This is a genomic window from Paracoccus sp. PAR01 (genome assembly GCF_014851995.1).
Taxonomy (GTDB): Bacteria; Pseudomonadota; Alphaproteobacteria; order Rhodobacterales; family Rhodobacteraceae; genus Paracoccus; species Paracoccus litorisediminis.
Genome location: NZ_JACVAW010000016.1, coordinates 1 through 57,671 on the forward strand (window position 1 = coordinate 1; position 57,671 = coordinate 57,671).

49 protein-coding genes and 2 pseudogenes (1 of these 51 running past the window's edge) are annotated in these 57,671 nt (G+C 61.4%); 27 read left to right on the forward strand and 24 right to left on the reverse strand.

Annotated elements, in window-relative coordinates; all coding sequences use genetic code 11:
- Nucleotides 1-984 precede the first annotated feature (984 nt).
- Both IB235_RS18710 and IB235_RS25900 read left to right on the forward strand, forming a co-directional pair.
- A complete protein-coding gene (locus IB235_RS18710; RefSeq protein WP_192337993.1) occupies nt 985-1,257 on the forward strand; it encodes a hypothetical protein in 273 nt (90 codons plus the stop codon).
- Nucleotides 1,258-1,468: 211 nt separating this feature from the next.
- Nucleotides 1,469-1,534: pseudogene (locus IB235_RS25900) on the forward strand (DUF6680 family protein); the annotation flags it as partial.
- 963 nt (nt 1,535-2,497) lie between these two features.
- Here the strand turns inward: IB235_RS25900 and IB235_RS18715 are convergent.
- The 5 genes from IB235_RS18715 to IB235_RS18735 are packed head-to-tail and all read right to left on the reverse strand — an operon-like array spanning nt 2,498 to nt 7,142.
- Nucleotides 2,498-3,196 (reverse strand): hypothetical protein, encoded by a 699-nt coding sequence (locus tag IB235_RS18715; RefSeq protein ID WP_192337994.1) that lies wholly within the window; start codon nt 3,194-3,196, stop codon nt 2,498-2,500.
- Between the two features lie 4 nt (nt 3,197-3,200).
- The gene (locus IB235_RS18720; RefSeq protein WP_192337995.1) at nt 3,201-4,298 is read right to left on the reverse strand and encodes an ABC transporter ATP-binding protein; all 1,098 of its coding nucleotides are present in this window, start codon (nt 4,296-4,298) and stop codon (nt 3,201-3,203) included.
- A 7-nt stretch (nt 4,299-4,305) separates the two neighbouring features.
- A complete protein-coding gene (locus tag IB235_RS18725) occupies nt 4,306-5,370 on the reverse strand; it encodes an extracellular solute-binding protein (RefSeq protein ID WP_192337996.1) in 1,065 nt (354 codons plus the stop codon).
- A gap of 30 nt (nt 5,371-5,400) precedes the next feature.
- Nucleotides 5,401-6,195: an ABC transporter permease gene (locus tag IB235_RS18730; protein ID WP_192337997.1), complete on the reverse strand. Its 795-nt coding sequence runs from the start codon at nt 6,193-6,195 to the stop codon at nt 5,401-5,403.
- Complete coding sequence (locus tag IB235_RS18735; RefSeq protein ID WP_192337998.1) at nt 6,192-7,142, reverse strand: ABC transporter permease; 951 nt, start codon at nt 7,140-7,142, stop codon at nt 6,192-6,194. Before IB235_RS18735 ends, IB235_RS18730 begins: the two co-directional genes overlap by 4 nt.
- 140 nt (nt 7,143-7,282) lie before the next feature.
- On the opposite strand from IB235_RS18735, the gene IB235_RS18740 reads away from it, so the two are divergent.
- Nucleotides 7,283-8,218 (forward strand): LysR family transcriptional regulator, encoded by a 936-nt coding sequence (locus tag IB235_RS18740; RefSeq protein WP_192337999.1) that lies wholly within the window; start codon nt 7,283-7,285, stop codon nt 8,216-8,218.
- Nucleotides 8,219-8,524: 306 nt separating this feature from the next.
- Here the strand turns inward: IB235_RS18740 and IB235_RS18745 are convergent, their stop codons facing one another.
- The 6 genes from IB235_RS18745 to IB235_RS18770 form a co-directional block, all read right to left on the reverse strand.
- Nucleotides 8,525-10,474: a DUF3604 domain-containing protein gene (locus tag IB235_RS18745; RefSeq protein ID WP_192338000.1), complete on the reverse strand. Its 1,950-nt coding sequence runs from the start codon at nt 10,472-10,474 to the stop codon at nt 8,525-8,527.
- 33 nt (nt 10,475-10,507) lie between these two features.
- Nucleotides 10,508-11,494 (reverse strand): HupE/UreJ family protein, encoded by a 987-nt coding sequence (locus IB235_RS18750; RefSeq protein WP_192338001.1) that lies wholly within the window; start codon nt 11,492-11,494, stop codon nt 10,508-10,510.
- A complete protein-coding gene (locus IB235_RS18755; protein WP_192338002.1) occupies nt 11,494-12,381 on the reverse strand; it encodes a peptidyl-prolyl cis-trans isomerase in 888 nt (295 codons plus the stop codon). The genes IB235_RS18750 and IB235_RS18755 overlap by 1 nt, the downstream gene beginning before the upstream one ends.
- A 40-nt stretch (nt 12,382-12,421) precedes the next feature.
- Complete coding sequence (locus IB235_RS18760; protein WP_192338003.1) at nt 12,422-13,153, reverse strand: outer membrane beta-barrel protein; 732 nt, start codon at nt 13,151-13,153, stop codon at nt 12,422-12,424.
- An 84-nt stretch (nt 13,154-13,237) separates the two neighbouring features.
- The gene (locus IB235_RS18765; protein ID WP_192338004.1) at nt 13,238-13,597 is read right to left on the reverse strand and encodes a hypothetical protein; all 360 of its coding nucleotides are present in this window, start codon (nt 13,595-13,597) and stop codon (nt 13,238-13,240) included.
- Nucleotides 13,598-13,732: 135 nt separating this feature from the next.
- Nucleotides 13,733-14,242, reverse strand: a complete 510-nt coding sequence (locus tag IB235_RS18770) for a formate/nitrite transporter family protein (protein ID WP_192338005.1) — start codon at nt 14,240-14,242, stop codon at nt 13,733-13,735.
- Between the two features lie 591 nt (nt 14,243-14,833).
- Between IB235_RS18770 and IB235_RS18775 the strand changes: the two genes are divergently transcribed.
- Genes IB235_RS18775 through IB235_RS18810 form a run of 8 tightly spaced genes read left to right on the forward strand, consistent with a single transcriptional unit; the run spans nt 14,834 to nt 24,135 of the window.
- Nucleotides 14,834-16,231: a CapA family protein gene (locus IB235_RS18775; protein ID WP_155041493.1), complete on the forward strand. Its 1,398-nt coding sequence runs from the start codon at nt 14,834-14,836 to the stop codon at nt 16,229-16,231.
- A 60-nt stretch (nt 16,232-16,291) separates the two neighbouring features.
- On the forward strand, nt 16,292-17,338 hold the full coding sequence (locus tag IB235_RS18780; RefSeq protein ID WP_192338006.1) for an ABC transporter ATP-binding protein: 1,047 nt from the start codon (nt 16,292-16,294) through the stop codon (nt 17,336-17,338).
- Complete coding sequence (locus IB235_RS18785; RefSeq protein WP_192338007.1) at nt 17,335-18,285, forward strand: ABC transporter ATP-binding protein; 951 nt, start codon at nt 17,335-17,337, stop codon at nt 18,283-18,285. The genes IB235_RS18780 and IB235_RS18785 overlap by 4 nt, the downstream gene beginning before the upstream one ends.
- 4 nt (nt 18,286-18,289) lie before the next feature.
- A complete protein-coding gene (locus IB235_RS18790; protein ID WP_192338008.1) occupies nt 18,290-19,240 on the forward strand; it encodes an ABC transporter permease in 951 nt (316 codons plus the stop codon).
- Entirely contained in the window at nt 19,237-20,178 is a 942-nt protein-coding gene (locus IB235_RS18795) for an ABC transporter permease (RefSeq protein WP_192338009.1), read from the forward strand. Before IB235_RS18790 ends, IB235_RS18795 begins: the two co-directional genes overlap by 4 nt.
- A 36-nt stretch (nt 20,179-20,214) precedes the next feature.
- On the forward strand, nt 20,215-21,885 hold the full coding sequence (locus tag IB235_RS18800) for a peptide ABC transporter substrate-binding protein (protein ID WP_192338010.1): 1,671 nt from the start codon (nt 20,215-20,217) through the stop codon (nt 21,883-21,885).
- Nucleotides 21,886-21,938: 53 nt separating this feature from the next.
- Complete coding sequence (locus IB235_RS18805; RefSeq protein ID WP_192338011.1) at nt 21,939-22,904, forward strand: D-2-hydroxyacid dehydrogenase family protein; 966 nt, start codon at nt 21,939-21,941, stop codon at nt 22,902-22,904.
- A complete protein-coding gene (locus tag IB235_RS18810; protein ID WP_192338012.1) occupies nt 22,897-24,135 on the forward strand; it encodes an MFS transporter in 1,239 nt (412 codons plus the stop codon). Before IB235_RS18805 ends, IB235_RS18810 begins: the two co-directional genes overlap by 8 nt.
- Here IB235_RS18810 and IB235_RS18815 read toward each other — a convergent pair whose 3' ends face one another.
- Complete coding sequence (locus tag IB235_RS18815) at nt 24,136-25,038, reverse strand: LysR substrate-binding domain-containing protein (protein WP_192338013.1); 903 nt, start codon at nt 25,036-25,038, stop codon at nt 24,136-24,138. It abuts the gene before it with no gap.
- 119 nt (nt 25,039-25,157) lie between these two features.
- Here IB235_RS18815 and IB235_RS18820 point away from each other — a divergent pair, with 119 nt between their 5' ends.
- Genes IB235_RS18820 through IB235_RS18835 form a run of 4 tightly spaced genes read left to right on the forward strand, consistent with a single transcriptional unit; the run spans nt 25,158 to nt 28,023 of the window.
- Nucleotides 25,158-25,349, forward strand: coding sequence for a rubredoxin (locus tag IB235_RS18820; protein ID WP_192338014.1), 192 nt, complete (start codon nt 25,158-25,160; stop codon nt 25,347-25,349).
- The gene (locus tag IB235_RS18825) at nt 25,346-26,509 is read left to right on the forward strand and encodes an NAD(P)/FAD-dependent oxidoreductase (RefSeq protein ID WP_192338015.1); all 1,164 of its coding nucleotides are present in this window, start codon (nt 25,346-25,348) and stop codon (nt 26,507-26,509) included. The genes IB235_RS18820 and IB235_RS18825 overlap by 4 nt, the downstream gene beginning before the upstream one ends.
- A 27-nt stretch (nt 26,510-26,536) precedes the next feature.
- A complete protein-coding gene (locus IB235_RS18830; protein WP_192338016.1) occupies nt 26,537-27,295 on the forward strand; it encodes a hypothetical protein in 759 nt (252 codons plus the stop codon).
- The gene (locus IB235_RS18835) at nt 27,292-28,023 is read left to right on the forward strand and encodes a transporter substrate-binding domain-containing protein (RefSeq protein ID WP_192338017.1); all 732 of its coding nucleotides are present in this window, start codon (nt 27,292-27,294) and stop codon (nt 28,021-28,023) included. Before IB235_RS18830 ends, IB235_RS18835 begins: the two co-directional genes overlap by 4 nt.
- 834 nt (nt 28,024-28,857) lie before the next feature.
- Here the strand turns inward: IB235_RS18835 and IB235_RS18840 are convergent.
- The 9 genes and pseudogenes from IB235_RS18840 to IB235_RS18875 form a co-directional block, all read right to left on the reverse strand.
- A complete protein-coding gene (locus IB235_RS18840; RefSeq protein WP_192338018.1) occupies nt 28,858-29,268 on the reverse strand; it encodes a hypothetical protein in 411 nt (136 codons plus the stop codon).
- Between the two features lie 393 nt (nt 29,269-29,661).
- Nucleotides 29,662-30,345, reverse strand: a complete 684-nt coding sequence (locus tag IB235_RS18845) for an ABC transporter permease (RefSeq protein ID WP_192338019.1) — start codon at nt 30,343-30,345, stop codon at nt 29,662-29,664.
- A 1-nt stretch (nt 30,346) separates the two neighbouring features.
- Nucleotides 30,347-31,054 carry an ABC transporter permease gene (locus IB235_RS18850; protein ID WP_192338020.1) on the reverse strand — a complete coding sequence of 236 codons (708 nt, stop codon included), beginning with the start codon at nt 31,052-31,054 and terminating at the stop codon, nt 30,347-30,349.
- A gap of 64 nt (nt 31,055-31,118) precedes the next feature.
- Complete coding sequence (locus IB235_RS18855) at nt 31,119-31,919, reverse strand: transporter substrate-binding domain-containing protein (RefSeq protein ID WP_192338021.1); 801 nt, start codon at nt 31,917-31,919, stop codon at nt 31,119-31,121.
- A gap of 75 nt (nt 31,920-31,994) precedes the next feature.
- The gene (locus tag IB235_RS25255) at nt 31,995-32,795 is read right to left on the reverse strand and encodes an ABC transporter ATP-binding protein (RefSeq protein ID WP_370576946.1); all 801 of its coding nucleotides are present in this window, start codon (nt 32,793-32,795) and stop codon (nt 31,995-31,997) included.
- Between the two features lie 84 nt (nt 32,796-32,879).
- A pseudogene (locus IB235_RS25260) lies at nt 32,880-33,914 on the reverse strand (DUF2817 domain-containing protein); the annotation flags it as partial.
- Nucleotides 33,915-34,031: 117 nt separating this feature from the next.
- Nucleotides 34,032-35,186, reverse strand: coding sequence for a 2Fe-2S iron-sulfur cluster-binding protein (locus IB235_RS18865; protein WP_192338023.1), 1,155 nt, complete (start codon nt 35,184-35,186; stop codon nt 34,032-34,034).
- 2 nt (nt 35,187-35,188) lie between these two features.
- On the reverse strand, nt 35,189-36,229 hold the full coding sequence (locus tag IB235_RS18870; RefSeq protein ID WP_192338024.1) for an aromatic ring-hydroxylating dioxygenase subunit alpha: 1,041 nt from the start codon (nt 36,227-36,229) through the stop codon (nt 35,189-35,191).
- A gap of 87 nt (nt 36,230-36,316) precedes the next feature.
- On the reverse strand, nt 36,317-37,240 hold the full coding sequence (locus IB235_RS18875) for a LysR substrate-binding domain-containing protein (protein ID WP_192338025.1): 924 nt from the start codon (nt 37,238-37,240) through the stop codon (nt 36,317-36,319).
- A 156-nt stretch (nt 37,241-37,396) separates the two neighbouring features.
- On the opposite strand from IB235_RS18875, the gene IB235_RS18880 reads away from it, so the two are divergent.
- From IB235_RS18880 to IB235_RS25905, 3 genes are all read left to right on the forward strand, one after another.
- A complete protein-coding gene (locus IB235_RS18880; protein WP_192338026.1) occupies nt 37,397-38,692 on the forward strand; it encodes an FAD-binding oxidoreductase in 1,296 nt (431 codons plus the stop codon).
- 372 nt (nt 38,693-39,064) lie between these two features.
- Nucleotides 39,065-40,024: a transposase gene (locus tag IB235_RS18885; RefSeq protein WP_192338027.1), complete on the forward strand. Its 960-nt coding sequence runs from the start codon at nt 39,065-39,067 to the stop codon at nt 40,022-40,024.
- A gap of 288 nt (nt 40,025-40,312) precedes the next feature.
- Nucleotides 40,313-40,504, forward strand: coding sequence for a transposase (locus IB235_RS25905; protein ID WP_370576947.1), 192 nt, complete (start codon nt 40,313-40,315; stop codon nt 40,502-40,504).
- A gap of 420 nt (nt 40,505-40,924) precedes the next feature.
- Here the strand turns inward: IB235_RS25905 and IB235_RS18895 are convergent, their stop codons facing one another.
- From IB235_RS18895 to IB235_RS18905, 3 genes are all read right to left on the reverse strand, one after another.
- Nucleotides 40,925-42,661: a carboxylesterase/lipase family protein gene (locus tag IB235_RS18895; protein ID WP_192338028.1), complete on the reverse strand. Its 1,737-nt coding sequence runs from the start codon at nt 42,659-42,661 to the stop codon at nt 40,925-40,927.
- An 87-nt stretch (nt 42,662-42,748) separates the two neighbouring features.
- On the reverse strand, nt 42,749-44,281 hold the full coding sequence (locus IB235_RS18900; protein WP_192338029.1) for a carboxylesterase/lipase family protein: 1,533 nt from the start codon (nt 44,279-44,281) through the stop codon (nt 42,749-42,751).
- Between the two features lie 56 nt (nt 44,282-44,337).
- Nucleotides 44,338-45,879, reverse strand: a complete 1,542-nt coding sequence (locus tag IB235_RS18905) for a carboxylesterase/lipase family protein (protein WP_370576942.1) — start codon at nt 45,877-45,879, stop codon at nt 44,338-44,340.
- A 1,977-nt stretch (nt 45,880-47,856) separates the two neighbouring features.
- On the opposite strand from IB235_RS18905, the gene IB235_RS18910 reads away from it, so the two are divergent.
- From IB235_RS18910 to IB235_RS18950, 9 genes are all read left to right on the forward strand, one after another.
- A complete protein-coding gene (locus IB235_RS18910; protein WP_192338031.1) occupies nt 47,857-49,683 on the forward strand; it encodes an iron ABC transporter permease in 1,827 nt (608 codons plus the stop codon).
- Complete coding sequence (locus IB235_RS18915; protein WP_192338032.1) at nt 49,683-50,831, forward strand: ABC transporter ATP-binding protein; 1,149 nt, start codon at nt 49,683-49,685, stop codon at nt 50,829-50,831. Before IB235_RS18910 ends, IB235_RS18915 begins: the two co-directional genes overlap by 1 nt.
- A 20-nt stretch (nt 50,832-50,851) precedes the next feature.
- Complete coding sequence (locus tag IB235_RS18920; RefSeq protein ID WP_192338033.1) at nt 50,852-51,940, forward strand: ABC transporter substrate-binding protein; 1,089 nt, start codon at nt 50,852-50,854, stop codon at nt 51,938-51,940.
- Between the two features lie 58 nt (nt 51,941-51,998).
- Nucleotides 51,999-53,099, forward strand: a complete 1,101-nt coding sequence (locus IB235_RS18925) for an ABC transporter substrate-binding protein (protein ID WP_225612473.1) — start codon at nt 51,999-52,001, stop codon at nt 53,097-53,099.
- Between the two features lie 22 nt (nt 53,100-53,121).
- Complete coding sequence (locus tag IB235_RS18930) at nt 53,122-54,222, forward strand: ABC transporter substrate-binding protein (protein ID WP_225612474.1); 1,101 nt, start codon at nt 53,122-53,124, stop codon at nt 54,220-54,222.
- Nucleotides 54,223-54,282: 60 nt separating this feature from the next.
- Nucleotides 54,283-55,125, forward strand: coding sequence for an inositol monophosphatase family protein (locus IB235_RS18935; protein WP_225612475.1), 843 nt, complete (start codon nt 54,283-54,285; stop codon nt 55,123-55,125).
- Between the two features lie 72 nt (nt 55,126-55,197).
- Nucleotides 55,198-56,043 (forward strand): inositol monophosphatase family protein, encoded by an 846-nt coding sequence (locus IB235_RS18940; RefSeq protein ID WP_225612476.1) that lies wholly within the window; start codon nt 55,198-55,200, stop codon nt 56,041-56,043.
- Complete coding sequence (locus IB235_RS18945) at nt 56,040-56,669, forward strand: dual specificity protein phosphatase (RefSeq protein ID WP_192338038.1); 630 nt, start codon at nt 56,040-56,042, stop codon at nt 56,667-56,669. The genes IB235_RS18940 and IB235_RS18945 overlap by 4 nt, the downstream gene beginning before the upstream one ends.
- Nucleotides 56,666-57,671, forward strand: the 5' portion of a protein-coding gene (locus IB235_RS18950; protein ID WP_192338039.1) for a metallophosphoesterase family protein. The gene runs 575 nt beyond the window's last position; only the first 1,006 of its 1,581 coding nucleotides appear in the window; the start codon lies at nt 56,666-56,668; its stop codon lies off the right edge, out of view. The genes IB235_RS18945 and IB235_RS18950 overlap by 4 nt, the downstream gene beginning before the upstream one ends.

Below are 57,671 nucleotides of genomic sequence, written 5' to 3' on the forward strand. Positions count from 1 at the left end.
GGTCCAGATCCGGGTGGCGGTCCTCAACCGCTTCACGGCCCTCGGCATCCCGGTCACCGTGGCATTGGGATAAGTGTGTCCGGGGAAAGGGGAACTGCGGTCATCAACTGATTTGTACAACAGCGCCCTCCCGAGGAGATATATGTGTCGCTCTGGGGCCACCGCAAGCTGACAAAAACAGAGTAAACAGGAGCAGTACTGGCGTAAAAAAGTTACGATCTTTGGTGCTCTTGCACGATGGATGGCCAGACGAGATTTTTGCAATCACAGGCAAATCTAAGTCCCTCAAATGAAACGCGCAAAGGTGGGCATGAATTTTCCGATAGAGAATCTTTCATCTGCAGCACTCGAACCATAAATACCCGAGCGTCGTCACGCTAGGGTATTTTATAGCCTACCGACATCCTGGCCCAATGCATGATGAACATCATGTCTTGTTTATTTGGCAAGGGCTGCCGAATTATTGCACTGCTCGGTGCGGGAAGAAAGTTGTACCGCTTGAGTTTCCGTTTTGTCCGCAATGTCGACGCTTTGGTCGCCAGAATGGCAAGTCTTGATCGCTGAGGGATAAACTGAGGGAAAACGGGCGGGCAGTCTCAAAAATTCTAATGGTGTCAAGGGACGTTGCTCGGACGGGGAGTCCGCCTTTCCAGAGATCGCCGTATCATCTCCGCCACGCAATAATGCTTGCTCAGTTAACGAGCCGAGCGACATACAATCTTCGATCCAACTTTGAGCGAAGGTATTTCTATGATTGCGAGATACTTTCCTGCCGTTGTCCTAACCCTGACTGTGTTAAGTGCTCCAGCCATCGCTGGTTTCAAGACATGGACAGCAGAAGTTGAGGACGATCCGTTCAGTGGAAATAGCCAGGTCACTGTGGAGTATGCCATGTCAGTCCGTTCTGGTGTCCTCGTCATGTGTAGCGGGTTAAGTATGCATATCAAAGTGGTACCCGGGTACGAGTATACTGGAAAACAGCCCATGCAGGGCGAGTTCAAGATTGCCGTCGATGGGAGCGTTCTAGAATTTACCGATGATCCAGTTCTCTCGGTGGGTTCGGTGGACCAAAACCTCAATGCGATAGAGGCGGTATTCGACCTCGAAAATGCTCGCTTAGTTGCAAAAGCTTTTTCCGGTGCCAAGAAGCAGATCGCTATCAAGGATGCGATGTCAGATCAGCCGATTTTGCTGAAGGCCACAGGGAGCACCGTGGCATTCAATTCAATGCTCAGCAAGTGTTTGAAGGACGGTTGAACTCGGCCGTCATCAATCCTGTTTGAACATAGGCAGGGCTCGCCTAACTTGCTCTGAAGTCTGGGAAACGCCGTGAGGGACTACGCCGCTGGACTTTACGATCAAGGTCACAGACCTCGCCATAGTGTTTGTCACCCTCGTCGGCCCAGTGCTTGCGGTGCAGGCCCAAAAATGGCTTGAGGCTGGACGCGAGAAGTAAGAGCGTCGCCGTGCCATCTTTCGTACCTTGATGGCAACAAGAGCATCTTCGCTGTCTCCACAACACGTTGAAGCACTGAATGCGGTTCCGGCATTTATGTCGCGCCTTTCGCGTGGCACCGCGGCCCATCAGGTTGGACGTTGGTGGGGAGCTGATGCCCCCACCAAGTTTTCAGTTACTCGCGCTCCTTTGCCTTGCTATGAGTTCGACCGGCAAGTTCGATCACGTAGTGGACCAAAAACGCTTCAATCAATGACAGCGCATACTCGCTGTCGATCGGCAGCATGTCTACACTCAGATGGTGGTGATTGACGTACTATGCAGCGTCCCAAAGAGCCCGCGTCTCTTCGGGATTATCAGATTCCATACTGCGAATTACACTCTCAAAGGTAGAATTTGCTAAGGCGATAGCTTCCCTTCGATATGCCGCATCAAACGGAAGGGACTTGATGAGATAGCCGGACTTGATCCTCGCCGGGCGTTTGGGCTTCATAGTCTCGGATCAACAAGCCCCAACTTGCATATCCTTCCTGCTTGGCTATGAGAGCAAGCGCCTGATTCAATGGCATGCCTTCTTCTCGGCGCAGAAGTTTAGCTTTCCGCTTCAACTCATTGATGGGAGCAGATAGGTTCACTTGAGTTTCTCCTATTGCGAGCAGTATTTCACAATCCCTCCTTATGTGAGCGCTCGAACAGAAAAAGCTCTATGTCAGACCCTGCATGCTGAATACTTTCCCGTTGGAGGGGGAGGCTGGGGCGTCAGCTCGAAACAGATCGTAGCTTCGGGCAGTTCGGCCTTCGAGTAGTTTCGGTATGTAAGGCTATGCTTTTGCAACTGCGAACGCGGCTTTGTCCGCATTTCTACTGCGGCCGAGAGTCTCTCGCTGCGCGATGATTGTCCGGCCGCTTCGGTGAATGCTGCAGCACGGCATAGTGGCGAGCCGAAAGGCTGGAATGGGCTGGAGCCAGTCATCAAAAGCCGCAACCAGCGGTGCCTTGCCGGTGCTTTGGGCCGCCTGCCGACCCCAATCTCATAAGCAGCTAAGATTGAATGAATACAGATTTGTTCTCCAGAATATCAAACAGTGTTTGTATCCCGATTGAGGCAGAATCGAAGACGAGGGCCACGCTACCTGCCGTCGTGCTGAGGGAGTAGCCCTCAATATTGGTGCTCCAGATCAGTCGCGCCTGCACGTCAGCAGATCCATCCATCTGTCGCAAATCTAATAGCAGCCGGTCCGAGGACACGCGCGCCGCATCAAAGTTCTCGCGGATCGCGAGGGAATGCGAAACCGCGACTTCAATGCCTTCGCGGGCGAAGTTCGCTGCGATCCGGTTGGTTTCGGCGCAGTCGCCTTGCGCAAGCAATGCGATGCGTGTCACGCCGTGGCGCTTCAGCGTGTCGAGTGTCGCCAGCGCCGTCGTCGTCACCGGCACGCCGGTCAGGTCCTGCAATTCGGCACAAAGCCTGCGGTCGGGGTCAAAGCCCAGAAGCGCGCCGCGGGTGGCGTTCCAGCAGATCCCTTCGACCCGCGCTTCGGCCAGCATGCGCGCGGCAGCGCGGAAGACCGGCAGATCGTAGCCATCGGCGGGGTGACCGGCATAGGGCACGCGGGCGAAGCACAGATCGATATCGTCGCGCCCTGCGATCATGCGATGGGCGACGCGCTCGACCACGCGGTTGGAAGACGGCAGGATCAGGCCGATGGCTCGGCGGGGAGGGGCAAGGTCGGTCGTCATCGGCTCAGCCCTGCACCACCAGCGTGCGTGCAGCCGGCCAGCTCGCGGTCCACCGCGCGCCGATCTGGGGCATCTCGACCAGCTGGCCGGTCGGGATCGCCGCGACGATCTCGCCGCCCTGATGTTGCAGCCAGACCGACAGCGCCTGCCCGCGGAACGCGGTGCGCGCGACGGTCCCGGTGACGTGGTTCGGCTGGGGCATGCTCTCGCCCATCTGCATCGCGATGCTTTCGGGGCGGATGGCGATGGTCGCCTTGGTACCCTTCGGCAGATCGGGGGCGACCGTGCTGAGGCAGATCACTCCCGCCGCTTCCAGTGCCAGCCCCTCGGTGGAACTGCCCGTCACAGTGACCGGAAGAAGGTTGGTCACCCCCATGAAATCGGCCACGAACTGGGTGGCGGGGCGGTCATAGATGTCTTGTGCTGGGGCGACCTGCCGGAGGCGCCCGCCCTCCATCACCGCCACGCGATCGGCGAGGATCAGGGCTTCCTCCTGATCATGGGTGACGATGATCGTGGTCAGGCCCAGTTCGGCGCAGAGCGTACGCAGTTCGACCTGCATCTCTTCGCGCAGCTTGCGGTCGAGCGCGCCGAAGGGTTCGTCGAGCAGCAGCACGCGCGGCTGATAGACGATGGCGCGGGCCATCGCGACGCGCTGGCGCTGGCCGCCGGACAGTTGCGCCGGCATGCGGGCTTCAAAACCCGCCAGACGGACCTTGCGCAGGGCCTCGTCAGCACGGGCTGCGATTTCAGCCTTGGGCACACCGCGCATCTCCAGCCCGAAGGCCACGTTTTCGCGCACGGATAGATGCGGGAACAGCGCGTAGTCCTGGAACAGCATGCCGAGGTTGCGCTTATGGACCGGCAGATCAATCACCGACCGACCATCGATGATGACGTCGCCCTCGGTCGGTTCGATCAGGCCGGCGATCATCCGCAGGGTCGTGGTCTTGCCGCAGCCCGAGGGTCCGAGAAGGGCGAGGATCTCGCCCCCCTTGATCGTCAGATCGACGTTTTGGACGACGCGGTTGTCGCCGTAGCTGCGTCCCAGTCCGGTCAGGCGCACTTCCGCGCCGCGGGACTGATTGGTGATCGGTGCCATGCTGCTCTCAGACCGCGAAGATGCCGTTCATCCGCTCGGTCCAGGCCGAGCGGCGGGTGTTGATGAAATTCCAATCCGGGTTGAACAAACCGCGGCTGTCCATTTGGGTTTCCGGATAGGCGATGTATTTCAACGTCGCCTCCTCGAACGCGATCCCCGATACCGGCGGCGCAGTCAGCGCGAATTCCGAGAAGCTCTTTTGGACCTGCGCCTCAAGCATCCGGTTCATGAAGGCCACGGCAAGATCGCGGTTCGGGCCGCCTTTGACCAGCACCTGACAGTTGTTGCCGCCGAAGCTGCCCTCGGCTGGGAAGGCCATGGTGATCGGCGCACCCTTGGCGGCATAGGGATAGACGTATTTCGACAGCTCCATCAGACCGATGTCGGCCTGCCCCTGCGCGACCTCGTTCGCGGCCTGCGGACCATTGTCGAAGAGGTTCATGATATTGGGCTTCAGCGCCTCGACCTGATCGAAGCTGTCATCGATCAGGTATTGCGCTTCCGCGAAGGGCTTGCCCGATTTCACCGCAGCCGCGACAATCAGGAAGAAGACCGACGGCGTGTTTTTCGGGCTGACCAGCTTCAGCTTGCCGCGATAGGCGTCGCCCCAAAGCTCGGCATAGGTCTTCGGCGCTTCGATGCTGGTGTTGTGAAAGAGCCCCGCGACCGAGATCGCGACACCGGTGCCCCAGCCGTCATAGGCGAAACGCGGCATCAGATGCGCAGCAGCGGGCATGTCGGCCACCGGCAATTCCTCGATAAGTCCTTCGGCACGGCAGGTCGGGATCGCCACGTCGTCGATGAACATGACCGAGAATTTCGGGTTCGCCTTGGTGGCCTGCATCTTGCCGACATTGGCGAGGGTGAAGCCTTCCTCGGCGATGACGGTACAGCCGAAATCGGCCTCGAACTGCGGGATGATGTTCTTGCGCACGAACTCGCCCTGCGAGCCGCCCCAGATCCCGATCTGGATTTCCTTGCCCTGCGCCCAGGCGCCTTTGGACAGGATCATCGGGGCAGCAAGGGTGAAAAGCGAGAGGGCGGCGAAGCGGCGACGGGACAGAAGGGTCATGTCGGAACCTTTCGGATGACGGGTTGAGGATCAGGAAATCAGGCGGGCGAGGCTGATGCCGAAGGCCTTCTCGATCACCAGCACGAGGAGGAGGGCAAAGAAGATCATCAGCGCGGCCATGGCGGCGATGGAGGGATCGAAGGAACGTTCGATCATCGAATGCAGAAACAGCGGCACCGGGAAGTTGCGGCCATCGGCCAGCCACATCGAGATCGGGTAATCGTCGAACGAGACGATGAAAGCGAAAATGCCACCAGCGCAGATGCCGGGTCGCACCTGAGGCCAGACCACCCGGCGCGCCACGGTAAGGGGCGAGGCACCCATGACCGAGGCCGCATCTTCCAGCGAGCGGTTCACCAACACGAAGCTGCCCGAGACAGTGCGGATCACGTAAGGCAGGCAGACGACGGTGTGACCGATGACCAGTTGCGCGAAGGTGGCGCGAGAGCCAAGCAACGCGAAGGTCTGCAAGAGCGCAACCCCGATCACGATCAGCGGCACGATCAGCGGCGACAGGATCAGGCCGAGGATCAACCCTTGCCCCGGCAGGTCGTAACGCACCAGACCGGCGGCGCAGGGAACCCCGAGGATCAGCGAGATCAGGGTGACAACGCCGGCGAGCTTCAGCGAGAACAGGAAGGTTCCCTGCGCCTCGGCATCAGTCAGTACCTTGCCATACCACTCGGTCGTGAAGCCCTGCGGCGGAAAGGTGATGAACGGCGTGTCCGAGACCGACATCAGCACCGGCACCACCAGCGGGGCGACGACCAGCGCCAGCAAGACCCAGACGCAGATTTTCAGGGCGGGGCTGATATCGTCGTTCATTTCGACCCTCCGGTCCATTTGGCGAAGCGGCGGTTGACCAGCCGCAGGAAGACAATGTTCGACCCCAGCACCAGAACGATCAGCAGGGTCGAGATGGCGGCACCGAAAGGCCAGTCGTTCAGCGTAAGGATCTGCTGCTCGATCAGCGTGCCCAAAAGCGGCGAGAAGTTTCCGCCAAGGATCTGCGGGGTGACGTAGGCGGCGGCGGCCAGCGAGAAGACCAGCGAACTGCCGACTGCGAGGCCCGGAAGACTAAGCGGCAGGATGACCCGGACGAACACCCGGAACCGCGACGCCCCGGCGACGCGGGCGGCTTCTTCGACCGACCGCTCGATCCGCCTGATGGCCGATGCCAGCGGCATCACCATGAACGGCAGGTAGACATGGACACAGGCGATCAGCACCGCCCATTCGGTGTAAAGAAGCGAAGGTGTCCCGGTGATGCCAACCTGTTTCAAAGCCCAGGCCAAGGCCCCGCTCTTGTTCAGGATCGTTTGCCAGCCATAGGAGCGCACGACCACATTCACCAGCAGCGGCGCGAGGATGGTCAGCGTCACGATCCGCGCCAGACCGGGCTTGCCGCGGGCGATGGCGATGGCCAGCGGATAGGCGAGCACCGCAGCGACGAGGCAGGTCAGCGCCGCCACCCGCGCCGTGCGCGCGAGGATGCGCAGATAAAGGTCGGTCTGGAACAGCCGCAGGTAGTTGTCGGCAGTCAGCCCCGGCACCGTCACCCCCTCGACCACCTTGGCCGAGACGCTAAGCCAGACCATCGACAGGACCGGCCAGGCGAACCAGACCATAAGGAACAGGATCGTCGGCGCGACCATCAGCCAGCCGACATGCTGGCCGCTCTGGAACGGCGGGGCGGCGCTTTTCGCCGCAAGGGGCGCAAGGGTGCCCGGCGCTTCGGCGGTGGCCGAAGGCGTTGCGATCAGTCCGGTCATTGGGTGTGTCCGAGGTGATCCGCATCCGGCTTTGGCCCGTCGCGGCGTGGTTATCTGACCCGACATTCCCGCAAGAAACCGTTGCCGTCCATCTCAGTTTAAGCAAAGTTCCATTCTAGAAATTAGAACGGATTTTCCCGATGCGCGGATCGCTTCTGCCTGCCGCCTTGCGTTATGCCGATCAGGTCGCCCGCTCCGGTTCCGTCCAGCGCGCGTCGAAGGAGCTGAACGTCGCCGCCTCTGCCGTCATCCGCCAGATCGCGCTTCTGGAGGAAAACATCGGCACCGCGCTCTTCGAACGCGTCCCGCGCGGTATGCGCCTGACCCCCGCAGGCGATGCGCTGATCGCGCTTGTGCGGCGCTGGAAGGCCGATGAACGCCGGGTTGTCACGGAAATCCAGCAGTTGCAGGGCGTCAATCAGGGCCATGTGCGGCTGGCGGTGATGGACAGCCATGTGAACGGTTTCCTGCCCAGCTTCATCGCTGATCTGGCGGTCAGCCATCCGCGCATCTCGCTAGATGTCACCGTCGCGAGTCCCGACGACGTGATTCAGTCGCTTGCCGTCGGCCAGGCCGATCTGGCAGCCGTCTTCAACCTGCCCCCCCGCCGCGACCTGCATATCCTGTGGAGCGCCGAGCTGCCTTTCGGCTGCGTCGTCGCCCCCGGCCACGACCTTGCCCGCCGCGGCACCACCAGTCTGCAGGAAGCCGTCGCCTATCCGATCGTGCTGCAAAGCCGGGCACTGGTAATCCGCCGCTTCCTCGATGCGCATTACAACTGGGCGCTTGAGGGCAGCCGCAAGCTGATCGAGACCAACTCGCTGCAACTCGTCAAGCAGTTGGCCCGCAGCGGGCGGTATATCGCCTTTACCTCGGAGCTTGACGCGGCACCCGAACTGGAGGCGGGCGAATTGATTTTCCTGCCCGTCCGCGACAAGGCAGCAGAACCGCAAAGCGTCAGCGTGGCGATCAATGCCAGCGCGCCGTTCTCTCGCGTCACGCGCATCGTCGCGGACGGCTTGACCGCTCGCGTGCAGCGGGCTCTTGAGGATGCGCGCGCGGCTGGCACCCGCTGAGGACCCGAGCCCGGCCCACCGCACGGAGGTTTTGCACATCCTCTGCCCCGCTACCCTGCGCCGCAGCGACCTACCGCGATCAGAATACGGGCTGAGCCCTCATCGGCTGGCAGGTGAAAAGACATGCGGTCTTGCCGAGCACCTACAGGGTAAAGGGATGTAGCACGATATCGGGCAGCGCCGAACTGATGCTGGGCAGGGCCTCGGCCCGCCCCCTAAAGCCGGAACAGCAGTTGGAACGCCCGGCTCTGTGGGCAGCCCAGTTCGCCTCATTCCCTCCATAAGTGAAGGTTTCTTTCACAGGCCTCATCGGGACGGGATATACCAGATCGGCGAGGTGAATGCCCTTTCGGTGATGGTCATGCGCACGTCCTGACCGGGTGTCAGGCCGTAAAATTTCGCATCACGGGCTGTCCAGCGCGGCGTCGGGATTTCGATGACGCGGGCGTAGTAAAAGGCCTTCAGCGCCGGATCGAAATCGGGATCTGTCCAGACGGCGATCAACTCGGGATCTCCGATCGTATTGGTATAGCTGGCATCCGCGATATCGACGGTGGTGCCGACCGAGGGAAGCTTGCCCGCGGCATCGGGCTTGCGCGTTGTGGCGTCGCCCCAAGCCACGTCATGGACGCTTTCCTGTGTATTTCCCTCGGCATCGATCCAGCCCTTGATGATCTGGACCCGATCCAGATTGGCGCCGATCGGGTCCTTCAGCGCCGCGACAAGGAAGCTGGGGGACTTGCCAGCGGGTACGTTTACCAGATCGCCGCCCATCGGCACGCCCTTGCTGTAGCCTACCTGAGCCGGGCGGCGGGTTTCGGCATCCCCGGGACCAAAGTCCCAGCCGCCAAAGAACCGCACCGTGATCCGCGTGCCGGTGGTGGCATAGGTTTCCTTGCGCTCCATTGCGTCGAAGATGGAAGCGCGCGTGTTTTCGACCGCCCAGACCCCGGCCAATCCCGCCGCTCCTACCTCCCATTCACTGACCGTGCCGATGTCGGTCTTGACGAATGGTTTGGCAATGCGCTCGGGGCTTGGCTCCATCGAGACGGTCTTGCCAAAGAAATTATCCTCTTCGAAGGACGAGAACCCAAGGTGGCTGTCGGTCGATCCCACCAGACCGAACTTGTAGGGGTTGGTGCCGAACTGGGCCTCAAGCTTCATCCCATTCAGCAGTGCCGTGCGGGCGTATTCGTGCTGAAGCATCTCGGGCTTCTTGGCCACCGTCATGGTCAGGTTGCCCTTGTCCCAGATCTCGAAATCCGCGAACTCGTCGTTCGGCGACAGATTGGGGTGCGTCTCGCCCGTACCCTTGGTCTGGGTCACCTCATAGAGCTTCTCCCATCTGGCGCGCTCGGCGACATAATCGGCGTCGACGGGCTTTCCGAACTGCTCGATGGTGGGAAACATCAACCCGTTGGACAGGTTGCCGTTATGCGCGATCGCAAGGACATGCCCGCCGGTCTTCTGCTCATAGGCGCCCATCCATTTCCACAGGTCGACCGGGTCCTGACTGCCATGCGGCGGCAGCGTGACCATAGGGTCCATCTGCACCGCAAGATCGCCGCCATCGCGGTAAATCACGTTGCGATGCAGATTGTCGCCCGTGCCTACCTGTGAGGTCCATTCATAGGCGATCAGCGCGGTGAACTTGCCGGGATCGTTGGCTTCCTCGGCGGCGGCGATGATGTCCTTCCAGGTGTCCTGATACAGTTTCGTGCCGGGCTGCGACATGATTTCGATGGGAAAGCTGCCATTCGAGAATGCGGTGATGATCTGGATGGCCGCCTCGGCCCCCTTGCCGGACTGCATCAGATCATACCAGCCCTTTGCCTGCGCATTGGCTAGGATGTCGGGATTGCCTGCGGCGAACTCGTTGAAAAAGCCCATATTGTCGGAATGGTCGGTGACGGCGGTGAAATCCAGTGGCCGCGAGATGCGGACGGGCTGGCCGGTATTCGACACGATCTCCTGGCCCTTGGCGAAGCGATAGGCGTCACGGGGGCCAAGGCGTGCCCCGAATGTGCCTGCATCGAAGGAAAGGGTCGTATGCAGATGGGTTTCGCCAAAGAGCGGGCGGTCTGGAAAGTTGCGCCCGGCATTGGGGGAGTATGGCGGTGCCTTGTTCAGGGTGGTGAGCGCTGCCGGGTCATGGCCATGCGGATCGGCGATATCCTGCTGTGCCAAGGCAGGCGTCGCGGAAGGGCTGGCAGCGATCGCGGCAAGGACGATTGTCCTTAGTCTGTCCGGTTTCATCTTCGCCTCCTTGCATGGGATTGTCGGATGGGGTCAGGCTGTCATCAGTCGCTCCAAGGTCCAGAACGCGGCGACAGCGCCGATGGCATAGGCCGGAACCTGCCCGAGCCATTTCGGTGGCGCAGGAAATACGGACCGTCGCAGCAGCCAGAACAGCCCGAGGATCACCGCGACAAAGGCCAGTTGTCCCGCCTCGACGCCCAGATTGAAGGCCAGCAGTGCTGCTGGAACATCGCCTTGCGGCAGGCCGATCTCGCGCAGCGCACCGGCAAATCCCAGCCCGTGCAGCAGGCCAAAGACAAAGGCCACAATCCAAGGCGCGCGTGCGGTCGACCCCGGTCGCCCCTGCCGCATCAGCAGCAATTCGCGGGCGAGAAACACGATGCTCAGCGCAATCACCGCCTCGACCGGGACCTGCGAGACCCGCACAACGCCCAAGCTTGACAGGGCCAGCGTGATGCTATGGGCCAGCGTGAAGGCGGTGATCGTCTTGACCAGCTGCCAGTTCGCACCAACGATCAGGGTCAGGGCCAGCACGAACAGCAAGTGGTCGGTTCCCGACAGGATATGGTCAAAGCCCAGCACGGCATATTCCGCCCCCACCGACAGCGCGCTGCGTGGTCCCCTGACCATCATCACCGCCGAGGACGGGCGCAGCAGATCTGTCTGGGTGGTGCCATCGGCTAATTCTATACGGGCGATGACCTCGGCGCTGGTTTTGGGCAGGCGGGCGATCGCGATCTGTCGCCCGATCAGCCCGGACTTGCCGCAGTCCAAGAGCATCCGCTGGACCGAGGCACCGGGAACCTGATACTCGTGCTTGGTGGAGGCGCTGCAGCCCTCGGGCCAATCAATGGCAAAGCCGATCACATAGTCGCCGCGCATCGGACGCTTCCACAACACGTCATACTGTCCCGGACCGAATTCGCGAATATCCAGATAGGCCGGGCGGGATTCATGCGCCGCCAGCGGCTGGAGCAGGCCAAGCAGCACAAATATTGCGACAAGCAGCCAGCGCATCACGAGCCGCCCCCGCCTGCTTGAACGGGGGCAGGGGGCGGCAGCACCACCTCGTAACGGGCCAGCAGCTGGCGATAGACCGCCTCATTGGCCGCGCGGCGCTGGTCATAGCGCCAGTCTTCCTCGACGCGCTGTCTGACCTTCTCGAACGGCAGGACGGCGCGCGGAGCCTTGTCTGAAACCCAGACCAGATGCAGGCCGTATCCCGAAGCGATCGGACCGGCCCAGCGTCCGGGCGGGGTCTGCAACACGGACGCGGTGAAGTCCGGGCCGAACATGGCGGTGACCTCGGCATCGTCGATTCTGTCGAAACTGGTGGGCAGAGATGTGGCATCGCCAAGCGTATCGGCTGCTTGCGGCCCCGTTGCCCCTTGCAGCGCGGCAAGCGACTTGGCCGCCGCCATTTCCGCAGGCAGACCCGGTCGCTCAAGGTCGAAACGGATCTGGCTGAAGCTCAGCCGGGCCGGCTGGGTGTAGCGGTCGGTCCGCGCGTCGTAATAGGCGCGCAGCACCGCCTGATCCGGGTTCGCGTCATAGGCCAGATCCTGCGTCAGGAATTCGTATTTCTGGCGCAGATGGCGACGGATCACCACGTCGTCGCGGTCCAGCCCCAAAGCCAATGCCTCCTGATACAGCACCTGTTCCCTGACCGCCTCGCGGATCAGCCCGTCTAGTTCGGCGGCGGTCGGCGGGCGCTGCCATCGCTGCGCCCAGGCGGTCGCCATCCTTTCAACCTCGTTTCCGGTTATGACGATCCGATGATCCTCGGCGGCGGGTTTGGTCGTCTTCGCCTCGCTCAAAAACGCAAAGATCAACCCGCCAAGGATCGCGAAATGCAAAAGCGGCTCACGCAGGAGACGGGCGGGAAGCTTGGGTCGCTTGGCCATTTCATCCTCGCTGGAAGCGGCGTGGAGCGTCGGACTGCGGTCAGAAATTATAGGTCAGCGCCAGAACCGGGCCGCCCATCCCGATCGACATGTCGGGACCGTCGAGTTCCCTGCTGATTTCCATGTGCCGGTAGCCGAACTGGGTCGACCACTTCTCGTCAAAGGCATAGCCGACGCCAGCATAGATCTGCCATGTCTCGTCATCGCCACCCGAGCCGCCCCAATCGGCGAAACCGGACAGGAACCAGTTGTCGTTGATGGGCACGGACAGGCGCGCGGCGATCAGCGGATCGGTCCAGCTGCCATTGAAGCTTTGCGAGGCGGCGGGGCGGCGGCCCGGACTCAGCGCAACATCGACATCAACGTCGAAGTGGCGAAAGCCCGCGCCCAGATCAAGCAGCATCTGCGGATTTTCCACAACGCGGTAAAGTACATAGCCGCTGATCGCCGTCGTCTTTACGTCGACCGTGCCGTCACCGTAAAGCGCAAAGGGCGTGTCCTGCGACGATGACAGGTCGGAATAAAGAAGATCACCGATAAAAGCCCAGCGGCCGTACTGCGCCGAAAAGCTGCCCATGAACGCCATGTCCAGATCCGACAGGGCGTCACTGGAGCTTGAATCCGCCTCGACCGTTCCGAACCTTGTGTCCACCGAGGAGGACATGCCCGGAAACCAGCCATAGATCGTCGCCTTGTAGGTCCAGTCTGCGTCCTGCGCCGCAGCGCCATTCGCGCTGATCAGGCCAAGCAGCAGAATTGCAAATTTGGTCATCCTCATCCTCCATCGGCTACCCAGACGCTGGCCCATCTCAAGGTATTGGCATTGCGGGCGCACCAGCAGCCTGACTGATCGGGCCTATGTCCCTGCATCGGTCCGCCGCCTTTGTCTGAAATTTATCGCAAGCCCCGCGGTCAGGACAGCATGCAAGGCCACGGCGGGCCACAGCAGCGGACCTGTTGCCGTCTGCGTCGCCCCAAGCCACGCCAGATAGATCGTGATGAATGCGCCATAGACCAACATTCCAAGCAATGCCGGGCCGGGAAGACAGGCCAGGGCCAGCCCTATCAGCGCCATTCCCGTGATGCGGGCAAGGACCACGCCCGATCCGGTCACGTCGCTGCCGAGCAGATAGGCGCAGACGAGGCCGGGGATGAGCAGCAGCAACAAGCCGGTCATCGCTTCGCCGATGGCGGCAAGGGTCAGAACCCTGTCCATTGATCGGTCCTATGCTGCCAAGTCGCCATGCCATCACCAGATATTGGCGCGGGGGAACCGTAACTTGCTGGCAACCGACCCAGCCGGACGGCAAGACCGTCGGTGCCGTTCAGGTCGGCAGTTCTGTCAAAGCCATCATACAGCGCTTTGCCCTTGGCAAACAGTCTGGATCTGCGGTCTTACGGGCTTCTGACCGCGCTGCGGCGCATGACGGTTTTCGGCTGCTAGTTCGCCCACCGGGTCCGGGCCAATATCGGTCGTACGGGTAACCTTTCTCACACGAAGCTGCACCGTCCCGTTGCCGATCAGACCAAGCGCCGCCTCGTTCTCATCCGCTCGGACCTCAAGACGGCTGACCAGCGCAAAGATTGCGGTTCCGCCAACAATATTGCCCAAAGTCACCGGGATCAGGAATGTGAACAGCGCTTCGGGGGCGCGGGCCTCAGCCATGAACAACAGGTAAGCAACCTTGATGCTGCCGACGACGACATGCGGGAAGTCCCCGATCCCCCCGAGATAGGTCGCAAGGAAAACCAGCGAGAGCTTGGACGTTTCCAGTTCGTGGATCGTCCAGACCATGGTCGCGATCAGCCAGCCAGAGACGATGCCACCCGCTGCGAGCATTTGGATGGGCGTCTTTTCCATCAGATTCGTCAGTCTCGGGGGCTAAAGAGCAGCATCCAGACAAAGACCGCCGCCGCAATCGCGCCACCGATGATATTGCCGCCAGAACCGTAACCCATAGCCGCAGGAGGCGGGCAATATTGCCAATGCTCGGCTGGCGCAGCACCGGGAGGATCGGGGTTACGGTGTTTTCAGTAAAAGGCTGTTGGCCCGCCGTGATCGAGAAGATGAAGCCGAATGTGTAGCCCATGGCCTCGATCAGGAAGCCCAGCTCAATCTGGGCGGATTAGCCTGAAAAATGCCGCGCGCGACCAGCGACAGGCTCATGGCGATGCCCCGCAAGCGCCCTCACAATTGCGGAGCTGAGCTTACTTACAATCCGGTGATCTAAGTGAATTAGGGTGGCGGCTATCCACAAAGATATGCTGATTTGCGATATCTGAAAGATAGCCAGACAATCTAGTGATAGGCCGATCGACCCGGTAGCTTTCCTTATGAAGGCGGCTGAGGCGCCGCCAGACGGAGAGGTTCGACACGAAGTTCGAGACTGACCGATTGAGCCGGTCTTCGTGTGCGATCCGCATCGTATTCCGACAGAAGGGAATGAGAGGAATGACCAAGAAGGGTGAGTGGCGTGTCGCGCTGGCTGGGGAGTGCATGGTTTGTCGTCCCTTCGCCATGCATGACGAACCCGAGTTTACGGGCGTCTGGGAGTTGCTGCGGGATGCAGACGTAACCTACGGCCATCTGGAAATGAACTTCGCCGATTACGACGAATTGCAATGGCCCGCGCGAGGGCAGGGCATCGGCAGCTTCATGATGGCGGACCCGACGATTGCAAAGGATCTCAAGTGGGCGGGCTTCGACATCATGTCGACTGCGCATAACCACAGCTTTGACTTCGGGGCCGAAGGGCTGTTGGCGACGAAGCGGCATATGAAAGAGGCAGGGATCGTCACTGCCGGGACGGGCGCGGATCTCGAACTGGCTTCCGAGCCGGGCTATGTCGAGAAGAAGCGCGGTCGGGTCGCCCTTGTCTCGACCTCGTCGGGCAACCAGCACTTCATGTGGGCCGGGCTGGCCAAGGGGGCGCTGAAAGGCAGGCCGGGGGTGAACCCTCAGCGGCTTCAGGTCGAATTTCAGGTCGATCAACAGACCGCAGACAACCTCAAGGCCTTTGCCAGCTCGCTCAATATCACCCGCGCACCGAAGCATGGGCGCGAGGGCTCCTTCGGCTTCCTGATCCCGGGCGCGCAACAATGGGGCGATCCGGAATCCTTCTTCGTCGGAGAAAAAAACGAAATCATCTCCTCCTGCAACAAGCGTGATCTGGCGCGCAACCTGCGCTCGGTTGATGAGGCGAGGTCCATGGCTGATCTTGTCATCGTCGCCCATCACTTCAGCGTCGCAGATGGTCCGCGCCTTGACACACCACCGAGCTTTGTCAAGGAATTCGCCCGCGCCGTGATCGATGGTGGTGCCGATATCTATGTCGGTCATGGCTGGCACAAGACGATGGGCATCGAGATCTACAAGGGCAAACCCATCATCTATGGGATCGGCAATTTCTTCGCCCAGTCCGAGTTCATTCAGCGCGTACCCTATGACAGCTATGATGCCTGGGGCCATGATGTTGATCGGCTTCCGACGCTGACGCCGGCGGCACATCCCTTGCATCCCGGTCTGGACAGTCCGGTGCCGACATGGTGGGGCAGCTGCGTCATCAAGCTCGACATGAAGGACGGTGAGTTGCAGCGCATATATCTTCATCCGGTCGAGATGGGACGGGACTCGACGGCGGACGCACCGATCCGGCGGCAGACCGGCGAGGCTGATCATCCCTTTACAGAAGGGCGTCCGATGCTGGCCGAGGGCGATGATGCTGTTCGTATCCTTGAGCGGTTCAAGCGCCTGTCGGAACCCTTTGGTACACCGGTCGAGATCCGCGACGGTGTCGGGGTTATCGATCTCGTGCGCAAGGGCACCGGTAAGATAGAGCTCGTCGGCTAAGGCCTGCGTCGAAATGGCTGGGCTCCGGTGGAGGAACCGGGGCCAATGAGGGAGGAGGGAATGGGTTTGAACCTTTCCATCGATACCGCGGTCCCAGCATCGTCGGCTTTTGGGTCGGGTGGAGCTGCTAAGGTTCAGCGGCCCGGGAACCAAGCGCTGCTTGAAGTGCGCGAACTTACAGTGTCCTTCCCGGGAGAGGGAGGCAGCCGCAGCAACGTCGTCTCGGGGCTCAACTACCGGATTGAAGCTGGCGAAACCCTTGGCGTGGTCGGTGAAAGCGGCTGCGGCAAGACCATGACCTCACTGGCGTTGATGGGCCTTGTGCCGACCGCAGGAAACGTGAGTGGTCAGATCATGTTCGGCGGTCGCAATCTTGCAGATCAGAAAGATCGCGAATGGCGTCGCATGAGGGGTCGCGACGTGGCCATGATCTTTCAAGAGCCGATGACCGCAATGAACCCGGTGATGACTGTCGGCCGTCAGATCGCCGAGGTATTGATCCGCCATGAGGGTCTATCGCGTCGTGACGCGGCAGACCGGTCCGTAGGTCTGCTTGAAGCCGTCGGCATTCCGTCGGCCCGGCGTCGGGCAGACGACTATCCTCATCAGCTCTCGGGAGGCATGAGGCAAAGGGCGATGATCGCCATGGCGCTGGCCTGCAAACCGCGGCTGTTGGTGGCAGACGAACCGACGACAGCTCTGGATGTGACCATTCAGGCGCAAATCCTGGATCTGATCCTGGAGTTGCAGGAAGACACGGGCATGGCGGTTCAGTTCATCACGCACAACCTGGCGGTCGTGTCGGAGCTCGCGCACCATATTCTTGTCATGTATGCGGGGCGCGGCGTGGAATATGCGCCTGCCGAAAAGCTGTTCGAGCGCCCGCTGCACCCCTATACCCGCGGCCTGATCGCGACACTGCCTGACCCCGACCGCAAGGTCGCCAAGCTTCCTGTCATCCCGGGTGGACTCCGTTCGTCTCGGAGTCCGGGCTGTCCGTTTGCGGGCCGTTGTTCGCTTGCCTCGGATATCTGCCGAGCCGCTATTCCACCCATGATCGAGGTGGAGCCCGGCCATCATGTCGCTTGCCTGAAGGTATCCCAATGAGCAATCCGCTACTGGAAATCGACCGGCTATCGGTTCACATCCCGATGCGCGGCAAGGGGTTGCTGTCCTCCGGTATCAAGCTTCGTGCGGTCGATGAGGTCTCGTTGACCATGCAGCGCGGAGAAACGCTGGCCATTGTCGGGGAAAGCGGCAGCGGCAAGAGCACGCTGGGCTATGTCGTCGCCGGGTTGCGCCAGCAGACAGGTGGCAGCCTGAAGATCACGCCCTCGCGTCCTCACCAGAACGGGCGCAAGCCGGTGCAGATCATCTTTCAGGACCCGTTTTCAGCGCTCGATCCTCGCATGACCGTCGAGGACATCATCGGCGAACCACTCCGTCTTACGGGACAGGACCGGGGAACACGGCGCGGGCGTGTGCTTGAAGTGCTTGAGCAGGTTGGAATGCCGGCCGAAGCGGCGCAGCGCTATCCGCATCAATTCTCGGGCGGGCAGCGTCAGCGTCTTGCCATCGCACGCGCTCTGATCGGAGATCCGGAACTGATCGTGGCAGATGAGCCGCTTTCGGCGCTGGACGTCTCGATCCAGTCCAAGATCCTCAACTTGATGAGCGATATCAAGGAACGGCACGGGATCAGCTATTTCTTTATCAGCCACGACTTCGGCGTCGTGCGTCACCTCGCCGATCGTGTCGCGGTGCTTTATCTGGGGCGTCTGATGGAGCTTGCCCCGGCAGACGAGATTTTCGCCAATCCAGCACATCCCTACACGCGCGCCTTGATGGAGGCCGTTCCGCGCATCGGACGCGGGCGTCGCAAGCGGGGACAGGTGCTCAAGGGTGAGATCCCGACACCCCTGAATCCACCCTCGGGCTGCGTGTTCCACACCCGCTGTCCGCGCGCTACGGCGATTTGCTCGACCGAACGACCGCTGTTGCTGCCGCTGGTCAGCCGGCCCGCGCAACTCGCTGCCTGCCATCACAAGGAATGACCGGATGTTACGCTATACCTTGTCCCGCTTGTCGCAGGCCATCTTGGTGACCTTTGTGATGTCCTTTCTGCTGTTCATGCTGATCGGGCTGATGCCGGGCGATCCGCTTGAAAACATGCTTGAAGGCAACCCGTCGCTGACACCGGAACTGATGGCGCAGATGCGCGAACTTTACGGGTTGGATCAGTCGGTCTTTGCCCGCTACTGGAACTGGCTCATGGCCGCGCTGAGTGGCGACCTAGGTTACTCCAGCCTGTATTTCCGCCCGGTGACCGATGTCCTTGTCCCGGCAATGCTGCAGACCGTCAAACTGATGGGCCTGACGCTGCTGGTTTCGGTCCCGTTGGCGTTGCTGCTGGGATCGCTTGCTGCCCGCAAACCCAACGGGCTGATCGACTCGGTCGTGGGTGTGTTTTCCTTTGCCTCGATCTCGTTGCCGAACTTCTGGGTCTCGCTGCTGCTGATCATCCTTTTCTCGGTCAAGCTGGGATGGCTGCCGGCGTCGGGGACGCCGCTATCGGCCGCGCCGTCTGCCTTGGAACAAATGCGCCACATGGTGCTGCCGGTGGCAGTTCTTGCCATGTTTCATGTCGGACCGCTGGTGCGATATGTCCGGGCCTCGATGATCGAAACGCTTTCGGCGGATTTTGTCCGGACCGCCCGCGCCAAGGGGCTGGGCGAAGGCAGCGTGATGGTCCGCCACGCGCTTCGAAATGCGCTCATTCCGATGGTCACGGTGCTTGCACTCTCTTTCGGTTCGCTGTTCTCGGGTGCGCTCGTGGTCGAGACGATCTTTGGCATGCTCGGGATGGGAAAGATGATCTACGACGCCATCGGCAATATCGATTTCAACCTCGCCCTTGTCGGCTTGCTGCTTGCCACGATCGTGACGCTGCTGGCCAACCTGCTTGCCGACCTTGCATACGCCCTGCTTGACCCGAGGATCACGCTATGACCGATGTGACCGTCGCGGCTTTGCCCGCCCCCCGTTCAATCTGGTCGCTCCGCTTCGAGAAGTTCCGCGGCCATCGGCTGGCGATGTATTCGCTGGTTTTTCTGGCAGTGTTGACCGCGATCTGCCTGATGGCCTGGCCGCTGAGCCAGTATCTGGGGATCGATCCCAACAAGACCAACCTGCTTGCGCGGTTCAAGGCGCCTAACGCACAGCACTGGCTTGGCACCGACGATCTTGGCCGCGATGTGCTGATCCGCCTGATGTATGGGGGGCAGGTTTCAATTGCGGTCGGGCTGCTGGCCACCTTTTTGATGACTGTCCTTGGGGTCGCGGTCGGGGTGACCGCGGGTTTTCTGGGCGGACGCACCGATGCGGTTCTGATGCGGCTCACCGATTGCATGATCGCGCTGCCGCTGATCCCCCTGCTGATTGTCTTGGGAGCCGTCGATCTGACCAAACTGGGTCTCAGCGCCGCTTCCGCCGGTTCACCCCTGTTCATCTTCCTGCGCATCGTCATCATCATTGCACTGGTCGATTGGACGACCATGGCCCGAATTGCGCGGGCGGGGGCGATCCAGGTGCGCGATCGGGATTACGTCCGGGCCGCCACCGTGGCCGGGGCCAAGCGGCGATACAATGTTCTGGTGCATGTGCTGCCGAACATTTCGACCCCGCTGATTGTCGCGGCAACCCTGACGGTAGGGCGCGTGATCCTGCTTGAGTCGACGCTCAGTTTCCTTGGGTTCGGCATCGTCCCGCCGACTCCGACCTGGGGGAACATGCTGACCAATGCGCAGCAGCTGATCATCTCGGCACCGCATCTTGCAGTTTATCCGGGCCTGCTGATCTTCGCGACGGTCATGGCAGTGAATTTTGTCGGCGATGGCGTGCGCTATGCCTTTGATCCGCAGGCCGAAAACGAGGGCCGGTCGCACTGACCGGAGAATAATGACGCTCATGGGAGGAGAGAGCGAATGAAGATGAAAAAGGCCCTTGCCGGCGCCCTGCTGGCAGCGACCGTGCTTGCCTCGGGTGGCGTTCAGGCCCAGCCAGACAAGAGCACGCTTGTGGTTGGCCAACTGCAGTTCCTGACCAACTTCCACCCGCTGATTCAGGTCAACAATACCAAGCGGCTGGTGGTGAATTATGGCCTGCGGCCGATCACCGCCTATGATGAGAATGTGGTCAATCAATGCGTGCTTTGCGACCAGATCCCGTCGCTGCAAAACGGCCTGGCCGAAGTGGTGGACAATCCCGACGGCACGAAAGGCATGCGCGTCAGGTTCACCCTGAAACAGGGGCTGAGCTGGGGCGATGGCACACCGGTGACAACCAAGGATGTGGTATTCACCCACAAGATGGGTTCGGACGAGAAGATCGGCTTCTCGAACTACAATCCATGGAGCCGCGCCAGTTCGGTCGAGGTCGTCGATGACCGCACCTTCGTGCTGCTCCTGCCAGAGGTGGTTTCCAGCTTTGCGTCATGGGATCAGATTCTTCCTGCCCATCTGGAGGAACCGATCTATGCCGCCAATCCCGATGCTGAAAGCTACACCAAGCAATCGCTCTACAACACCAAGCCGACAACGCCCGGCCTGTGGAACGGCTCATTCATGCTTACCGATTACCAGATCGGAACGCGACTGATCTGGGAACCTAACCCGCATTGGCCGGGGGCAAAACCGGGCCTGAGCCGCGTGGTGCTCAGCTATCGCGACAACTCCTCTGCACTGATGCAGAATCTTTTGTCGGGTGAGATTGATGCGGTTCCGGTCAGCCCCGGCGGCATCAGCTTCAGCCAGATGTTGGATATCCAGGGGCAGAATCCGGACAAGTTTAGCTATCATATCGCGGACGGCACCAACCTCGAACGCATCGCGATGAATCTGGACAACCCGATCCTTTCGGACGTCAAGGTTCGTGAGGCGCTGCTGCTGTCCATCGACCGCAACGCCATCACCGAGGCCCTTTTCCAGGGCAAGCAGATGGTGGCAAATGGCCTACTTTCGAACACCAGCCCATACTACAACAACGGGATGGAGACCTATTCCTACGATCTGGAAAAGGCCAAGGCGCTGCTGTCCGAGGCGGGCTGGACGCCGGGTGCGGACGGCATCTGCGTCGATGCCAAGGGCGACCGGCTGAGGCTGGAGCTGGCGACCACAGCAGGCAATCAGACGCGCGAGCAGATCGCGCAGGTGATCCAGAGCCAGCTTTCGGAAGCCTGCGTCGAGATTTCCACGAAATTCGTGCCGCTACAGGAATACAATGGCGAACTCGCGCGCAAGCGCCAGTTCACTGGGCTGATCATGTCCTCGATCGATTTCTCGCCCTCGACCTCGCCGCGGATCGCGCTTGGGTCCAACCGGGTTCCGAATTCCGAGAACAAGTTCACGGGCAACAACTTCTCGGGCTATAAAAGCACGGCGATGGATGCCGCACTCGACAAGTTTGATACGGCACTGAGCGCGGATGAGACCAAGGCGGCGTGGACCGAGATCCAATCGACCTTCGCGCAAGATCTGCCGATGCTGCCCTTGTACTTCTATGCCAGGGCCTATGTCTCGGTACCGGATTTGACCGACTTCCGACAGTCGACCTATGACCCGCTGCAGAACTTTGCCGAGGAATGGCACCGCCATTGACGGTGTCCCGGCGGCGGTCCGCTTGGCCCGCCGCCCATCCGGAGAAAGCATCAATGAAAATTGCCGTACTGGACGATTACCTCGGCCTGTCGCAGCAGGTCGCGGATTGGCGGCCCTTGGCCAATCGCGCCGAAATCAGCGTGATCGACCGACCGCTGCCGACCGTTTCCGCAGCCGCGGAGGCGCTGGCAGAGTTCGATATCATCTGTACCCTGCGCGAGCGGACGCCATTTCCGGCGGAGTTGATCAGGGCACTGCCAAAGCTGCGTTATCTATGTGTAACCGGCAAGCGCTACGACACGGTCGATATTGCGGCAGCCGCCGAACAGCAGATTACAGTGTCAAACACCCCGGTGACGGGTGCCGGATCGGGCGCGGTGGTTGAGCTGACTTGGGGTCTGATCCTTGCGCTTGCCCGCAATATCGCGGTCGAGGATCGATTGATGCGAGAGGGTGGTTGGCAGCATTTTGCGGGCATGACATTGCGGGGCAAGACACTGGGTGTTCTTGGCCTTGGTGCATTGGGAAGCGGGGTGGCACGGATCGGTGCAGCCTTTGGTATGGAGACGATTGCCTGGAGTCCCAATCTGACATCTGATCGGGCCGTGGCGGCGGGTGTCGGACTGGTCAGCAAGACCGAATTGTTCGAAAAATCCGATGTTCTCAGCCTGCATCTGGCGCTGGCCCCATCGACCGCGGGAATTGTCGGGGCAGGGGATCTGGCGCTGATGAAGCCGTCCGCCTATCTGGTCAACACCGCGCGTGCAGTACTGCTGGATGAGGGTGCCTTGATCACCGCGCTGCGCGAGCGGCGGATCGCCGGGGCGGGACTTGATGTCTTTTCCATTGAGCCTCTGCCCGCGGATCATGAGATCCGGCAGCTTCCGAACGTCGTCCTGACCCCGCATCTGGGCTACTTCACCCACGAGATGCTGGCCAGCTATTATCGCGATGCGATCGAGAATATCGGTGCCTTCCTCGACGGGAGACCAATCCGAGTGGTGTCGGGGAATGCGTGACGGCAACCCGCCGGAACGCCGTGCTGCCACTGTCTTTCGGTTGCTGACCCAAGGCCAGTTCGCCCTGTTTTTCACCTTCAACGGGCTTTCGCTGATCGGCTCGTGGATGCAGCGGATTGCCAGCGCTTGGCTGATCTGGGAATGGACGGGGTCTGCCTTCTGGGTCGGCGTGCTGGCCGCTTGCGACCTGCTTCCAGTTGTCTTGACCGGGCCCTTTGCCGGCGTGGCTGCGGATCGATGGGATCGCCTGTGGCAGAACCGTATCGCGCAAATCGCATCAGCAATTCTTGCGCTGATCAATGCGGTCCTGCTGATGGCCGGTATGCTCGGTCTTTACGGGCTGCTCACTCTTATCGCGCTGCAAGGCACATTGATCGCAATGGTTCAGCCTGCGCGGCTTGCGATGGTGCCCCAACTTGTCGCGCGCGAAGACATGCCGACAGCCGTGGCACTTGCTTCGGTCAACGTGAACCTGGCCCGGCTGATCGGACCCGCAATCGCGGGTGCGATGATCCTTCGCTTTCCCATTGAATGGATATTCATCGCGAATTTTGTCGTCACGGCGTTGTTCGTCGTGGCGCTTGGACGAATACGTCTTGCGCCACGTGCGGAGTCCGCAGGGCAAGGTGGAATCTGGCAACAGATGGCAGAAGGGTTTTCCTATGTCGCGCGTATGCCGACTGTCCGGCTGATCATGCTGTTCATGCTGGTCGGTGGCATGATGGTGCGCGCCATTCAGGAACTGACGCCCGCGCTCGCGGCCCAGACTTTCGCCGTTTCGGCAACCGGACTTGCGGTTCTGTCGTCAGCAACGGCGGCAGGGGCGGTCATATCCGGTCTGACCATGGCGCGGACAGGGGCGAGGCGGCTATTTCTGGGCGTAATCGGGTTCTGGGCCGTCGGCGCAATATCGGCCTTGGTGCTTGCGTGGACGCATCATCCTCTGGTCGCAAGTGTGGCGGCGGCGGCTCTTGGATTTTCGGTGTCGCGCAGCCTGATCTCGACCCAGACATTCGTTCAGCTTGAAACCCCTGACGAATTGCGGGGGCGTGCGCTCAGCACACATGGCCTGATCGCCCGGGCAAGCCCTGCGCTTGGAGCGCTTATCATCGGCTATCTTGCCGATCGTCTTGGCCTGGCAATCGGCGTCGCTGCGGCGTCGATCACCATGCTGGCCTTTGCCGTGGTCCTCTTTCCTTATGCGAGGTCAGTGGCCGACCGGACCCTGTGATCACTTCAACAGCTTCAGGGAAAGGTCTTTCAGGATCCTGAAGGCGGCCTCATGCAGCCGGTTATTCAGTCGGCGGGACCGCTGCACAAGCTGCACCTTCAACGCAAGTTCCGGCTCGACGATGCGCCGTACGCGCAGGCTTCGGGCGGGCCCGATCATTCGACGCGAGCGCAGCGACGCAACGGTGACCCCGATCTGGTCATGGACCATGTCGAAGGTCGCGTCGAGCGAATCGAGTTCGCTGGCAACCTGCAGCTTGAAGCCGGAGCGGGCGAATTCGTTCTCGAGTATCTCGCGAATTCGGTTGGGGCGGCTCGTGATGATCAGGGGCATTTCCGCCAGATCGGAAAGGGTAATGGTCGGCCCATCAATCTCGGTTTCGCCTTTGGGCATCGGCTCGAAAAGGTGCAGCCGTTCCTCGACAAGGTCGGTAATTTCCAGCATCGGACTATTCGGGGCGTCGAACATCACGGCCATGTCCAGCCTCCCCGACAGGATCCATTCCTGCACCTGTGTCGAGCGACCGTTGAGGATATGAACCTTGGCATCGGGTAGCTCGGCGCGGAGGCGACGGATCAGGGCCGAGCTGATCGCATTCGACAACGAATTCGGCATCCCGATCGCCACCGAGCCCGTGCGACCCAGACGGGCGTTCTCCATATCCTCATGGGTGCGGTTGAACAGGTCGAGAATGGAATGCGCGTGTCCCAGAAGTCTTTCGCCCGCTTCCGTCGGCGTGACGCCGCGGCCGTTTCGGATCAGAAGCCGTTCCTTGAGTTCCGTCTCGAGGCTGGCGATCTGGCGGCTGAGCGCGGGCTGGGCAATATGCAGGTAGGCTGCGGCGCGGCTGAAGCTGCCAAGTTCCACGACCCGGACGAAATAGGACAGCTGCCGGATATCCATGTGTTCTTCCCATATTTCCATGCCGAAACAGTATAGCTGATAATCAGTTAGCACGAATAGTCATCGGTCGGTCAATATTTTAGGGTCAGTTGTGACGCGATTTGCTTTGGAGTGGGAAAATGACGGAACCGGTAGGAGGGCCTTGGCGCGTCTGGGAATGCATCCTTTGCGGCTGGATCTATGACGAGGCCGAGGGTGATCCGGATGGAGGCGTCGTACCCGGAACCCGCTGGGAGGATGTTCCGGCGGATTGGCTCTGTCCGGAATGCGGCGCGAAAAAGGCCGATTTCGACATGAGGCTTGTGGCATGAGTGCTGGGCTGATCATCGTCGGCGCATCCCATGCCGGGGTTGCTGTCGCGGCAGAGTTGAGGGCCGCTGGTTTTCAACCCGCAATCACCTTGGTTTCCGACGAGACCTCCGAGCCCTATCACCGCCCGCATCTCAGCAAGGAATGCCTCGCGACCGACGCGGAACCGGGCATGCTGAAACCGACGACCTTCTATGAGGAGAAGGGGATCGAGCGCCTCAATGCAAGGGTCGATGCGATTGATCCGGACGGGCGCAGGATCGTGACGAGCGACGGAAATTCATTCGGGTACGCAACCCTCATTCTTGCAACGGGTGCCAAGCCCAGAGGGCTGCCCGCTGGGCTTCCAGGTGCAGAACTGGCGCTGACATTGCGTGACCGGGCTGATCTGGGCGTATTGCGCGCGCGATTGGCGACGTCACGGCAACTTGCCATTATTGGCGGCGGCTTGATTGGACTGGAAATCGCGGCTGCCGCACGGTCCAAGGGGATGTCGGTTGACGTGGTTGAATGCGCAGATCGTCTCATGTCGCGCTGTATCTCGCCGGAACTGGCGAACCTTGTCAGAGAGCGCCACGTCGCTGCAGGCATCACCTTCCATATGTCCTGCAATGTCCAAGCCGTGACGCCGCAAGGCGTTGAATTGACCGACGGTGTTTTCATTCCTGCCGATCTGGTCATCGCATCGGTCGGCAGTCAGCCACGCACCGAACTGGCGGCCCGTGCCGGGCTGGCCTGTGACGATGGCATCCTTGTCGGCGTCGACGGATCCAGCTCGGTTACTGGGATATTTGCTTTGGGTGATTGTGCCCGTTGGCCCGATCCGGGACTGACGCGAGGAATAAGGCATGAGAGTATCGCTGCAACTCTTTGGCAAGCCAAGGCGGTTGCAGCGGCACTGACCGGTCGACCGCTGCCGGCATACGCGCCACTGCGTCTTTGGTCGCAACAGGGTGCTATGCGGATCCAGATGGCAGGCCCGATCGAAGCGGCAACCCATCGCCACATTGCTGCGGCTGAGGGCGGTCATATCCTTTATGGCTTCTCGACTGGTCGGCTGTCTTCGGTACAGGCGATGGACGCCCCGAGGGCCTTCAATACGGCAGTTGCCCGGATCGGAAGTTGCGAAGCCGATTTCCGGGCCGAAGCTGCCACATCCTGAACGAATTACGACTCCTGGGAGGATAACATGGTCGACACCGTTTCATATGCGATGAAGGAACCCGACCGCTTTAAGCGCGGCAATGGCTGGAAGGTCAATCTGTTCGGCAAGAACTCGGATGTGCCCAAGGCCGATCTGCAGGCCTTCCGGATCGATATGAATGCAGGACAGGTACTGGATTCGCATTTCCACATCGTTGACCAGTTCCAGATCTTCATTGCCGGCTCGGGTACGATCGGAAGGGACAGCACGGACATCGTGACCGCCCACTATGCCGATCACCACACAGGTTATGGCCCCCTGGTGGCGGGGCCGCAGGGCATGTCCTATCTGACGCTTCGGTCGAAAACGGATGCCGGACTCGTCAAATTGTCCACACCGAATGTGCGCGAACAGCTTAAGCCGACGAAGCGGCGGCATGGCGTGTCGAAACCCGTGACGCTCTCGATCCCCCCGGTGATGCAGCATCGCGCCGCCCCGGAAATCGAGACGGTGATGGAGGAGCGGCCAGACAGTGACGGCATGACCGTCAAGGTCTACCGGCTTGGTGCCTCGCAGGAAATCTCGGCGCCGGAGACGACTGGAACGGGCGGTTACTACATCATCGTCATGAACGGTGCGCTGATCCACGACGGTGAGACGCTCAAGCCTTGGTCGCTGCTTTTCGTACGTCATGACGAGCCCGCCCCGGTGCTGCGCGCCGATATCGAGGGTGCCGAGGTCATGGTGGCAGTGTTTCCGTTGCAGGATGATTGGATGCGTCAAGTCGGCGAGGAAGCGGCGTGATATATCCTGCGGCGACGCTGCAGGACTATGCCCCCGGTGGAAGGCTGCGCGTTGCGATCAATCATGGCAATGTCATTCTTGCGGGTCGTGACGCTGCGGGCGCACCGAAAGGGATCAGCGTCGATCTGGCCCGAGCGCTTGCCGCGGAACTGGGCTGTGAGGCTGAGTTCGTCGAGTTCGACCGGGCCGTAGATGTCTCGTCCCGCGCCGAGGCGGATGTCTGGGATCTGTGTTTCCTGGCGGTTGATCAGACCCGTGCGCAGGTCATTGGCTTTTCCCAACCCTATATCCGTATCGATGGCAATTATATTGTCGCCGAGGCTTCAGGCGCGACAACCCCGGAGGATGTCGTAGGTCTAGACTTGCGGATAGGGATCGTGGAGGGCAGCGCTTATGCGCTGCATCTTGCGCGCGTGCCCGGGGCTGCCCGTCTTGTGAGTTTTGCCAATATCGCCGAGGCAAGGGCGGCGCTCGCAGGCGGTAATATAGATGGCCTTGCCGGGATCAGGCAGGCCATGGAGGGGATTGCGGCCGCGCTTCCCGGAATGCATGTGGTTGAAAAACCCTTCATGGAGATCCGTCAAGCCATGGGTGTTCCGGCAGGGCGGGACCGTGCGCTTTCGCATTTGTCGGCGTTTCTCGCAGTGCGGGCGCGGGACGGAACCGTGGCGCGGATACTGGAGGCACATGGCGTCGATCGCGACTGTGCGGTCATGCCGGACATGTGAGCGTATCCAAAGGGCGGGTTCGCCCCGCCCTTTCCGGTTCAGTGGATGAGCGAGGCGCGTGCCGCCATTTGCGGTGCCGTGACCCGATCCGAAATCGGGTCGTCCCAGTTCTCGGGACCAGACCCGGCGGCAAACGCGTCGATGAAACCGGGAAGTTGCTCAAATCGTCCAGCCGCGCGGAGGGCAGTCCGAAACCCCGCACAATCGCCGCAAGGACTCGCGGATGGTCGGGAAGCAGTCCTGCGGGCGGCCGAAGATTTGCGTGGTGAAGAAACTGACATGGCCGGAAGTACATCAGCAGATGCCAGTCCTTCGGAATGGGGCCATCCAATGCGACAATGACAGTTCGCGGATCGTGAACTCAGTTTGCGCTCTCTGGCGTGTGGTCAAAGACGGGGCCGTGCAGTCGTTCGGCAAGCTCGTCCGAACGCCAATCGGCAAAATGAGTCGGAACCGCCTCTGCAAGCGCTGCAGGGTCAGCGCAGCCTCTGCACGGAGGGTCATCTCCGCTGTTACTCGTCCTTGGCTAGGCGTGGCGGGTGCATCGTCTATCCGGAGCGTCTTGGCATTGGAGCAAAGCTTACCGCCCATTGACGTATGATGGGCCATCAAGGCTCCGGCGGCGATCAACAGATCGGCCTCGCGTAGCGCCGCAGCCTGAGGCCGTCGCCGGCCCCCCGGCAATGCTGATCGAATACGGATCGTCGCGTGGGCAGCGTGGTTGCCAGCAAGCCATCGGTCTTTCCGGCCAGCATGCGTGCAGCCATAACCGCCGCAGCAGAGGTTGCACCCAAGCCGCCAAGGACCACGATCCGCCTTGCCGCAGAGATCCGTTCAAGCGCCATCGCAAGATCGCCGGGATGAGGGGCATGGTGCTGATGCGCGCCATGATCCGGGATGCCGGGACGGATAGGCACCAAACGCGGCGAAGGCCAAGCGTTCATCGTAGATTGCAACTTGCTCAGACAGCCTGTCCAAGAGGGTGCGGTTCTCTTTGTCCGCGGCGAGTGTAGTTTCGATCTGCGTTTCAAGCAAGGACAGCTTGGAACGCAAACGGGCTGCCTCTGCCTCGGCGGAAAGGATCGCTTCGAGCCGCATGCGGAACCCGGTGTTCTCGTCGGTCAAGCGCTTGATCTCGGCATCGAAGTTTGCAGGTTTTTTCGGGACACGCGGCAAAGGATGAAGAAAACCCGGCTCGTTAACGTCGTCGCGAGCATCATCCCGGCAACAGCGTTCATCGATCAATCGCTTCACAGTTTCCCCAGTCCAAGTGCCCCTGCGGATTGCGGCGGGACAAGAATTTTTGCGTTGGCAGATGGCTGAATTGAGCGGCGGGTTTGGGCCGTCCAAGTTGTAGGGCAAACGGGACCTGCTTGACATTACCGATCAGTCTAGCGCCTCCGCTCGGAATCCAGATGCATCATTCGGGAAAGTCAGAACTGCCGCCGGTATGCGGATGGTGGGAAGCTGGTCGGGATGCGTAAGTGGTGGCGCAATACATGCGTCGGGCCGAATTCGACGGCTATCGCAAACGGAAAATGCCGGCATGAGGTGATTAGCGAAACAGCGCCGGTCGAGTTAAATAATCGCCCTTTCCAAAAGCCATGAGACATCTGCACGCATTGATCGGGAATGACTTCACCTTCCCGGACTGGTCAGCCGGTTCTCTATCCGGCGGATGGCGAAGATCAGAGCGGCATTGATCAGCAGATAGAAGATACCGGCGATGGTAAAAACCTCGAAAATGGCATAGGTCTGGCTCATCAATCGCTTGGCGTAACCGGTGATTTCCAAAACCGTGATGGTCGAGGCGAGGCTGGTGCCCTTGATAACCAGTACCATCTCGTTGCCATAGGCGGGCAAGGCCTGCCGGATTGCCAGCGGAAATTCGATCCGGCGAAAGCGCAGGGCACGCGACATGCCCGCGGCCTTCGCCGCCTCGATCAGGCCGACCGGGACCGACATCAGGCCGCCGCGCAGGATCTCCGAGGTATAGGCGGCCGTGTTCAGCGCCAGCGCCATGATCGCGCAATGCATGCCGCCGCCGATCACCCACCACAGGATGGGATTGTCGCGGACGAAATCGAACTGCCCCAGGCCGTAATAAAACAGGAACAATTGCACCAGCAGCGGCGTGCCCCGGAATACGGCGCTGTAATATTCGGCAAAGCCCGACAGCAGGCGATTGCCGGAGATGCGCATGACCGCCAGTCCCAGCCCCAGACAAAAGCCAAGCGCCAGAGAGACCGAGGCTAGCGTCAGTGTCGTTCCGACCCCCTTGCCGATTGTGGTGACGGCGCGGTGAAGCAGATCCCAATCCATCTCAGGTCGTTCCCTTCAGAACCAAAGCGCGCTCGGCGCGCTTGAAACCGGATTGGCTGACAAAGGTGATGGCAAGATAGACCACTCCGGCGACAAGATAGAAGATGAAGGGATTGCGGGTCGAACCGGCACCGACAAAAGCGGTGCGCATCAGTTCCTGCAGACCGACGACCGAAATCAGCGCGGTGTCCTTCATCGTCGCCTGCCAGGCGTTGTTGACCCCTGGCGCAGCGATGCGCAGCATCTGCGGCAGGATAATGCGGCGAAATATTCGCGTCCGTGGCATGCCGAGCGCGCGGGCGGCCTCAATATGACCATTGGGGATCGCCGCAAGCGCACCGCGCACCACCTCGGTCGCATAGGATCCGGAGATCGCACCGATGGCAATGATGCCGATCAGGAACGGATAACCGGTTTCCGCCAGTCCGGCCCAGCCAAAGGCCGTGCCGATCCGGGCCACGAATTCGACCGACGAGAAGAACAGCAGATAGATGATCAGCAATTCGGGTACACCGCGCACGACCGTCGTATAGATGTCGACCAGCCAGTTCAGCGGCACCACCCGTGCCCATTTGATCAGGCCACAGGCGATCCCGATCGTCAGACCCAGCAGCATCGCGCCGATCCCGACCAGAATGGTGACCAAGGCACCGCGCAGGATCGCGCCGACCCAGCCACCTTCCCAGAGTTGCATTAGCCCGAAGTGCATTGATTCCGCCTGCCTGAATGGGTGGGGGCGGGAGGGCGGTTTTTGCCCTCCCGGTCGGAAAGGCTCACTTGCAGGTCTGCGAGATGTCCATCTTGAACCATTTCTCGGATGCGGCCTTCATGCTGCCATCCGCGCCCAGATCGCACAGCGCCTGGTTGATCCTCTCCTTCAGCTCGGCCTCATCCTTGCGGATGCCGATGCCAAGGCCGGTGCCAAGTGTCGCGTCCGAGCTGGAGTCGATCACGACATCGACCAGCTGGAAATCCGCGCCGTCGGGCTTGGCGAGAAAATCGTTCTGTGCCGTGACATCCGCGAACGAGGTGTCCAGCCGTCCGCTGGCCAGGTCGATCTGCATCTGGTCCAGCGTATCATAGGTCATCAGCTGAGCGTCCGGCAGGTTCTTTTCGACATAGGCGGCGTGGGTGGTCCCGGCCTGCACCCCGACGCGCATGCCGCCAAGATCCTTCTTCAGCGTGTCCAGATCCTTCGCCCCGGCAAGCTCGGAATCCTTCTTGGCGATGAAGTGGTTCGGGAATTCGCCATAGCTGCGCGAGAAGTCGATCTGCTTCTGGCGCTCATCGGTGATCGACATACCCGAGATGATGATGTCGAAGCGCTTGGCATTCAGCGCCGGGATCAGACCGTCAAAGGCCTGCACGACGAAGCGGCATTTCAGCTGCAGTTTCGCGCAGACCGCGTTGCCAACATCGGCGTCGAAGCCGGTGACGTTGCCATTGGCATCGGCCATCGAGAAGGGTGGATACGCGCCTTCGGTGCCGATGACCAACTCGCCTTCGGCGGCATGGGCGACCGGTCCCAGACCGCAGGCAAGAATGGCAGCAAAAGACAGCAATTTCAGTTTCATTTGTGGTTCCCTTGGTTGGATGACGTCACATTCTTTTCCGTGTGATCGTGCGGTTGCCGCGCAGGACGCGCCGGGCTAGTTGCATCTGGCGAGGAACTGGCTCAGTCGTTCGGAGCGGGGATTGGTGAAGATCTGGTCCGGGCTGCCCTCTTCCTCGACGCGGCCCTGATGCAGGAACTTGATGTGATGCGAGACCTCGCGCGCGAACTGCATCTCATGCGTGACGAGGATCATGGTGTTCCCTTCGTCGGCAAGCTGGCGGATGACGCGCAGGACTTCACCGACAAGCTCGGGGTCCAGCGCCGAGGTCGGTTCGTCCAGCAGGATGACCTTGGGTCGCATGGCCAGCGTCCGGGCGATGGCGGCGCGCTGCTGCTGGCCGCCGGACAGCTGGCCGGGGAACTGCGCATGCTTGTCGCCAAGGCCGACTTTCCTCAGCAACTCATGGGCGCGTTCGCTGGCCTCGGCCTTGCTTTCCTTCAGGACGTGGATCGGGGCTTCGATGATATTGTCCAGCACGGACAGATGCGGCCATAGGTTGAAGCTTTGGAAGACCATGCCGACGCGGGCGCGGATGCGTTCGACTTGCTTCTGATCGGCCGGGACCGCGCCGCCGCCCTTGCCGGGCTTCAGCCGGATTTCCTCGCCATCGATCAGGATGCGGCCGCTTTTGGGCTGCTCAAGCAGGTTGATGCAGCGCAGGAAAGTGGATTTGCCAGACCCTGACGAGCCGATCATCGACACGACCTCGCCCGGCTGCGCGATAAGGCCGACCCCCTTCAGCACCTCCAAGGTGCCATAGCTTTTGTGCAGGTCATGGACCTCGACGGCCGGACGGCCGGATTGCGGCGTGCTGGCCGCGGGCCTTGCCGCGATGGCACGTTTCGGCGTGCTGCCGCCCTTGGCCTCAAGATCGGCCAGCGCGCGGTCGAAATAGGACAGACTGACCGCCAGCACCTGTGTCTGCCATTCCGGGTCCGCAGGAATGAAGGCGTGGCGCAGCCGGTCCTTGATCTGCTGCCCCTGCACTGAGGCGACATCGCCGTGCAGATGCAACCAGTTGTCGGCGCGAACCGCGTCATTTACCTCTTCGCCGGGCAGGGTGCCGCATTCGATCACCAGCGGCAGGACGCGCGCCTGTGGCATCCCCTTGCGCACCGCGTCCGAGACATAGCCCGTCGCGGTCGCCGCGATGCCGGTATCGGTGGTCCTGCCCGCGCCGGTCATTACGGTGGAAATAGCGGGACCGAACAGCGCCTTGCCCCAGTCCAGCCCGGCATGGGCCTCGACCGCGACCGATAGCAGTGCCGGATAGCCATAGGGACCCGCGCCAGTATGCAGGTCGAAGACGACCACGTCATCGGCTCCAAGGGCGAAATCCGTCAGAATGCGGTTCAGCGTCAGGTTCGACCAGACAGAGCCTGTTCCCCCAAAGAACAGCCCGTCGGGATGGGTGTATTGGCCGGCCTCGATGGTCGATGCGAGCCCGGCATAGCCGCCCGCCTGCCGCAAGGCCTGCGAGTAGGCCTGATGCGCGCGGGCCCGGTCAGGGCCGTCCAGATCGGTGAAGGTCAGCGCCGGATACAGCGCGGGATAACCCGGATTTTCGGGCGCTGGCCGCGACCAGTCGATGAAGTTTCGGTTCAGGTCGACATTGTCCTCATTCACGCGACGCGACCATGCCGCGCCCCATGGGTTGATCAGGTGGATCATCAGGACCGCGACATTCTCGGGCAGGTGCCAGGGCGTGTGGCGACGCATCCATGCGACCTGCGCGGCCGAGCCATAGGCGCCCTCGACCCCATGCGTGCCGGAATTGACGACAAGCAGCTTCGTCGCGTTCCGGCTGCCGATCAGAGCCACATCGGTGGCAAGGGCTTCGCCATGCGGGCCGGGCAGGGGGTGGCGGTATTCGGTGATTTCCGCGCCCGCCGCTTTGGCGGCATCAAGGAACTCGGCGCGCATCGTCGCATAATCAAGCGGCATGAAGGCCATGGAGTGGCTCCTTCTTTGGCTGGGCGTCAGAATGGCCTTGCGACATTTCACCTGCTGTTTCGCAGGCTTTCAGGTCGGCGCGGCAATCAGAAAGAGGGTGCAAACGCGCCATCGGCCCTAAAGGTCCAGAACGACGCGTCCGGCGGGACGCGAACAGCAGATCAGCACCTGACCGGGCCGGGGCGGGTCCAGCGGGTCCGAAAAATAATCGACCGAACCTTCGTCTATCCTGCAACTGCAGGTGCTGCAGATCCCCTCGCGACAACTAAAGGCCGGAGCAAGCCCTGCGCCTTCGGCCAATTCAAGGATCGAGGTCGCGGCGTCGCTCCACGGAACCGTCACGCCGGATCGGGCGAATACCACTTCGCTTGCTCCGTCTGCGGGGGCCAAACCCTGCTGGGCCGGTCGTTCAGGCAGGGCACGGGCATCCGGGTCGGTGATGAAGTCCAGCTTCGACAGCGATTGCGGCGCGCGGGTGGGCATTCGGCGATCTGCCTGCACCAGTGGCGCGGGCGTGGCCGCAAGCGCCGCCAGCGATCCGCCCTTGCCGAAGAATTCATAGGCGATCCGCGCCGGCGCGATCCCCAACCCGGTCAGGACCCGCCAAATGGCAACCATGAAGGGCGTCGGCCCGCACAGATAGACCTCATAATCGTCGAGCGGCAAAGTCGATTGCAGCAGGGCGCGATCGATAATCCCCTCAGCATCGAAACGGGCCGCCGCGCGGTCCTGCTCGCTGGGCGCGCGATAGACGTTCAGTGCAGTGATAAGCCCGCCCGAGACGTCGGCAAGTGCCGCAACCTCGTCCCGCAGGGCCTGAACCTCGCCGTTTTCGACGGCATGGATGAACCAGACACGGCGCGAGGTCCGCGCAAGGGAATGCAGCATCGCCAGCAAGGGAGTCAGCCCGACACCGCCCGCCAGCAGCAGGACGGGGCGTTCGCTGGTCTCGTCCAGACAGAAGCTGCCGCGCGGGGCTGCGATCTCGATGACATCGCCTTCGGAAACCCGGTCATGCAGCCAGCCGGAACCCGCGCCCTGCGGCTCGCGCTTGACGCTGATCCGGTGATGATCCCGCCTCTCGGTCGGGCAGGACAGCGAATAGGTGCGCAGCACCGGGCCTTCGGCAAGGGGAATGCGCAGGGTCAGATATTGACCGGGGCGCATGTCCCAAAGCGGGCCGCCATCCGCAGGCGTCAGGTGAAACGAGGTGATGACGCTGCTTTCCGGCAATTTCCGGGCCACCCGGAACCGGCGAAATGCCCCGCCCATGGTCACGCCCGCATCTTTTCGTCGACCATGCGTTCCTCGGCGATCATTGCCTCGAGCTGGCGGCGGAAGCGCAGTTGGCCCGCATCAATGGATAGGTCGATATGGGGAGAGGTCTTGGTGGTCATGCCGACCTGCACCTCGTTCAGCACGGCGCGGTCCTCTTCGAAGGCATGGCGGACGTCCTCGGACATCATCCGCGACAGATCCTCGTCATCGGGGCGGATATTGCGCAGCTGGAACCAGTAATAGCGGGTCTCGGTTTCGGTCGTTGGCGTCATGAAGTTGTAGCTGTCCATGACGAAGGTCTTTTCATCCAGCGTCCCGTCCGGCCCGCCCGTACCCGCGGGGGTGAAGACAGCGCGGATCAGCGCGTGGCTGGGATAGCGCACCTCATAGTGCTGCAACCGGTCGCAGTTTCCATCGAACTCGACAATCTTCTTGTAGAAGGGCGCAGGTTCGACATCCATCATCCAGCGGTGGACAATGACGCCATTGTCGGTGCGCGTCACCTTCAGCGGCGCATCCTTGGTCGCGGCCTGCGCGAAGCTGCTTTCATGCACCCAGGCGACATGGGTCGGGTCCAGAAGATTGTCGCACATCAGCAGGTAGTTGCAATGCAGCTCCATCGCGGCGCCACGATTGATGCCCCAGTCCGGGCTGTCGAAATTCGGGATGTCGATGATGTCATCAGCATCGGCGATGGCCGCGTTGCCCATCCAGATCCAGACAAGGCCGTATTTCTCATGCACCGGATAGGGCCGCACCTTGGCCGCCGAGGGGATGCGCCCGCCACCCGGTGCCCAGACGCATTGACCGGCGCAATCGAATGTCAGGCCATGATAGCCGCATTCGACATTGTCGCCCTTGATCCGGCCCTTGGACAGCGGCAGCTTGCGATGAGGACAGGCATCTTCCAGCGCGATGACTTCGTTCTGGCTGTTGCGATAGACGCAGATCTTTTCACCCAGAACGACGATCTGTTGCAGGCTGTGGGTGACCTCGTGACTCCAGGCCGCAACGTACCAGGCGTTCTTCAGAAACATGGCTGCATCCTTCGTAGCTGTGTTCGGTGAAGCTTAGCGCCGCAGCCGCACAGGATAAGCGCAGAAGGAGTCGACAATCGTTTAGTTTTACTGTTGCGTCTGGTCCCGCAGCGGTTTGGTCACCTGCATCAACCAGTTCAGGAACTGGCGCGCGACGGGCTGATTCAGCGTCGTCTGGCCCCAGCAGACGAAATAGGGATCAGGCAGATAGAGCCGGTCGGGGGATAGCCGCACCAGTCGCCCGGCCATCAGATCATCCTTGGCGAAGGACCACTGCGCCAGCACCGCACCTTGTCCCGCGGTCGCCGCTTCCAGCCCCATCCCCGAGGCGGAATAGACCGCGACATGGCGCAGGGGCGGCGGATCGATCGCAAGCTGCGTCTTGAACCAGTCGCGCCAATGCGGCTCGGTCGTGTATTGGGCACCCCAGTCGATGCCGACCAACGGCAGTCGCGACAACCCTTCGGCAGTGCGGGCTTCGGGGTGGCGGGAGAGGAACTCTGGCGAGGCGGCGGGGAAGCAGTAATCGGTGAAAAGCACACGGGAATGCGTATAACGGCGTCCCACCTCGCCATAAGTCAGACGGAATGTGTGTTCCAGCATATGTGAATCGGGTTCGAGATCCTGCGCGATCAGCCGCAGCGTCGAATCCTGGGCCTCGGCCTGAAAGGCGGGCAACAATGGGTTCAGCCAGCGCTGGAGCAGAGTGGGCAGGCAGGATATGGTCAGTTCCTGTGCCAGACGTTGTTCGGCGATGTAGTCCTGCGCCAGCGCGAAGCGTCCAAATCCCTGCGAAATCAGTTCGTGATAGCCGCGCGCGGCAGGGGTCAGGGCGGCGCGACGGCCGTCCTTGACCAGCAGCACCATGTCCAGGTGCTCCTCAAGCAGGCGCAGTTGCTGGCTGACAGCGCCCGGTGTCACATTCAGTTCCTGCGCCGTCGCGGTGATCGTGCCGAGGCGTCCGAAGACCTCGAAGATCTGCATCGCGCGCAATGGGGGAAGCTGCGCCATGGGACCCCGCTTGCTGGTCATTAGTTTAGCTGGCCTGTCGCACCGGCAAGGCGAACTGATTTGCCCGCCCCGAAGGCCTGCCTATAGCATCGGCGAAGGCTTAGGCAACACGGCGCGACCAGTGGAGGGTCACGCTGTCACCAAGGGGGACGGGCAATGAAGCAGGTCGTCATCATCGGGGCAGGGATCATCGGCGGGGCGATCGCCTATGAAATGGCGAAGGCAGGTTGGGCGGTCACGGTTGTCGACAAGGCCCCCGAGGCTGGCTATGGCTCCACCTCGAGTTCCTCGGCCGTGATCCGCATCAACTATTCGGTCATGGAGACCTGCGCCATGGCCCTGGAGGGCTGGACCTATTGGCGCGACTGGGCCGACTATGTCGATCTACCCGACGAACGCCCGCTCGCGGTCTACAAAGAGACCGGATCGCTGGTGATCTATTCCGGCGAGGGCACCGCAATGACCAAGGTCACCGAGATCATGGACCGGATCGGCGGGGTCTATGATCGCGTCGCGCCCGAGGGCGTCCGCAACTATCTGCCCAAGGCCGACCTGCAATCATATGCTCCGGCCAAGCGCCTTGATCACCCCGACTTCGGGGAGCCGAACCCGGAACAGGTCGGCGGCGCGGTCTTCTTTCATCAGGCGGGCTATGTGAGCGATCCGAAACTGGCCGCACAGAATCTGCAATGGGCGGCCGAGCGCGAGGGCGCGGCGTTCCGCTTTCGCACCAAGGTGCAGGGGATCGAGACAGGGAACGGTCGCATTTCGGGCGTCCGGCTGGAGGACGGGACGGTGTTGCCCGCCGATGTCGTGGTCAATGCGGCTGGGCCATGGTCGGCAGGACTTAACCTTATGGCAGGTATCACCGGCGACATGACCATCCGCAACCGCCCGAACCGTCAGGAGGTCGCCTATATTCCCGGTCCCGCAAATATGGATTATCGCCACGACGGCATCATAATCGCTGATCTGGATGCCGAGTTCTACGCCCGCCCCGACCCGGTCGGCATCTGTGTCGGCTCGACCGATCCGGCCTGCGACGAACATGATTGGATCGAGGACCCGGACGCGCTGGACACCCGCTTCACCGACCAGTGGACGACCATCGTGATGCGTGGGGCGATGCGTTTGCCTGAGATGCGCATTCCCGGTCAGGCAAGCGGGCTGGTGGCGCTTTACGACACTTCGGACGACTGGCTTCCGATCTATGACAGGACCAGCCTGCCCGGCTTCTACGTCGCCTGCGGGACATCCGGGAACCAGTTCAAGATGGCACCCGTCGTGGGAAAATTGATGACTCATCTGATAACGGAATCCGAGGCGGGGCATGATCACGATGCCGAGCCTTTTAGTTTTCAGCTGGAGCGGACCGGCCGCGAGATCAACCTTGGCACCTATAGCCGAAAGCGCAAAATCAACGCCGAGTCGAGTTTCTCGGTCATGGGGTAGTGAGTATTGGAAGCGATCAAATCGGGGGAACTGCGGCACTCAATGGCGGAGCAGCGGGTCAGGCGATATAAGGCTGCGCGTACCCCGCCCATCGTGTCGATCTTGGGTTAATTTCCACCGAGACGTGATCCGGGTTTTCCACCGCGAGGCTCTGAACCACTTTTGCTGTTGTTGAGGGTAAGCTCTCTCCGTTTCATTGGGAGGGACGCGCCATGCCGGGGCGATTTCTACCTGCGAGTCTTGCACCAGAGTTAGTGCCCGAGTTGATGGTGTAATTTCCTCGGCTCTACCAGTGTGATCTGGGGTGGCCATCGCGGCGTAGGATCGAGGTGAAGCTTCAACGCTTCAACCACGGGCCATACGGAGCCCCCGATGACGAAGACCAGCATGGATCTGTCCGAGCTTCTGGCAAAGCACGATCAGGGAGAACTTCTACGCAGCATCGCCGAGGCGGTGTTGCAGTTGATCATGGAAGCCGATGTTGACGGCCTGCTTGGCGCCGGTCGGCACGAACGTAGCGGCGAGCGCACGACCCGTTTGGGGACGTTGAACTTGAAGGTGCCGAAGCTGCGGCAGGGCAGCTATTTCCCCGGTTTTCTTGAAGCCCGCAAAACCTCCGAGCCGGCGCTGGTGGCGGTGATCCAAGAGACCTGGCTCGGCGGAGTATCGACACGCCGCGTCGACGACCTCATCCAGGCCATGGGCCGGGAAATCATCGGCCTTGGCATAGGCCCTTCAGAGGCGGAAATCTTCTGGACTGTTTTCCTGCGTTCTTTGCGCAGCCGAGGTCTCGATGGCGCCAGGCTGGTCATCAGCGACGCCCATGCAGGCCTCAGGGCTGGCATTGCCCATGTGTTAGAAGCGACTTGGCAGCGTCGCAGGGTGCATTGGATGCGCAATGCCTTGACGCATGTCTCCAAGGGTCAGCATACGGTTGTGGCTGCGGTAATCCGCCAGGTTTGCGATCAGCCCGATCGCGTTCATGCCTCCGAGATCTGGGGCAAGGTCGCCAAACAGGTTCGTCCGCGCCGGCCCAAGCTCGCGGACCTGATGGACGAGAGCGAGGATGATATCTTGGCCTACATGACCTTCCCTCGACGGCACCGCACCCCAAATCCCATCGAGCGTCTGAACAAAGGGGTGAAACGACGCGCCGATGTGGTCGGGATCTTTCCGAACGAGGCTTCAATCCTGCACCTCATTGGAGCCGTGCTGTTCGAACAGAACGACGAATGGCAAACGGCCAGCCGCTACATTATGGTCGAGGCCTTCACGCAGATCGAAAAAGAGGAGATCGACCCCATCCTCAGCATCACCACGAAAGGCGCCTGATCATGACCTCCGGCCACCCCGAAATTTACACCGCCTTGACGGACGTGCCTTGCCCCAGAAGGTTTTGCAGTCGTTTTGGTGTAGAGCCAGGAGAGCACGGTCGAGATCTCTCTGCATTCACGGTGGGTTATTGGCTGCTGCCCCGATTGTGGCCAGCCAAGCCGCCGGGTTCAAAGCCGGTATTCTCGCCGCCCATCGGACTTGCCCCTACGAGGCGACGAGATAACGCGGCGGTTGATGGCAATGCCCGGCATCGGTGTGGTGACAGCCTAGATTTTCCAGCACACGATCGATGATCCGTCCCGCTTCCGAAGTGCGGCGACGGTGGGCGCATATTTGGGCCTGACACCGAAGCGAAATAAATCAGGTGAAAAGGACACCACTGGCCATGTTTTCCGACGGGTGACGTCCCTTTGTGCGCCTATCTCTTCGAGGCTGCCAGCGTGTTGCTGCATCGGACAAAAGGCTGGTGCGCGCTGAAGGCCTTGGGGACTTCGATTGGCCAAACGCAATGGCTAAGGTGCAGGTCGCGGTGGCGCGAAAGCTCGCTGTCATCTTGCACTGCATCTGGATCGACGGCACCTCATTCGAATGGGGCAAGGAATCCTGACCCTCAACGCGACTTCGAGATCGCTGGCCTGACGCCAGACCTGTGATGTTCCATCGGGACGGTGGTTGCGGTGACCTCGTTCAATCGGCTGCGGTCTGAAGAACCGTGCTGCGCATGTTGAGGCGTGCGGCCCGAACATCATCATGAGGCCATGACCTCGAATAGGACCATGACCCGGGTAAGGGCTGAAAACAGGATTGACTTGGACCCGCAACTAAAGGGTCGATTGACATGAGATATTTAATGGGATGCTCCAGTGAACTTCACGGGGATTGGATGCGACCAGACGATCAGTCGGCCAGAAGATCGCCCTCGGTCATGCCGATGCCGTCCAGAATGCGGGTTCGCATATAGCGGTCTCGGCTTGGGTATAGGGTTTCGGTGCGCATCTCTGCCTCACCATCATGTAGGCGAAGAAACTGTCCGCCGGCGCCGGGTGTGACCTGCCCCCAATGCGGCACGGTGTTTCCGTTCGGGTCGCCCGTCTTGATGAAATTGGCCAGATAGGTCACGGCCAATTCCTTCATCCGCAGGTCCGGGTCGGTCCAAGGACGCTGGTTGGCGTCATTCTGCCTGACAGAGCCATTGAAATACCAGTTATCGGCGCTGTGATAGGCCCGCCGAAACCCCTGATCCTTCCCGGGTGGCCAATGATCGAAATAGTACAGGTAGACATTGGCATCGGAATGCGCCTTGGCGTGTTCTGCCCCCAGTTTGACATACTGGAACATGTAGTCGTTGAGCATGCGCAACGAGAGGCGGTAAGCTTCGCGCGGATCATCCGTGGCATAGAGCGGGAACACAGCCTCATCGACATTGCCCGCCTGATGCGGGCGGACGGCAGCAAGCATGGCCTTGTGCTGGTTCTCGGTGCTGAGGTCCAGATCATTCGGGCGCAGTCCAGTATATTCGTCCGCCGTCTGTCCGATCATGATATCAAGCCCGTCGAAGTCTCCGGGTTGCAGCAAGTTCACGGAATCCTCGGTGAAGGTATAGCCATCGACCGTGTAGAATTGGTTCGTGGCTACAGCCCCGGCGAGAGCCGAGTAAAGCGATGCCTTGCCATCCTTCCAGGGTGCCAGCCAGGTCTCGGCCGGGATGGCGCGCAGATCCGTCAGGCTCATCTCTTTGTCGAAGGTCTTTGCAATGGCATCACGGTTCTGAGCGGATTTTTCTTCGTATGAGACGACCTTGCCTGGCAGAAAGCCCGTGAAGCTGGACTGGATGAAGGCCCGCTTGAACAATCCCTTTGCCAGCGGGCTGCGCAGCAGCGCAACGGTATTCTCTCCGCCGGCGGATTGTCCGCCGATGGTTACACTGGCGGGGTCACCGCCGAACTGCTCGATATTGCCGCGAATCCATTTCAGCGCATCGACAAGATCCAGAATGCCGAAATTGCCTTTCGGCCCGTCAGGGTTCTCGGCAGCCATGTCCGGCAGTGACAGCCACGCAGGCGCTCCGAGGCGGTATTGGACGGAAACCACGACCACGCCGCGCGCCGCAAGTTCGGCGGGGTAGAGGTCCTGCATTGCACTTGCCCCGACGCGGTTCGCACCGCCATGGATCAGCATATAGACCGGAAGCCTTTGCCCGGTGGTCTCGGCTGGGGTCCAGATCGAAAGGTTCAGTCCGTCATCGGTTGCCGGAGCCGCGCTGAATTCGTTCGGTTGGTCCTGCAGTATCTGGTCACCCCAGTGATCGGCGACCAAAACGTTTGGCCAGGGTGTTACAGGTGGGGCAGGCTTCCAGCGATTTTCTCCGCCGACATTGCCGGCATAGGGAATGCCGAGAAATTGGTTCACGCCAGGAATGTCGCTGCGAACACCTCTGACGGAGCCGCCAGTGACCTGCGCTTCGGCAATAGGCAGTGCCTGAGCAGTGGATGCTGCAAGGATGAATGCGGCAGAAAATACGCCACGACGAGGCCATGCGCCAAGCTGACCGAGCAAGCTTTTGGGGTTCAATTGGGGCTCCTTCGCTGGATGGGCGCTAAGTTTGGTCGATGCCTTGGAAAGGGCAGTTGCCATGAGAATATTGAATGTGAGGGTTTCAGTTATGCTGATTGGGTATGTGATTGCCTGCCGCTGAATTGCATGGGCGGCAGGCGTTTCGGCTTATTGGTAAAGCGCGCAGTTATGGGCCTGCGCATAGGCCGCATCGTCCTGAAGTTCAGTCTTTCCGCTTTCGAGGAAACGAATGCGTTGTGCCGAGCCTTCGGCATAGGCGGGCCAACCGGTCATCGGGGATCCGTCCCCCAATGCGGTCCAATAGCCGGTCATCACGTCGGCGGTCTTGCGTTGGTCGTCCGAGAGTTGGCCAGATATCAGCGTCTCCCAGACATAGGGCAGTTCCGCGCTATGGCCCGTGCCGATGGGGAAGGATTTCGGGATCGTCATATAGGGGCGGTCGGGGGCGGTCTCGTCGCCAAATTCATAGAGGTAGAGCGGCACATGACGGCCAAGGTCACCGATGAACGGAGCGATCGCACATGCACCGGAATCGGTGTCGATATCGGCCTTGGCCTTGCCCGGCGCGATATCCGCCGACGCCGAATACGCCGCCAGCAATTTGTCGGCGCGGTCCGGGTATTGTTTGCGGACATAGGATTCGTAACTGTCCCGCGAGATCGGCTGCAGCAGAAGGTCGTTGCCCTCATAGGTCGCCGCCGCTCGTTCGTTGCGTGTGTGACCAAAGATCACCGGCACCTTGTTGAACTGACCGGAAGCAATGGCCTCCTTGACCGGAACGGGCATTGCGCTGCCGCCCCAGGTCTGAGGCCAGCCGACGCCCGAGGTTTTCTGGGCAGCGATAATCTCGGCCGGCGTTGCTTCGCGAAGGCAGGCAAGGCGGTTTTCAGCCTTGTCGCAGCCAAGGGCCGCCACGAATTTCCCGCTATTGGCGATGGCCTCGTCCTTTGGCGTCATCGGACAGTCGCGTCCGCTTTGGACGATGGCCGCCGAGAAAAGTCCCGCCGCGGTTGGTGAGCCCAGAAGCCAGCAGACACCTCGGGCGCCTGCTGATTGCCCCGCGATGGTCACTCGTTTCGGATCGCCACCGAAGGCCGAGATGTTCTTTTGGACCCAGCGCAGGGCTTCGGCCCGGTCCAGATCGCCATAGTCCCCACTGCTTTTGCCGTCGCTGGATTCCGCCTCCAGTTCGGGCAGAGCAAGAAAGCCGAGAGCGCCCAACCGATAGTTCACGGTGACAACGACATGCCCGGAACGCGCCAATCCTTTGGGGTCCCAGTCCACCTTGGAGCCATTGACCGAACCGCCGCCGTGAAAGCCCACGATCACTGGCAGGTTTTTCGGGTCCGATTGTGGGGCATAGACGCTAAGGGAAAGGCAATCCTCGTTCCAGCTGGCCGGATATCCGGGGCGCCAGAAGACCGCCGCCTGAACGCATTCCGCGCCGGGATCACTGGCCTGAAAGGGGGTATTGAATGGTTTTCGCGCGACCGGAGGCGCCCACCGAAGATCGCCGACAGGAGCCTCGGCATAGGGAATGCCTTGAAACAGCGACAACCCGTCAACTTCTGTCCCGATGATCGAACCCGCCGGACTCTCGACCTCCGCAGCAAAAAGGGGCGTCGCGCAAACAAGCATGCAGAGGCCAGCTGCCTTGGGCAGGTATTTGAACTTATCCATGATTTCCCCTGAATGAGTCGGGCGAAGTGCAATGTCACTCCGCCCGGATGCCGGGATTAGCCGCCTGTCGAGGCGGTCAGGATTTCCAGCAGGCCTTTGTCATGCTGCAATCCGACCGTGCTGTAATTGTCGAACAGCATGGTCGCACCGTTTTCCGCAGTATAGGCAGGCCATTCAGGCAGACCGGCGTGGTTGGGATTGCCGGACCGCGCGAAGTTGATGAAGGCGCGCGACACGTCATAGGACATCGCTCGGGCATCCATGCCGCCGCCAAAGGCCTGCGGCACCAGATCGACCGTATACATGGCAAGCGGCACGTCGGCGACATGCCAAGTACCGGCGATCCCGTCGAGAACAGGTGAATCCCACGTGACAAGGTAATTGTAGACCGGGGCGCTGCCGCTTGCCGCTTTCACTTCCGCAGCCTTCAGCGAGGAGGCCCGCTGGGCCGGCGTGAAGAAGGCCAGCCGGGACAAGGGTTCCTTGGGATAGGCGCGCTTCCACGCCTCGGCAGCGGGTGAGGCCCTGTCGCCATAAAGCTCGGTCAGCTTGGCCATCGTCTTGTCGTCGGGCCACTTGGTCCAGTTATCCGCGAACAGACTGCTATTGTCGTTGCGGATGATCGTGCTGGATTCGTCCATGACATTGCCGACCATCAGCGGCTTGTCGGCTGCATATTTGGCCCAACCCTCGCTGACGGGATCGGCGGGCATGAAGCTGCCATCGACATTGGGGCGCCAGTTCACCCCCGTCGCCAACCCGGATTCGTTGATCTGTTTGATGGCAAGATTTCCCGCTGCAAGCAGATCCTCATAGGGGACTTCAGCGACTTTCGAGATCGTCTCGGGGGTAAGGCCCAGATTGACGATTGTCTTTTCACCGACAGCGCTGGCCACTTCGCGGGGAAGGGCGGCGATATTGCCCGCGCCGCTCATCACGATTGCCTTGTCGAACAGGTCCTTCGCATCCGGTGCGCCCATCAGGAAGCGCACCTTGCCGCCCCCTCCGGACTGACCCATGATCGTCACGTTATCGGGGTCGCCCCCGAAAGCCGAGATGTTGGACTGTACCCATTGCAGCGCCGCCACGATGTCCCGCATGCCGGTATTGGCCGAAGCGGCATAGCTGTCGCCAAAGGCCGAAAGGTCAAGCGCACCCAAGACATTCAGGCGATGGTTCAGAGTAACCACCACCATATCGCCAAGTCGCGCCATATTGGCACCCTCGTAGGATGCACCCTCGATCGAAGAGCCGTTGGTGAATCCGCCTCCATGAAGGAAGACGAGTACAGGACGCTTGGCATCGTCGTTGATGCCCGGACTCCAGACGTTCAGGAACTGGCATTTTTCGCTTTGCGGAAAGTAGCGATGCGGATTGAACTGCTCATCCGTCGCGACCTTATCCATTGCGGGGATCGGGCAGATTTCTCCATAATTCATCGCCAGACGCACGCCGTCCCAATTGTCTGGGGGTTGTGGCGCCATGAAGCGTTCGGCCTTGGCGTAAGGCACGCCACGGTAGGAATAGATCCCATTTTCGATGGCACCTTGAAGCTCACCTTGCGCGACCTTGACCACAGCCTGGCCTGCGGATGCCACGAAGCTGTCCTGTGCAAGAACAGGTTGGCCAGCAAGTACGGCCAATCCCAACGCTAAAGAAATTATGCCGGAATTCACTTTCATTCTCCTCCCGAGTTGAAAGTCAGATGAACGATAAAGGCTGCAAGGCGGGCTGATTGCGAACGAGCCGCCGAGTTAAGAATAATGGAGGTCGCTCTGGGTAAACCTTCATCCCAAGCCCAACGATGAGAGCGCCGTGCAAAAGAGTAACGCACTCGGAAGTCGTCACAGAATAGTCAGGTATTGAGTTTCAGTTATGCCAGATCGGCATGGAAAATCCGGAAACCCCGACTTGTGGCTCTGTCAATCGTGCGAACACGCCGATGCCGTCCTCGGTGGCGGTCACATCTTTTGGCGGGCTATCGCCGCAGCCGGTATCATACGGCGGGTACTATCGAATGCGTCCATGTGTAGGACCTTTTCTCGGGACGCTTCGCCCTTGGCCGGTACGAGACCCGCGGGTTGTGGTCAAACCATCAGCTCAAAGTTAAGGCTCACCATATAACATTTCATACAAACTTCAGCTTCTCACGTATTTCCGAGGTCACCGCATTGGTACCCTCAGGGTGCCGATAGCGGACCTCCTGGAAACTTCTGTCCTTCAAGATCATGGCCGCCAGCCCTCTGGGCTTGCTGGCGAGGATCCTCGCCAGTCAGGTGTTCTCGGTCGGCGGTCGGATCTTGGTCTCCGAGATCACGGCCATCGCGCCGACGATAAGCGGACGCCGGATGTCTCGCTGGCCTGACGCGCTCTTGCGGCTGAATCGCTACTTGCCGCCGCAGGAACGCCGCCGCGGAATGAGGCTCAGTCATGCCGAGAAGCCTCGTCCTCGGCGGATTTTTCCATAGGAAGAGCAACAATCGGCGGTGCCATCGAGGTGATGGGTCCAATGCACGGCATTATTTGCAAACGCCTAGAATAACTTCGAACCACGGCTGGCTGCTTCGATCCCCGCATCCAGTCGGGCAATCCGTCCGCTTCCATCTGATCCGGTTCCAAAACCGCGCGATCAAGTCCGCAGCTGAGGCGCTTCAGCTCCACGACGGTAACGTCAAAATTGCCAGCAGCCTTCGGACGCAGACTGCATTGCTCGCGATAGATCAGCTCATGATCCAGCTAGTTCCGTCAGGCAACGACCGACAGGTGATCCATCTGTCGCCGCCGCTGCGCCTCGAACTGCTGGCAACTTGATCAGGTTCGCGGCGATTGCTGCGACGCAGTCAGTTTGCTTTGGTATCGGTCGCATGCTCGAAGCCATTGGGTGGCGACTTGCGGCAACAGCATTCGCTGCGACGCGGACGAATTTCGGCGGCAGGTTCAGCTGCCCGTCCTTCCCATCCGCCACGGTGAACATGATGGCCGGGGGTAGTGCGGACAAAACCGCCGTTTGCCGCGCCGGTACGATGAGTCACCATTGATGGTCCACGGACATGTTACCTATGCGCGTTGCGCAGGCCAATTTGTGACAAACCCAAGCTATGCGCCGGAGCAGAAAATTGGCGGACCGCAACATCGTACGGGCGTCCAGAGGTCTGCACTTGTGTGCATGGATCTGCTACAATCAGCGCCTTGCCAGTAGATATTCGTCATCCGGAACTGGGTGGCCATGCGGTCGCGGCATCGCAAAAGATGGATTGCTTAGGTGCGGCCAGCTGGTTTTACGCCGGAAACTTACTTTCCCTAGCTCAGATCGACCAAGTCATCGCTACTCGCCACAGGGGCGAACGCAAATCGCCATCGCTGCGGGTACCTACCTCTCATTTATGCACACCTGTGCATTTTGTGTTGACAGCCTCCCTCTGTCAGGGAATCCTAAAGGCAGGGAGAGACGGTGGCGAGGGGGATCGCGACCGGCGGCGGACCCGCGAGGGACCGCAAAACATCTGGGAGGAGAGTGACCTTGCAAGCCATTGCAATTGGTGTCGCCTTGACACATGCGCTGCTGAGGTCCGGCTATGGCCTTGGCTGATCAGGACATAACCGGCCCCGTATCCGGGCGCGCCCGGTTGCGCTACAGGCTGCGGCTGATGCTGCGCGAGCCGACCACCCTGATCGGCATCCTGATGGCGGCGCTGTTTCTGTATCTGATCGTGGTGCCGATCCTGTCGATCCTGACGGATGCCGCCAGCGTCCAGTTCGGAGATGAGCGGCGGACCGGGGCCGGGTTGGGCAGCTTCACCCTTTACTATCTGCGCCGCGCCTTCACCTCGCCGGTGGCCTATGGTCTGTTCTGGCTGCCCTTGCTGAACACGCTGAAAGTCGGGTTCGGGGCCATTGCGATCTCGGTCGTGGTGGGGGGCATTCTGGCTTGGCTGATTGCGCGGACCGACATGTTCGGGCGGCGCTGGTTCGCCACCGCGCTGATCGTGCCCTATATGCTGCCGGCATGGACCTTTGCTCTGGCCTGGACCACGCTGTTCAAGAACCGCACCATCGGCGGGCAGCCCGGCTGGCTGGAGAGCATGGGTTTCTCGCCGCCCGATTGGCTGGCCTATGGGCAGTTTCCGATCACCATCATTCTGGCGCTGCATTACACCCCATTCGTGATCCTGCTGTTCGGCTCGGCGCTGCGGCGCTTTGACAGCCAGCTTGAGGATTCGGCCCGCATCCTTGGCGCCTCCAGCCGGACCGTAGCGTGGCAGGTGATCCTGCCGCTGATGCGCCCTGCCCTGATGTCGGCGGTGGTGCTGATCTTTGCAAAATGCCTAGGCGAGTTCGGCGTGCCCTATGTTCTGGGTCTGCCGGTGAAATTCGATGTGCTGGCGACCTCGCTTTACCGATCGATCGGGTCGCGGCAGACCGGCGTTGCCGGGGTGCTGGCCGGGGCCATCATGCTGATCGGCATGATCGCCATTCTGGTCGATGCCTATCTGGCACGCGAGGCCCGGCGCTTTGTCACTGTCGGATCAAAGGGGTCGATGAACCGTGCCTCACGGCTGAACCGCCTGCGCCTGCCCGCCACCGGCTTTGCCAGCACGATCTTTGTGATCAGCGTCTGCCTGCCGATCCTGACGCTGGCCCTGTCGACGGTGATGCGGCGGCCCGGCAGCTTTGCCCTGTCGAATTTCACGCTGGATTTCTGGATCGGGCAGGACCTGCCGACCGTCGCCATGCGCACCGGCATCCTGCTCAGCCCGGATCTGTGGCAGGCGGCGTGGAACACGATCTGGATCGTCGGCATCGCCTCGGTCTGTTCGGGGGTGCTGGGCATCCTGACCGGCTATGTCGTGGTGCGCACGTCTTCACGACCGCTGTCGGTCTTTATGCGACAAGTCACCTTCATGCCCTATCTGGTCCCAGGCATCGCCTTTGCCGCCGCCTATCTGTCGCTTTTCGCGGTGGCGCGGGGGCCGGTTCCGGCGCTTTACGGCACGACGATGATCCTGATCTTGGCTTTGATGGCCGATCAGATGCCCTATGCGTCGCGCGCCGGGATCTCGGCGATGATGCAGCTGGGCAAGGACCCCGAGGAAGCAGCCCAGGTCGTCGGCGCGGGATGGTTGCGCCGCATGACCTCGGTGGTGATCCCGATCCAGAAAGGGTCGCTGGTCACCGGGGTGCTGCTGCCCTTCATCTCGGGGATCAAGGGCCTGTCGCTTTTCGTCATCCTTGCGGTGCCAGCGACCGATGTGCTGACCACCTTCTCGCTGCGTCTGGTCGATTACAACTACACCCAAGCCGCGAATGCGGTGGTGCTGATCATTGCGGGCATTGCCTACGGCGGAACGCTGCTGGCGCAAAAGCTGACCCGCACCAATCTTGCTGAAGGACTTGGAAGCTGATGCCCGACATCATTCTCAGCAATGTGCAGAAATCCTATGGTGGCAGCGGACCCAACGCCGTCAGCGATCTGAACCTGCATATCGGCAATGGCGAATTCATGTGCCTGCTTGGCCCGTCCGGCTGCGGCAAGACGACGACCCTGCGCATGATCGCCGGGCTGGAAAACCTGACCGATGGCGAGATCCGCGTCGGCGATCAGGTGATCGACAGCCCCGCGAAGGGCAAGTTCGTCGGCCCGGAAAAGCGCGGCATGGGGCTGGTCTTTCAGTCCTATGCCCTGTGGCCGCATCTGACCATCGAGCGCAATATCGACTTCGGCCTGCGCCTGCGCAAACTTCCCAAGCCCGAACGCGAGGCACGGGTGGCCAAGGTCATGGCGGCGCTGGGGATCGAGAAATATCGCGGTCGCTATCCCAGCCAGCTGTCAGGCGGACAGCAGCAGCGGGTGGCGCTAGCCCGGATGCTGGCGGTCAATCCCGGCGTGCTGCTGCTGGACGAGCCGCTGTCAAACCTTGACGCCCGGCTGCGGCTGGAAATGCGGGCCGAGCTGAAACGCATCCATGCCGAGTTCCACACCACCATCATCTTCGTCACCCATGACCAATGGGAGGCGATGACGCTGGCCACCTCGATTGCGGTGATGAATGAGGGCAGCTTGCAGCAGATCGGCTCTCCGAATGACATCTACGAACGCCCGGCGAACCGTTTCGTCGCGGAATTCGTCGGCAGCCCGCCGATCAACGTCATCGAGATGGGCAAGGGTCACGCTTTGGACCGCGCCGCGCAGGATTGGCTGCGCCCGCGTCTGGGCGATGCGGCACGCGTCGGCTCGGTCGGGCTGCGGCCCGAGGCGCTGCAGCTGGCATCCACTGAGGCGGGCGTTCCGGCGGGCAGTTTCGCCCATCCTGCCACCGTGACCGGCATCCTGCCCACCGGCGGAAGCTGGATCATTGAGCTGAATGTCGAAGGGCGCGTGATCTTTCTGACCACGACCAGCTGTCCGACCCTGACCGGTGGCGAGGCGGTCTGGCTATATGCCCGACCGACCGCGATCCATGCCTTCGATGCCGGCGGTCAGCGCCTAGCGGGCGCGGATGAGGCCTTGGCCCGCGCCGAAGGCGGCGTCCAGATCGTCCGCAAGGCCTGACATCTTGAATGGAGAAGAAGATGAAATTTATCAGCGGGTTCGCCTTGGTTCTGGGCATGGCCTCGGCCGTTCAGGCCCAGGATCTTGATCTGGACGCCTTGATCGCTGCCGCCAAGGCCGAGCCGCCGACCACGGCCTATGCGGTGACCGGCAAGATCGTGGATACGGCGGCGGCGTTCAACGCGAAATACGGGCTGAACCTGACCGGCAAGAAGGTGAATGAGGCCGGGCAGGTTGATCTGCTGATCCGCGAAAATCAGGCGGGCAATGTGACGGGCTCGGTCTCGCTGGCCTCGGATGCGGCGGTGATCGTCACCGATCTGATCGCGAAGGGGGTGGTGGAAAGCTGGGTGCCTGCGGATATCGCGCCGCATCTTGCCCCCGACGCGCGTGATCCGCTGGTTGTGGTCAGCGATCCCCATGTCTGGGCCTATAATGCCGAACTGGGCGAGACCTGCCCGGTCACCAATATCTGGCAGCTGACCGAACCCGAATGGAACCGGCGCGTGGCGATGATGGACCCGCTGGAAAAGCCCGCTTATGCCGATTGGTTCAATCAGCTGGCCGAGCATCACGACGCGGAAATGGCGGCGGCCTATGCGGCGCATTTCGGCAAGCCGTTTGAGGGGGGCAGTGCCACCGAAGCTTGGGTCAAGGCCTTTGCCGCGAACGGCCCCTTGGTTGCCGACAGCTCGGGCGTGTCGGATGCGATCGGCGCGCCGGGGCAGGAAAAGCCGTTCTTCGGCATGCTGTCCACGGCCAAGTTCCGCGACAATCATGACAAGGGCTACAAGCTGGCGATTTGCGGGGGCATGCAGCCCTTTGCCGGCTGGCTGTATCCGGGCCTTGGGGTGATCGCCAAGGCGACGCCTGCACCGAATACCGCAAAGCTTTTCCTGCATTACCTGCTGACCGAAGAAGGCATCGCGTCGCAAAGCGTCGATGGCAAATTGCCCGCCGATCCCCGCATCGGCCTGCCCGCCGAGGAAGCCTCGGGCATAGCTGCCCATCTGCAGCAACTGATGGTCTGGAACACCGCGGCCTCGCCCTCGGATCTGGGGCGCAGGCAGGATTGGCAGGATCTGTGGATGACCGAATTGAAGCGCTGACACCAACGGACCCGTCGTCGAGGAGGGCGCGGATCCGTTCAAACGAGGGAGGGGAATGATGAAGACATACCTGATTTCGGCTCTGGCACTGACGATGGGGCTGGGCGCGGTACATGCCGAAGATTTCGATCTGAACGCGCTGATCGAGGCGGCGAAATCCGAACCGCCGCTGACGGTTTACGACTCGACCGGCAAGATCACCGACATGGCCGAGGGTTTCGCGGCCAAATACGGGTTGCAGGCGACGGGCACCAAGACCAAGGCCACCGCCCAGCTGGAGACCATCATCCGCGAGGTGCAGGCCGGCAATGTGCAGACCGATGTGTCCTTCATCTCGGATGTACCGGCGACCATCGGTCAGCTTTTGCCCGGCGGTTTCGCCGAAAGCTGGGTGCCGCCGGATCTGGCCAATGACATCGCCGCCGAGGCACGCGATCCGCTGCTGGTGGTGTCCAGCCCGAACGTCCTGACCTTCAACACCACGCTGTCAAAGACCTGCCCGATCACCAATATCTGGCAACTGACCGAGCCGGAATGGAAGGGCAAGGTCGCGATGCAGGACCCGCTGGGCAAGCCGTCTTATACCGACTGGTTCAACCAGATGCGCAGCCATGCCGACGAAAAAATCGCCGCCGCCTATGAAAAGCAATATGGCAAGCCGCTGGGCAAGGAATTCCCCAGCGCGACCGAAGCCTTCGTCGCCGCCTTGGCCAAGAACGGTCCGCTGCTGACCGATTCCGACAGCGCCGCCGCCGAGGCGGTGGCAGCACCGGGCCAGACCCAGCCCTTTGTCGGCCTGGTCTCGGCCGCGAAGTTCCGCGACAATGCCGGAGCTGGCTTCACGCTGGGCCTGTGCCATGGCGTCGATCCGATCATCGGCTTTTCGAATGCCACTGTCGCGGTGATCGTGAAAGGCACGGACAGCCCGAATGCCGCCAAGCTGTTCATCCATTACGCCATGACCGCCGAGGGGATCGCGCCGCAGGCCGAGGATGGCAAGGTCTCGTCGAACCGCACCGTCGGCCTGCCGCAGAACGAACCCTCGGGCATTGGCGCGCATATGGACGAAGTGCTGGCCTATATCCCGTCCTCGGGTTTGCAGGATTGGGACACCCGGCAGGATTGGCAGGATTTCTGGCGGCTGAACTATGTGCGCTGACCGATGCCTTGGGGACATGTTCATGAAAAAACTGCAGTTATCCGCCCTGTCGCTGCTTTTGGTCACCAGCCCCGCCTTGGCCGAGCCGTTCGACCTGAACGCCTTGATCACGGCGGCGAAGTCTGAGCCGCCGATCACCATCTATGACAGCACCGGCAAGATCGTCGACATGGCCGAAGCCTTCAGCGCGAAATACGGGTTGAAGGCGACCGGCCAGAAGGTCAGCGCCAACAGCCAGCTGGAAATGCTGATCCGAGAGGCGCAGGCCGGCAATATTCAGGGCGATGTGGCGCTGCTGACCGACACACCCGCCGCCATCGCCCAGCTTTTGCCGACCAATGTCCTGCACAGCTGGGTGCCCGCTGACCTGGAACCCGACATCCCGGAATCCTATCGCAGCCCGCTGGCGATTTCGACCAATGCCAATGTCTGGGCCTATAACACCGAAAAATACGACAAATGCCCGATCACCAATATCTGGCAGCTGACCGAGCCGGAATGGAAGGGCAAGGTCGTGCTGATCGATCCGCTGACCAAGGGCACCTATACCGACTGGTTCAACCAGATGGCGCTGCATGGCGAAGATGCGCTAAAGGCGGCCTATCAGGCGCAATATGGCAAGGCGCTGGTCAGCGACCAGCCCTCGGCGGCGGCAGCTTGGCTGGGGGCGATGGGGGCCAATGCGCCGCTGATGGCCGATGGCGACGACCGCGTTTCCGAGGCCGTCGGCGCCCCCGGCCAGCCCGAGCCGTTCATAGGCCTGCTGAGTTCGGCCAAGTTTCGCGACAATGCCGACAAGGGCTATCGGCTGGGGCTTTGCACCGGCATGAACCCGTGGGTCGGCTGGTCCTATAGCAAGCTGGGGCTGATCGCTTCGGGGACCGACAGTCCGAATGCGGCCAAGCTGTTCATCCATTACGTGCTGACCGAGGAAGGGATCATGCCGCAGATGATGGACGGCAAGATGCCGACCAGCGCCAAAATCGCCCTGCCGCAGGACGAGCCCTCGGGGCTGGCCCAGCATCTGGCCGATCTGTTCCCCTATGATGCCAAGACCGGGATGGAGGATTGGGACAGCCGGCAGGATTGGCAGGATTTCTGGCGCGTCCACCACACGCGTTAACCACAATTGACCGGCGGGCCGGGACGGTCCCGGCCCCCAGATCCAAACAATGGGCAGATGATGAACGACCATATCCTGCAGGCTGCCATCTCGGCCAGTCGCCTTGCGGCACCCGATCTGCTTGCGGCTTTCCGAGGCCGGATCGAAGTGGATTTCAAGGTGGACCGCCATGATCCGGTGACCATCCATGACCGCCGCGCCGAGGCGATGATCCGCGACAGCATTTTTCGCGCGGTCCCCGATTCCACCTTCATGGGCGAGGAAGGCGGCACCACCGGCGATGGTGAGGTGAAATGGTTCGTCGATCCGATCGACGGCACTTCGAATTTCGTCAGCGGCATTGCCTTCTGGTGCATCTCGGTCGGGGCGGTGGTCGATGGCAAGGTGGTCGCGGGCGCGATCTATGATCCGGTCGCCGACAACCTGTTCACCGCCTCCAGCGCCGGGGCTTGGCTGAACGGCAAGCCGCTGCGAAGCATGGATGCCCCGGCCGAGGAAAATGCCACCCTGATCTGCGGCTATCCGGTGACCCGCGATTTCCGGCTGGATGGGACTGATCTGTCCTTGCAGCGCTTCGGGCGCATGGTCCAGACCGTCGCCACCCTGCGCCGCCCCGGCAGCGCGGCATTGTCGCTGGCCCATGTCGCTGCCGGCTGGGTCGATGCGGCGGCAGGCTTTGGTGCCAATCCTTGGGATGTCACGGCGGGCATCCTGATCGTTCAACGGGCTGGCGGACGCTACCTGCCGTTCTCGATGGGAAAATGCCGCGACGATGCCCCGGCCTATGACCATCCCGGCTATCTGGCCCTTCGCGGCGGGGCCGATTATCCGACACTGAAGTCCATCGCGACCGAGATCTCGGGGCATCGGGCCACCACCCGGCCCATGGCCATGCAGGACTGAACAGACATGGCGCAAATAGGGTTGCACTGCTGTGCAAATCCAGCGAAGACGATGTCAGAAAAGGGCGAATGCATGACACTTGACACCGAAGCCATCGACCGCCGCGAAGCCTTTCTGCTTGAGCTGCTGAAATCGGCAGCGCTGCTGGCCAAGGACGGCTTTTCGCGGCAGGTCGGGCAGCCCGTCGGCATGAAGGGCCCACAGGATTACCTGACCGAGACCGATGGCATGGTCGAGGCGCATATCCGCGCCCGCATCGCCGAGACCTTCCCCGAAGACGGGTTTCTGGGCGAGGAAACCGGCGGTCGTCCCGGCAGCCAGGCTTGGGTGGTCGATCCCATCGACGGCACTGCGAATTTCGCCCGCGTCATCCCGCATTTCTGCATCTCGATCGCCTTCGTGGCGAATAGCGAGGTGCAGCTGGGCGCGATCGTGAACCCGATCCTCGATGAGGTCTATCTGGCCCGCAAGGACCGGGGCGCGCGGATGAACGGCAAGCCGATCCATGTGTCGGCAACGGCGGATGTGACGGCGACCTCATTTGAAATGGGATGGTCGAACCGCCGCCCGACGCTGGATTATATCACCGCCGTTTCCACCCTGTTCGAGGCGGGCAGCAATGTGCGGCGGGGGGCCTGCGGCGCGCTTGGCCTGGCCTATGTCGCCGATGGCCGCAGCGACGGTTATGCGGAATTGCACATGAATTCATGGGATTGCCTTGCCGGGCTGCTGCTGGTGCGCGAGGCGGGCGGGGTCACCGGCCCCTTCCTGTCGCTGGGCGGGCTGACCGAGGGCGCGCCGGTTCTGGCAGCCAATCCGCATGTGGCGCAGCTGCTGTCGCGATCAACCGGGATTGCGCTGCTGGCCGGACCAGACCTGCTTGTGCAAGACGAAGAAGGATTGTTGAGGACCGCATGACCGACAAACCCACACGGCATCACGACCGCCCGTTGATCAGCCCCGTCTATGAAAACCTGCCCGGCTACGGGATTGACCTGTATGTCGGCGGGCGCGAGGGGGCCTCGGATGTGGCCCTGCTGCGCACCAATGGCATCAGCACGGTGCTGAACTGCGCGGTGAACCTTGATTTCAACTATGTCCCGGTCCCCGATGAGGTCTCGCATGACAGCCGGGTCGATTATGGCCCGGCGCTGATCCGCTATTACAAGCTGGGCATCGTCGACGGGCCGGGCAATCCCGATACGATGATGCTGGCCGGTTACTATCAGCTGCGCGGCGCGCTGGATCAGGTGATGCCGGACAAGCCCAGCTACCCGCTGCGCGACCGTGGCAATGTCTTGGTGAATTGCCGGGCCGGACGCTCGCGTTCGGTCATTCTGGTGGCGCTGTTCCTGCATCTGCATTTGCCCAAGGAATTCCCGACCCTGTCATCGGCCATCGACCATGTCCGCGTTAAGCGCGAGCTGCACCCCGACGAATGGCATGAAACGCCGAAACCCATGCTGATCGCCGCCGCCGAGCGCACGGCACGCTGGGTCCATCTGATCGAGGCCGCGCGGGCCGGAGACGAGGCCGCCGCGTGATCCGCATTGCCGTGATCGCCGATCCGCATGTCCATGACTGCGGCTGGCGGCCTGCGGGGTCCGGCCTTGATGCGGCGATCCGCAGCTTTGGCGATACGCTGGCCTCGACGCGGGTGTTCAATGAAAGCATTCCGGCCTTTCGCGCGGCGCTGGACCACGCGGTGGCGGAAGGGGCCAAGCTGGTGCTGCTGGTCGGCGATCTGACCGATGATGGGCAGGCACCGAATATCGCGGCCGCTGTGGCGCTGATCGGCGAATACCGGGATCGGCATGGGCTGCGGGTTCTGGCAACGCCCGGCAATCACGACTTTTTCGCCTTGCACGGACGGCCGCAGAAAAAGACCTTTCTGACCGCCGAGGGCACGCCGCAAACCCTATGCAGCAGCACTTGCTACGAGGCGGCGACGCTGGGCATGGATGCGGCTTTGCGTCGGATGCAGCATCTGGGCTATCGGCCCGAGCCGGACGATCTGCATTGGGAAAGCCCCTTCGGCACAGACCCCGATTTCGCGGCGCGAACCTATCCTGTGCCCAGCCCGGATGGTGGCACGACTTGTCCGATGATCGACGCCTCGTATCTGGTTGAGCCGGTCGAGGGGCTTTGGGTCCTGTCCATTGACAGCAATGTCAGCGTGCCGCGCGACGATGCGCAGGACTTCACCGACCCCGCCGAATTTCACGATGCGACCGATGGTGGTTGGCCAGCGGTTTTGCGTCACCGGGCACATCTGTTGCCATGGATGCGCGATGTGGCGGCGCGGGCCAAGGCCGGTGGCAAACAGTTGGTGGCGTTCTCGCATTATCCGGTGCTTGACGTGCTGGCGGGCACCGGCACTGATGAGCTGCGGGTCTTCGGCGCGACCGGATTGGCCCGCCGCACCCCGCCGTCAGTGGTGGCCGAGGCGGTTGCCGCGACTGGCGTGCCGCTTCATTTCTCGGGCCATCTGCATGTGAATGACACGGCTTTTCACCCCCATGTGGGCGGGGGGCTGTTCAATATCG

What these genes read in the sequence shown, in the direction of transcription:
- IB235_RS18710 (WP_192337993.1), top strand. Translation starts at nt 985, where the DNA reads ATGCAGGGCGAGTTCAAGATTGCCGTCGATGGGAGCGTTCTAGAATTT.
- IB235_RS18715 (WP_192337994.1), bottom strand. Translation starts at nt 3,196, where the DNA reads ATGACGACCGACCTTGCCCCTCCCCGCCGAGCCATCGGCCTGATCCTG.
- IB235_RS18720 (WP_192337995.1), bottom strand. Translation starts at nt 4,298, where the DNA reads ATGGCACCGATCACCAATCAGTCCCGCGGCGCGGAAGTGCGCCTGACC.
- IB235_RS18725 (WP_192337996.1), bottom strand. Translation starts at nt 5,370, where the DNA reads ATGACCCTTCTGTCCCGTCGCCGCTTCGCCGCCCTCTCGCTTTTCACC.
- IB235_RS18730 (WP_192337997.1), bottom strand. Translation starts at nt 6,195, where the DNA reads ATGAACGACGATATCAGCCCCGCCCTGAAAATCTGCGTCTGGGTCTTG.
- IB235_RS18735 (WP_192337998.1), bottom strand. Translation starts at nt 7,142, where the DNA reads ATGACCGGACTGATCGCAACGCCTTCGGCCACCGCCGAAGCGCCGGGC.
- IB235_RS18740 (WP_192337999.1), top strand. Translation starts at nt 7,283, where the DNA reads ATGCGCGGATCGCTTCTGCCTGCCGCCTTGCGTTATGCCGATCAGGTC.
- IB235_RS18745 (WP_192338000.1), bottom strand. Translation starts at nt 10,474, where the DNA reads ATGAAACCGGACAGACTAAGGACAATCGTCCTTGCCGCGATCGCTGCC.
- IB235_RS18750 (WP_192338001.1), bottom strand. Translation starts at nt 11,494, where the DNA reads ATGCGCTGGCTGCTTGTCGCAATATTTGTGCTGCTTGGCCTGCTCCAG.
- IB235_RS18755 (WP_192338002.1), bottom strand. Translation starts at nt 12,381, where the DNA reads ATGGCCAAGCGACCCAAGCTTCCCGCCCGTCTCCTGCGTGAGCCGCTT.
- IB235_RS18760 (WP_192338003.1), bottom strand. Translation starts at nt 13,153, where the DNA reads ATGACCAAATTTGCAATTCTGCTGCTTGGCCTGATCAGCGCGAATGGC.
- IB235_RS18765 (WP_192338004.1), bottom strand. Translation starts at nt 13,597, where the DNA reads ATGGACAGGGTTCTGACCCTTGCCGCCATCGGCGAAGCGATGACCGGC.
- IB235_RS18770 (WP_192338005.1), bottom strand. Translation starts at nt 14,242, where the DNA reads ATGGAAAAGACGCCCATCCAAATGCTCGCAGCGGGTGGCATCGTCTCT.
- IB235_RS18775 (WP_155041493.1), top strand. Translation starts at nt 14,834, where the DNA reads ATGACCAAGAAGGGTGAGTGGCGTGTCGCGCTGGCTGGGGAGTGCATG.
- IB235_RS18780 (WP_192338006.1), top strand. Translation starts at nt 16,292, where the DNA reads ATGGGTTTGAACCTTTCCATCGATACCGCGGTCCCAGCATCGTCGGCT.
- IB235_RS18785 (WP_192338007.1), top strand. Translation starts at nt 17,335, where the DNA reads ATGAGCAATCCGCTACTGGAAATCGACCGGCTATCGGTTCACATCCCG.
- IB235_RS18790 (WP_192338008.1), top strand. Translation starts at nt 18,290, where the DNA reads ATGTTACGCTATACCTTGTCCCGCTTGTCGCAGGCCATCTTGGTGACC.
- IB235_RS18795 (WP_192338009.1), top strand. Translation starts at nt 19,237, where the DNA reads ATGACCGATGTGACCGTCGCGGCTTTGCCCGCCCCCCGTTCAATCTGG.
- IB235_RS18800 (WP_192338010.1), top strand. Translation starts at nt 20,215, where the DNA reads ATGAAGATGAAAAAGGCCCTTGCCGGCGCCCTGCTGGCAGCGACCGTG.
- IB235_RS18805 (WP_192338011.1), top strand. Translation starts at nt 21,939, where the DNA reads ATGAAAATTGCCGTACTGGACGATTACCTCGGCCTGTCGCAGCAGGTC.
- IB235_RS18810 (WP_192338012.1), top strand. Translation starts at nt 22,897, where the DNA reads ATGCGTGACGGCAACCCGCCGGAACGCCGTGCTGCCACTGTCTTTCGG.
- IB235_RS18815 (WP_192338013.1), bottom strand. Translation starts at nt 25,038, where the DNA reads ATGGATATCCGGCAGCTGTCCTATTTCGTCCGGGTCGTGGAACTTGGC.
- IB235_RS18820 (WP_192338014.1), top strand. Translation starts at nt 25,158, where the DNA reads ATGACGGAACCGGTAGGAGGGCCTTGGCGCGTCTGGGAATGCATCCTT.
- IB235_RS18825 (WP_192338015.1), top strand. Translation starts at nt 25,346, where the DNA reads ATGAGTGCTGGGCTGATCATCGTCGGCGCATCCCATGCCGGGGTTGCT.
- IB235_RS18830 (WP_192338016.1), top strand. Translation starts at nt 26,537, where the DNA reads ATGGTCGACACCGTTTCATATGCGATGAAGGAACCCGACCGCTTTAAG.
- IB235_RS18845 (WP_192338019.1), bottom strand. Translation starts at nt 30,345, where the DNA reads ATGGATTGGGATCTGCTTCACCGCGCCGTCACCACAATCGGCAAGGGG.
- IB235_RS18850 (WP_192338020.1), bottom strand. Translation starts at nt 31,054, where the DNA reads ATGCACTTCGGGCTAATGCAACTCTGGGAAGGTGGCTGGGTCGGCGCG.
- IB235_RS18855 (WP_192338021.1), bottom strand. Translation starts at nt 31,919, where the DNA reads ATGAAACTGAAATTGCTGTCTTTTGCTGCCATTCTTGCCTGCGGTCTG.
- IB235_RS18865 (WP_192338023.1), bottom strand. Translation starts at nt 35,186, where the DNA reads ATGGGCGGGGCATTTCGCCGGTTCCGGGTGGCCCGGAAATTGCCGGAA.
- IB235_RS18870 (WP_192338024.1), bottom strand. Translation starts at nt 36,229, where the DNA reads ATGTTTCTGAAGAACGCCTGGTACGTTGCGGCCTGGAGTCACGAGGTC.
- IB235_RS18875 (WP_192338025.1), bottom strand. Translation starts at nt 37,240, where the DNA reads ATGGCGCAGCTTCCCCCATTGCGCGCGATGCAGATCTTCGAGGTCTTC.
- IB235_RS18880 (WP_192338026.1), top strand. Translation starts at nt 37,397, where the DNA reads ATGAAGCAGGTCGTCATCATCGGGGCAGGGATCATCGGCGGGGCGATC.
- IB235_RS18885 (WP_192338027.1), top strand. Translation starts at nt 39,065, where the DNA reads ATGACGAAGACCAGCATGGATCTGTCCGAGCTTCTGGCAAAGCACGAT.
- IB235_RS18895 (WP_192338028.1), bottom strand. Translation starts at nt 42,661, where the DNA reads ATGGCAACTGCCCTTTCCAAGGCATCGACCAAACTTAGCGCCCATCCA.
- IB235_RS18900 (WP_192338029.1), bottom strand. Translation starts at nt 44,281, where the DNA reads ATGGATAAGTTCAAATACCTGCCCAAGGCAGCTGGCCTCTGCATGCTT.
- IB235_RS18910 (WP_192338031.1), top strand. Translation starts at nt 47,857, where the DNA reads ATGGCCTTGGCTGATCAGGACATAACCGGCCCCGTATCCGGGCGCGCC.
- IB235_RS18915 (WP_192338032.1), top strand. Translation starts at nt 49,683, where the DNA reads ATGCCCGACATCATTCTCAGCAATGTGCAGAAATCCTATGGTGGCAGC.
- IB235_RS18920 (WP_192338033.1), top strand. Translation starts at nt 50,852, where the DNA reads ATGAAATTTATCAGCGGGTTCGCCTTGGTTCTGGGCATGGCCTCGGCC.
- IB235_RS18925 (WP_225612473.1), top strand. Translation starts at nt 51,999, where the DNA reads ATGAAGACATACCTGATTTCGGCTCTGGCACTGACGATGGGGCTGGGC.
- IB235_RS18930 (WP_225612474.1), top strand. Translation starts at nt 53,122, where the DNA reads ATGAAAAAACTGCAGTTATCCGCCCTGTCGCTGCTTTTGGTCACCAGC.
- IB235_RS18935 (WP_225612475.1), top strand. Translation starts at nt 54,283, where the DNA reads ATGAACGACCATATCCTGCAGGCTGCCATCTCGGCCAGTCGCCTTGCG.
- IB235_RS18940 (WP_225612476.1), top strand. Translation starts at nt 55,198, where the DNA reads ATGACACTTGACACCGAAGCCATCGACCGCCGCGAAGCCTTTCTGCTT.
- IB235_RS18945 (WP_192338038.1), top strand. Translation starts at nt 56,040, where the DNA reads ATGACCGACAAACCCACACGGCATCACGACCGCCCGTTGATCAGCCCC.